Annotated in this window: 50 protein-coding genes (1 of these 50 running past the window's edge); 30 read left to right on the top strand and 20 right to left on the bottom strand. The window is 63.5% G+C overall.

The genetic code is table 11. The features are described 5' to 3' along the window. From FXB40_RS45070 to FXB40_RS45055, 4 genes are all read left to right on the top strand, one after another. Positions 1-448, top strand: the 3' portion of a protein-coding gene (locus tag FXB40_RS45070) for a sugar phosphate isomerase/epimerase family protein (RefSeq protein ID WP_148778689.1). It extends 314 nt beyond the left edge of the window; 448 of the gene's 762 nt are visible here — the last part of the coding sequence; its start codon lies off the left edge, out of view; its stop codon occupies positions 446-448. A 14-nt stretch (positions 449-462) separates the two neighbouring features. Next, positions 463-1623 (top strand): Gfo/Idh/MocA family protein, encoded by a 1161-nt coding sequence (locus FXB40_RS45065; protein WP_148778688.1) that lies wholly within the window; start codon positions 463-465, stop codon positions 1621-1623. Between the two features lie 155 nt (positions 1624-1778). Further along, positions 1779-2834, top strand: coding sequence for a sugar phosphate isomerase/epimerase family protein (locus tag FXB40_RS45060; protein ID WP_148778687.1), 1056 nt, complete (start codon positions 1779-1781; stop codon positions 2832-2834). Positions 2835-2848: 14 nt separating this feature from the next. Continuing rightward, positions 2849-4024 (top strand): Gfo/Idh/MocA family protein, encoded by a 1176-nt coding sequence (locus FXB40_RS45055; protein ID WP_148778686.1) that lies wholly within the window; start codon positions 2849-2851, stop codon positions 4022-4024. Positions 4025-4336: 312 nt separating this feature from the next. On the opposite strand, the gene FXB40_RS50625 is transcribed toward FXB40_RS45055, so the two are convergent. Next, positions 4337-4822: an HD domain-containing protein gene (locus FXB40_RS50625; RefSeq protein ID WP_430648191.1), complete on the bottom strand. Its 486-nt coding sequence runs from the start codon at positions 4820-4822 to the stop codon at positions 4337-4339. Positions 4823-5021: 199 nt separating this feature from the next. Then, the gene (locus tag FXB40_RS45045) at positions 5022-5855 is read right to left on the bottom strand and encodes an alpha/beta fold hydrolase (RefSeq protein WP_148778684.1); all 834 of its coding nucleotides are present in this window, start codon (positions 5853-5855) and stop codon (positions 5022-5024) included. Between the two features lie 135 nt (positions 5856-5990). On the opposite strand from FXB40_RS45045, the gene FXB40_RS45040 reads away from it, so the two are divergent. Continuing rightward, a complete protein-coding gene (locus tag FXB40_RS45040; protein ID WP_148778683.1) occupies positions 5991-6926 on the top strand; it encodes a LysR family transcriptional regulator in 936 nt (311 codons plus the stop codon). 37 nt (positions 6927-6963) lie between these two features. Here FXB40_RS45040 and FXB40_RS45035 read toward each other — a convergent pair whose 3' ends face one another. The 10 genes from FXB40_RS45035 to FXB40_RS44990 all read right to left on the bottom strand — a co-directional run bounded on the left by FXB40_RS45035 (position 6964) and on the right by FXB40_RS44990 (position 18692). Further along, the gene (locus FXB40_RS45035; protein WP_148778699.1) at positions 6964-8001 is read right to left on the bottom strand and encodes a LacI family DNA-binding transcriptional regulator; all 1038 of its coding nucleotides are present in this window, start codon (positions 7999-8001) and stop codon (positions 6964-6966) included. A gap of 144 nt (positions 8002-8145) precedes the next feature. After that, complete coding sequence (locus FXB40_RS45030; RefSeq protein ID WP_148778682.1) at positions 8146-9258, bottom strand: ABC transporter ATP-binding protein; 1113 nt, start codon at positions 9256-9258, stop codon at positions 8146-8148. Between the two features lie 36 nt (positions 9259-9294). Then, positions 9295-10164 carry a carbohydrate ABC transporter permease gene (locus FXB40_RS45025; protein ID WP_148778681.1) on the bottom strand — a complete coding sequence of 290 codons (870 nt, stop codon included), beginning with the start codon at positions 10162-10164 and terminating at the stop codon, positions 9295-9297. Continuing rightward, the gene (locus FXB40_RS45020) at positions 10157-11080 is read right to left on the bottom strand and encodes a carbohydrate ABC transporter permease (protein ID WP_187437569.1); all 924 of its coding nucleotides are present in this window, start codon (positions 11078-11080) and stop codon (positions 10157-10159) included. Before FXB40_RS45020 ends, FXB40_RS45025 begins: the two co-directional genes overlap by 8 nt. Positions 11081-11233: 153 nt before the next feature. Next, positions 11234-12532, bottom strand: coding sequence for an ABC transporter substrate-binding protein (locus tag FXB40_RS45015; protein ID WP_187437568.1), 1299 nt, complete (start codon positions 12530-12532; stop codon positions 11234-11236). A gap of 436 nt (positions 12533-12968) precedes the next feature. Next, positions 12969-14333 (bottom strand): carbohydrate porin, encoded by a 1365-nt coding sequence (locus FXB40_RS45010; protein WP_210352242.1) that lies wholly within the window; start codon positions 14331-14333, stop codon positions 12969-12971. Positions 14334-14349: 16 nt separating this feature from the next. Then, a complete protein-coding gene (locus FXB40_RS45005) occupies positions 14350-16725 on the bottom strand; it encodes a glucose/quinate/shikimate family membrane-bound PQQ-dependent dehydrogenase (protein WP_148778678.1) in 2376 nt (791 codons plus the stop codon). Positions 16726-17084: 359 nt separating this feature from the next. Continuing rightward, positions 17085-17309, bottom strand: coding sequence for a hypothetical protein (locus FXB40_RS48825; protein ID WP_210352241.1), 225 nt, complete (start codon positions 17307-17309; stop codon positions 17085-17087). A gap of 15 nt (positions 17310-17324) precedes the next feature. After that, positions 17325-17783: a nuclear transport factor 2 family protein gene (locus tag FXB40_RS44995; RefSeq protein WP_148778677.1), complete on the bottom strand. Its 459-nt coding sequence runs from the start codon at positions 17781-17783 to the stop codon at positions 17325-17327. Between the two features lie 39 nt (positions 17784-17822). After that, complete coding sequence (locus FXB40_RS44990) at positions 17823-18692, bottom strand: SDR family NAD(P)-dependent oxidoreductase (protein ID WP_148778697.1); 870 nt, start codon at positions 18690-18692, stop codon at positions 17823-17825. A 141-nt stretch (positions 18693-18833) separates the two neighbouring features. Here FXB40_RS44990 and FXB40_RS44985 point away from each other — a divergent pair, with 141 nt between their 5' ends. From FXB40_RS44985 to FXB40_RS44945, 9 genes are all read left to right on the top strand, one after another. After that, positions 18834-19697 carry a LysR family transcriptional regulator gene (locus tag FXB40_RS44985; protein ID WP_148778676.1) on the top strand — a complete coding sequence of 288 codons (864 nt, stop codon included), beginning with the start codon at positions 18834-18836 and terminating at the stop codon, positions 19695-19697. Between the two features lie 176 nt (positions 19698-19873). After that, on the top strand, positions 19874-20524 hold the full coding sequence (locus tag FXB40_RS44980; protein WP_246208345.1) for a response regulator: 651 nt from the start codon (positions 19874-19876) through the stop codon (positions 20522-20524). Between the two features lie 58 nt (positions 20525-20582). Then, positions 20583-22367 (top strand): hybrid sensor histidine kinase/response regulator, encoded by a 1785-nt coding sequence (locus tag FXB40_RS44975; protein WP_246208344.1) that lies wholly within the window; start codon positions 20583-20585, stop codon positions 22365-22367. A 254-nt stretch (positions 22368-22621) separates the two neighbouring features. After that, on the top strand, positions 22622-27172 hold the full coding sequence (locus FXB40_RS44970; protein WP_148778675.1) for an autotransporter outer membrane beta-barrel domain-containing protein: 4551 nt from the start codon (positions 22622-22624) through the stop codon (positions 27170-27172). Between the two features lie 309 nt (positions 27173-27481). Next, complete coding sequence (locus FXB40_RS44965; RefSeq protein WP_148778674.1) at positions 27482-28213, top strand: sulfite exporter TauE/SafE family protein; 732 nt, start codon at positions 27482-27484, stop codon at positions 28211-28213. 144 nt (positions 28214-28357) lie between these two features. Continuing rightward, positions 28358-29803, top strand: coding sequence for a xylulokinase (xylB, locus tag FXB40_RS44960; RefSeq protein ID WP_148778673.1), 1446 nt, complete (start codon positions 28358-28360; stop codon positions 29801-29803). Between the two features lie 126 nt (positions 29804-29929). After that, positions 29930-31453: a sugar ABC transporter ATP-binding protein gene (locus FXB40_RS44955; RefSeq protein ID WP_148778671.1), complete on the top strand. Its 1524-nt coding sequence runs from the start codon at positions 29930-29932 to the stop codon at positions 31451-31453. Next, positions 31446-32486: an ABC transporter permease subunit gene (locus FXB40_RS44950; protein ID WP_148778670.1), complete on the top strand. Its 1041-nt coding sequence runs from the start codon at positions 31446-31448 to the stop codon at positions 32484-32486. Before FXB40_RS44955 ends, FXB40_RS44950 begins: the two co-directional genes overlap by 8 nt. A 79-nt stretch (positions 32487-32565) precedes the next feature. After that, positions 32566-33513, top strand: coding sequence for an ABC transporter substrate-binding protein (locus tag FXB40_RS44945; RefSeq protein ID WP_148778669.1), 948 nt, complete (start codon positions 32566-32568; stop codon positions 33511-33513). A gap of 46 nt (positions 33514-33559) precedes the next feature. On the opposite strand, the gene FXB40_RS44940 is transcribed toward FXB40_RS44945, so the two are convergent. Both FXB40_RS44940 and FXB40_RS44935 read right to left on the bottom strand, forming a co-directional pair. Next, positions 33560-34744: a TCR/Tet family MFS transporter gene (locus tag FXB40_RS44940; RefSeq protein WP_148778668.1), complete on the bottom strand. Its 1185-nt coding sequence runs from the start codon at positions 34742-34744 to the stop codon at positions 33560-33562. Between the two features lie 16 nt (positions 34745-34760). Further along, the gene (locus tag FXB40_RS44935) at positions 34761-35807 is read right to left on the bottom strand and encodes a lysophospholipid acyltransferase family protein (protein WP_148778667.1); all 1047 of its coding nucleotides are present in this window, start codon (positions 35805-35807) and stop codon (positions 34761-34763) included. Between the two features lie 337 nt (positions 35808-36144). Here FXB40_RS44935 and gmd point away from each other — a divergent pair, with 337 nt between their 5' ends. Together gmd and FXB40_RS44925 are read left to right on the top strand one after the other, a co-directional pair. Next, positions 36145-37215 carry a GDP-mannose 4,6-dehydratase gene (gene gmd, locus FXB40_RS44930; RefSeq protein ID WP_148778666.1) on the top strand — a complete coding sequence of 357 codons (1071 nt, stop codon included), beginning with the start codon at positions 36145-36147 and terminating at the stop codon, positions 37213-37215. Continuing rightward, a complete protein-coding gene (locus FXB40_RS44925) occupies positions 37196-38152 on the top strand; it encodes a GDP-L-fucose synthase family protein (protein ID WP_148778664.1) in 957 nt (318 codons plus the stop codon). Before gmd ends, FXB40_RS44925 begins: the two co-directional genes overlap by 20 nt. Positions 38153-38155: 3 nt before the next feature. On the opposite strand, the gene FXB40_RS44920 is transcribed toward FXB40_RS44925, so the two are convergent. Further along, positions 38156-39091, bottom strand: a complete 936-nt coding sequence (locus FXB40_RS44920) for a diacylglycerol kinase catalytic domain-containing protein (protein WP_148778663.1) — start codon at positions 39089-39091, stop codon at positions 38156-38158. After that, positions 39075-40112 (bottom strand): SPFH domain-containing protein, encoded by a 1038-nt coding sequence (locus FXB40_RS44915; protein ID WP_148778662.1) that lies wholly within the window; start codon positions 40110-40112, stop codon positions 39075-39077. Before FXB40_RS44915 ends, FXB40_RS44920 begins: the two co-directional genes overlap by 17 nt. A 102-nt stretch (positions 40113-40214) precedes the next feature. Between FXB40_RS44915 and FXB40_RS44910 the strand changes: the two genes are divergently transcribed. From FXB40_RS44910 to FXB40_RS44875, 8 genes are all read left to right on the top strand, one after another. Further along, a complete protein-coding gene (locus tag FXB40_RS44910) occupies positions 40215-40943 on the top strand; it encodes an NUDIX hydrolase (RefSeq protein ID WP_148778661.1) in 729 nt (242 codons plus the stop codon). Between the two features lie 247 nt (positions 40944-41190). Then, positions 41191-42579 (top strand): MFS transporter, encoded by a 1389-nt coding sequence (locus FXB40_RS44905; RefSeq protein ID WP_148778659.1) that lies wholly within the window; start codon positions 41191-41193, stop codon positions 42577-42579. Between the two features lie 122 nt (positions 42580-42701). After that, complete coding sequence (locus FXB40_RS44900) at positions 42702-43529, top strand: 3-oxoadipate:acetyl-CoA acetyltransferase (protein WP_148778658.1); 828 nt, start codon at positions 42702-42704, stop codon at positions 43527-43529. Between the two features lie 134 nt (positions 43530-43663). Next, positions 43664-44869, top strand: coding sequence for an MFS transporter (locus tag FXB40_RS44895; RefSeq protein WP_148778656.1), 1206 nt, complete (start codon positions 43664-43666; stop codon positions 44867-44869). 178 nt (positions 44870-45047) lie between these two features. Continuing rightward, positions 45048-46277 (top strand): CaiB/BaiF CoA transferase family protein, encoded by a 1230-nt coding sequence (locus FXB40_RS44890; protein ID WP_148778655.1) that lies wholly within the window; start codon positions 45048-45050, stop codon positions 46275-46277. A 4-nt stretch (positions 46278-46281) separates the two neighbouring features. Then, a complete protein-coding gene (locus FXB40_RS44885; RefSeq protein ID WP_148778654.1) occupies positions 46282-47157 on the top strand; it encodes a beta-keto acid cleavage family enzyme in 876 nt (291 codons plus the stop codon). 165 nt (positions 47158-47322) lie between these two features. Beyond that, positions 47323-47538, top strand: a complete 216-nt coding sequence (locus FXB40_RS44880) for a hypothetical protein (RefSeq protein ID WP_148778652.1) — start codon at positions 47323-47325, stop codon at positions 47536-47538. 99 nt (positions 47539-47637) lie between these two features. Continuing rightward, positions 47638-48030, top strand: a complete 393-nt coding sequence (locus FXB40_RS44875; protein WP_148778651.1) for a RidA family protein — start codon at positions 47638-47640, stop codon at positions 48028-48030. A 4-nt stretch (positions 48031-48034) separates the two neighbouring features. Here FXB40_RS44875 and FXB40_RS44870 read toward each other — a convergent pair whose 3' ends face one another. After that, complete coding sequence (locus FXB40_RS44870; protein WP_148778649.1) at positions 48035-48697, bottom strand: TetR/AcrR family transcriptional regulator; 663 nt, start codon at positions 48695-48697, stop codon at positions 48035-48037. A gap of 215 nt (positions 48698-48912) precedes the next feature. Here FXB40_RS44870 and FXB40_RS44865 point away from each other — a divergent pair, with 215 nt between their 5' ends. From FXB40_RS44865 to FXB40_RS44850, 4 genes are all read left to right on the top strand, one after another. Then, on the top strand, positions 48913-50148 hold the full coding sequence (locus FXB40_RS44865; protein ID WP_148778648.1) for an acyl-CoA dehydrogenase family protein: 1236 nt from the start codon (positions 48913-48915) through the stop codon (positions 50146-50148). Between the two features lie 131 nt (positions 50149-50279). Next, positions 50280-51338 (top strand): phosphotransferase family protein, encoded by a 1059-nt coding sequence (locus FXB40_RS44860; protein ID WP_148778646.1) that lies wholly within the window; start codon positions 50280-50282, stop codon positions 51336-51338. A 250-nt stretch (positions 51339-51588) separates the two neighbouring features. Continuing rightward, positions 51589-51930: an NIPSNAP family protein gene (locus FXB40_RS44855; protein WP_148778644.1), complete on the top strand. Its 342-nt coding sequence runs from the start codon at positions 51589-51591 to the stop codon at positions 51928-51930. 21 nt (positions 51931-51951) lie between these two features. Continuing rightward, the gene (locus tag FXB40_RS44850; RefSeq protein ID WP_148778643.1) at positions 51952-52578 is read left to right on the top strand and encodes a LysE family translocator; all 627 of its coding nucleotides are present in this window, start codon (positions 51952-51954) and stop codon (positions 52576-52578) included. A 187-nt stretch (positions 52579-52765) separates the two neighbouring features. Here FXB40_RS44850 and argE read toward each other — a convergent pair whose 3' ends face one another. Both argE and FXB40_RS44840 read right to left on the bottom strand, forming a co-directional pair. Continuing rightward, the gene (argE, locus tag FXB40_RS44845; RefSeq protein WP_148778641.1) at positions 52766-53959 is read right to left on the bottom strand and encodes an acetylornithine deacetylase; all 1194 of its coding nucleotides are present in this window, start codon (positions 53957-53959) and stop codon (positions 52766-52768) included. Between the two features lies 1 nt (position 53960). Further along, on the bottom strand, positions 53961-54911 hold the full coding sequence (locus FXB40_RS44840; protein ID WP_187437567.1) for a LysR family transcriptional regulator: 951 nt from the start codon (positions 54909-54911) through the stop codon (positions 53961-53963). A 155-nt stretch (positions 54912-55066) separates the two neighbouring features. On the opposite strand from FXB40_RS44840, the gene FXB40_RS44835 reads away from it, so the two are divergent. Then, complete coding sequence (locus tag FXB40_RS44835; protein WP_148778639.1) at positions 55067-56329, top strand: MFS transporter; 1263 nt, start codon at positions 55067-55069, stop codon at positions 56327-56329. Positions 56330-56335: 6 nt separating this feature from the next. Here FXB40_RS44835 and FXB40_RS44830 read toward each other — a convergent pair whose 3' ends face one another. After that, on the bottom strand, positions 56336-56986 hold the full coding sequence (locus FXB40_RS44830) for a TetR/AcrR family transcriptional regulator (RefSeq protein ID WP_148778638.1): 651 nt from the start codon (positions 56984-56986) through the stop codon (positions 56336-56338). Between the two features lie 94 nt (positions 56987-57080). Between FXB40_RS44830 and FXB40_RS44825 the strand changes: the two genes are divergently transcribed. After that, positions 57081-57575: an anthrone oxygenase family protein gene (locus FXB40_RS44825; RefSeq protein WP_148778636.1), complete on the top strand. Its 495-nt coding sequence runs from the start codon at positions 57081-57083 to the stop codon at positions 57573-57575. The last annotated feature ends 96 nt before the right edge of the window (positions 57576-57671 follow it).

Below are 57671 nucleotides of genomic sequence, written 5' to 3'. Positions count from 1 at the left end.
ATGGCGCGGGATCGGGCGCCAGCTTGCGGAGATCGGCAAGGCGGTGACCGGCGAGGGGCTCAAGTTCGGCTGGCACAATCATCATTGGGAATATGGCCGCACCGGAAGCGGCAAGACCTATCTCGAATGCCTTTTCGAGGAGGCTCCCGACCTCATCTGGGAGGCTGATCTCGCATGGATCGTGCGCGGCGGCGGCGATCCGGTCGCCGAGATCAAGAAGCATGCGCAGCGCCTGGTCGCCTGCCACATCAAGGATCTCGCACCATCGGGACAATGCGCCGATGAGGACGGCTGGGCAGATCCCGGCCACGGCACCATGAATTGGACGGCGCTGCTCGCGGCGATGAAGGAGGCCGGGGTCTCCCTGTTCGTCGCCGAACACGACAAGCCGAACGACGTCGCCCGTTTCGCGCGCCGGGCGCGCGAGACCGTGTCGTCATGGACGTGACGGGGGATCGGATCATGGCTAAGCTCGGTGTCGGCATCGTCGGATGCGGCAACATCTCGACGATCTACATGCACAACATGCCGAAATTCCGCAATCTCAAGCTGGTCGCCTGTGCCGATCTGCGGCCGGAGGCCGCACAAGCTCAGGCAGCGCAGTTCGGCATCGAGGCGTTGTCGATCGAGGCGCTGCTGGCGCGTCCCGACATCCAGATCATCGTCAATCTCACCACGCCGAGTGCGCACTACGGCGTGAGCCACGCGGCGCTTAGCGCCGGCAAGCACGTGTTCGGCGAAAAGCCGATTACGGTGGAGGCCAACGACGCCGCGACCTTGGTCGCGGAGGCGTCGCGTCGCGATTTGAAGCTCGGCTGCGCACCGGATACTTTCCTTGGCGGCGGCGGACGGACAGCACGCGAGTTCGTCGATACGGGTCGGATCGGCAAGGTGCTCTATGGCACCTGCTTCCTGATGTCGCATGGCATGGAGCATTGGCATCCCGATCCAACCTTCTTCTTCAAGCCGGGCGGCGGGCCGATCCTTGACATGGGGCCGTATTACCTTGCGGCCCTCATCAACCTGTTGGGGCCGGTTGCTTCGGTGCAGGGACGTGCGAGCGCCGGTTTCGCCAATCGGCTCGTTACCTCGAAGGGGCCGATGAACGGCAAGACCATCGCGGTGGAAACGCCAACGACGGTGATGTCGCTGCTGCATTTCGAGTCTGGCGCCGACATCATCTTTGCGATGAGCTGGGACGTCTGGAAACACGGACATCCGCCGATCGAGCTTTACGGCACCGAGGGCTCGCTACGCGTGCCGGATCCCAACTTCTTTGGGGGCGTGGTGCAATACACCGAGAAAGGCGGCGACTGGATCTCGGTCACAGCTGACGACCGGCCATTCGGCAAGCCCAACTGGCGCTCGCCGAATTGGGCCGATCATATACCGAACCAGGCGAACTATCGTTGCCTCGGCATCGCCGAACTCGCAAGTGCGGTGCTGCGCGGCACGCCACACCGCTCCTCCGGCGCGTTGGCGAGTCACGCGCTGGAGGTGAAGCATGCGATCCTTAAGGCCGGTGCCGAAGGCGGGGAGATCGCAGTGCGTTCGCGCGTCGAGCGACCGGCGCCGCTGTCCGACGTCGATGCGATGGCGTTGTGGGGCGAGGAGACGTTCTGAATCGCGACAGTCCCTCAGATGATTGCCTGGCGACAGACATTGGGTGAAATGCCCGCTCTGTCTCCTGGAACCAGCGAGGGGAGGCGGGTTTTGGTGGAATATCGAGCTCGGCGGGCGCGTGCTGCTGGAGCGTCGACGGCAGAAGGAAGCATTCGATGAAGATGATCAAGGGACCAGCGATATTCCTCGCTCAGTTCGCTGCCGACGCGGCGCCGTTCAACTCCTTCGACTCGATCTGCGGATGGGCCGCCTCGCTCGGCTACAAGGGGGTTCAGATTCCGAGCTGGGATGGGCGGCTCATCGATCTAAGGAAGGCCTCGGAGTCGCAGACCTATGCCGACGAGCTGAAAGGAATCGCAGCTCGCCACGGCCTTTCCATCACCGAGCTCTCGACCCACCTCCAGGGCCAGCTCGTCGCCGTCCATCCGGCTTATGACGCGGCGTTTGACGGCTTCGCTGCACCTGAAGTCCGCGGCAATCCCAAGGCGCGTACCGAGTGGGCCGTCGACCAGGTCAAGCGCGCGATCCTGGCCTCCAAGCGTCTCGGGCTCACTGTGCACGCGACCTTCTCTGGCGCGCTTGCATGGCCCTACATCTATCCATGGCCGCAGCGTCCGGCCGGCCTCGTCGAGGCCGCCTTCGACGAGCTCGCAAAGCGTTGGCGACCGATCCTTGACCATGCCGACGAGCACGGCGTTGATCTCGCCTACGAAATCCATCCGGGTGAGGATTTGCACGACGGTGTTTCCTACGAAATGTTCCTCGAACGTGTGAATAACCACAAGCGCGCGAACCTGCTCTACGACCCGTCGCATTTCGTGCTGCAGCAGCTCGACTACCTCGACTACATCGACATCTACCACGCGCGTATCAAAGCCTTCCATGTCAAGGACGCCGAGTTCAATCCGACCGGCCGCCAAGGTGTTTACGGCGGGTTCCAAAGTTGGGTCGACCGTGCCGGCCGCTTCCGCTCGCTCGGCGATGGACAAGTCGATTTCGGCGCCATCTTCTCGAAGTTGACGCAGTATGATTACGGGAGCTGGGCGGTGCTCGAATGGGAATGCGCGCTGAAGCATCCTGAGCAAGGTGCGCGCGAGGGCGCGGAGTTCATCAATAACCATATCATCCGCGTCACCGAAAAAGCGTTCGACGATTTCGCAGGTTCCGGTGCGGACCAGCAGGCGAACCGCAAGATGCTGGGCATCTCCTGAGCGAGGGGAACAATATGGCTATCGAAGCAAGCAATGAGGCTGGCGGTCATCGTCGTATCCGGCTCGGCATGGTCGGTGGCGGCCAAGGAGCCTTTATCGGCGCCGTGCACCGCATCGCGGCGCGTATCGACGACCAGTTCGAGCTCGTTGCCGGCGCGCTTGCTTCCGATCCGGTTCGGGCCAAGGCCTCGGCGAAGGAACTCGGCATTGCCGACGATCGCGCTTACGGCTCCTTCGAAGAAATGGCGACGGTCGAAGCCGCGCGAGTGGACGGCATCGAGGCGGTCTCGATCGTAACTCCAAATCACATGCACAGCCCGGTCGCGAAGACCTTTCTTGAAGCCGGAATCCACGTGATCTGCGACAAGCCGCTGACGACGACCGTCGCAGAGGCCGAAGAGCTGGTGGCGCTCGTCAAGAAGAGTGGCAAGGTGTTTGTGGTGACGCACAACTATACGGGCTATCCCATGGTCCGGCAGGCCCGCGCCATGGTCGCGAATGGCGACCTCGGGGAGATTCGGCTCGTCCATGCCGAATATCTCCAGGATTGGCTGACCGAGCGATTGGAGGCGAGCAGCCATAAACAGGCGGCGTGGCGCACGGATCCGGCTCGGTCCGGCGCCGGCGGATGCATCGGCGACATCGGCACCCACGCCTACAATCTCGCCTGCTTCGTCACCGGGCTCGAGCTCGACGAATTGCTCGCACAACTGTCGACTTTCGTCGAGGGGCGGCGCCTCGATGACGATGTCCAGATCCTCCTCAGGTGGAAAGGCGGCGCCAAGGGCATGCTCTGGGCGAGCCAGGTCGCCGTCGGCAATGAGAACGGCCTGACGTTGCGTGTTTACGGCAGCAAAGGCGGCCTCGAATGGGCGCAGGAGAATCCCAACCAGCTTTGGTTCACGCCCTACGGCCGGCCGAAGCAGCTCCTGACCCGGGGCGGCGCCGGCGTCTTGGGCGACGCGGGTCGGGTCACCCGCATCCCCTCTGGCCACCCTGAGGGTTACCTTGAAGGTTTCGCGACCATCTATGCTGAGGCGGCGCGCGCCATCCAAGCGGCAGAGACCGGCGAAAAGCCAGATCCTGACGTGATCTTCCCAACTGTTGAGGATGGCCTGGAAGGCGTGAAGTTCATCGAAGCTGCCGTGAAGTCCGCGACACGCAAAGGCGCCTGGGTTCGGATGACGTAACTGCCGACACATCCATAAAGCAGTCGGTCGATGCGGCTCGCTGCTGGAGGCCATCGTGTCGAGGCTGCATGTGCGGTTGCCTACGAGACCACGGCAGTCGGCATGCCACCGGCGGCGGAAAACGTCATGGTCGCGCTGGTGGAGTTTCGCGGTGATCGAGGGCTCGAACCGATCGGAGCGCTTCACCCGCTCCACGATTTTCTTCGCCACTCTACGATCTTATGCGACTTGGCGCGCTTTTAAGCGCTCGCCTTCGAACGCCACAGTGCCGCGGGTCGGATGAGAGGCCAGTGGGGGATTTCGGCTGCATCGTCAACTTTCGAACGGGGCTGCGTGGATGATGTCGCATACGTTCGGAATCTCAAGACCATGCACGAGACGCCGTCCGATGTCGGCCAGGCCAGTACCAATCGCCGTATGCGGCTTCTTTCTTGCGACTTCGGCCAACGCTTCCGTGAACGCCGCTTTCATTCCGATCCGCGGATAGAGAGCGAGGGTGTCGTCGATCAGGGACGGGGTGATTTCCTCCATACGAAGTCCCATGACGTCGACGTGTGCGCCGAAATGGACGAGCGCGACTTCCGATTGCTTGCGGTCGGCGATGTCGGCGAGGGCGTGGAGCGCTATGGCATCCCAGACGATCTCGGCTTTCGACGTCGGGTAATCGTTCGCAAGCAGGAAGCGGCTTGCGGCGTCAGCGCCGTCGACTTCAAATCGCTTGTCGGCGGCGTGCGACGCCGAAAGGCCGAGGTCATGGAGCAGCGACGCGATGTAGAGAAGCTCGCGATCGTACTTCATCTTTCTTTTTCGGCCGAGGAACTCGGCAAACCACCACGTCCGATGCACATGATTGAGCAGCACCTGGGAATGGGCCTGCTTTGCCAGCGCAGCGGCTTTGCGAGCGAGATCTGAATCCGGAGCGATAATCCCTCCGATTACGACAGGTTTACTCATATATCCTCCTCAAGATTCAAGGCTCACAGGTTTGCAAGCCGGCTTACGTTCGCTGATGGGCCGGCTGCTTGGTTTTGCCGTCCGTCCGGTTCGGCTCGTCTGCGACCTGTGTGGCGAACGCGTCGATCAGATCGCCAAGCTCCTGCGGAGACTCCAGCGGCGAGAGATGGCCGGTACCCGGCAAGACGTGGAGCACGGCGTGCGGAACGCGCGACAGCAGCTCGGCTTTGAGCAAATCCACACTGTCGACCCGGTCGAGTTCGCCCGCGACGACGAGCGTGGGCACATCGATGGCAGCGACATCGCGGGTGATGTCCTCCAGGCTGGTGGACCGCGGCCACGCCGCCTTTGCTTGTGGGGCGCCACGCAGGCTGTCTTCGATCACCTGCTCTCGGTCCTTCGGGTTGAGAACCTTGGCAGTCAGCACTTGGTCGATCGCCGCGCCGATGCTTTCGCGCGTCGCATAGACACTTGCCATCGCCTCACGTGCCTCGGGGGGCATGGCCATGGGCTGAGGAGGCGAGGGGGCGACAAGAACGAGACCAGCCAAGCCATTCGGGCGGCGCGAAGCCATAAACTGAGCGACCTTGCCGCCCATCGAATGGCCGATAAGGACGTATCGATTGAGCTCCAACGCCTCGATCACGCCCTGCGCGTCGTCGGCGAGATCGGCCAAGCCATAGCCGCTGGCAGGAGCGTCGGATTCGCCCCAGCCGCGGTGGTCCGTCGCAAAGGTGCGGTGCGATTTCGGTAAAGCCGAAATGACTTTGCCCCAGGTGCGCGACGAGCCTCCATAATAGTGAAGAAACACGAGGGCGACGTCGCCACTGCCCTGCTCCTCAACGTGAATCCGAATGCCGTTCGCGGCGATTTTCATGGCGATCTCCTTGACCTTCGCAGGGCCGGCGGGTGTCCGGTCGGGCTTAAAGGCGAAGGTAGATCGCGTAGTTTTGGTCGATAATCCTCATATTTTTACCAGGATATGATAATCTTATTATCGAATGGAGGAACCATGGATCGCTTCACCAGCATGGCCGTGTTCGTTGTTGCCGCCGAGGAGGGCAGCCTGATCGGAGCCGCACGGCGCTTCGGCCTGTCGGCCTCCATGGCCGGCAAGCATGTCTCCGCGATCGAAGCTGACCTTGGCATCCGGCTGATGCAGCGGAGCACCCGTCAGCTCAGCCTGACCGATGCGGGCCGCGCCTATTACACGCGCTGCAAACGTATCCTTGAGGAAGTCGACGATGCGAACCGCGAGGCCAGCGATGCGCAACAGGTCGTTCGCGGTGTGCTGCGTGTCGCTGTGCCCTTGACCTTCGGCGCTATGCATCTGGGCGGCGTCCTGGCCCGCTATCTCGAGCAGCATCCTTCAGTCGCTGTCGAAGTCATGCTCAGCGATCGCTATGTCGACCTTCTCAGCGAAGGGATCGACGTCGCGATTCGGATCGGCCGGCTGCTCGACTCCGATCTCGTCGCCAGACGCCTGGCGCCTTGCCGCATGGTGTTCTGTGCATCGCCCGATTTTCTCGATCGATACGGCACCCCGAGGAACGTTGAAGAGCTGCGCCGGGCGCCTCGGCTGGCTTTCAGCGCAGCCGTCTCGGCGGGCGATTGGATGCTGACGGACCCTGAGGGCCAGTCTCATCTGATTGACGGGCCGGTTCGCATGGCGGCGAATAACACGCAAATGCTTCTTGCAGCTGCCCTCGCTGGTGCCGGTCTCGCCTATGGCCCGACCTTCGTCTTCGGGGAGCAAATTGCGGACGGAGACCTGATCGCTTTGCTGCCTGACCATCGCACGTCCGAGCTGGCGATCCACGCGCTGTATCCGTCGGCGCGCAATATCTCGCTGAAAGCGCGCCACTTCATCGACCACCTGATCGCGAGCTTCGGAGCTGATCCGCCCTGGGATCGTGCGTCAGCAACGTCAGGCCGGACGAGGGTCTAGATGGCCGCTACGGCTGTGGATTGCCAACACTGCTCGTCTAAGCGTTGCGATCTCGGTTCGGCGAAGCGGGACGCCGCAGGTGAGATCCGCAGGAGTCCCTGACAATGAGCGAGGTCTGGAGCCGCGTCGTGGTCGGTGGCTTGTCCGGATCCTTGATGCGCTCGAGCAGCAGATTGGCTGCGACCCGGCCGATATCGAGGCAGGGCTGGGCGACGACCGTCAGCCGCGGCTCGAAGCTGTCGGCCCAATCGAAATCGTCGAAGCCGACAAGCGCGACGTCGCGCGGCACCGCGAACCCGCCGCGACGCAGGCCCCGCATCACCCCGATGGTCGCGAGGTTGTTGCCCGCGAGAATGGCCGTCGGCGGGTGCGCGACCCGCATCAGACCTTCGGCCGAGTCCGCAGCCGAGTCGATGTCGATCGAGCCGGGCGCGATCAGATCATCCTCGGCGTCGATGCCGTGCCGCGCGACCGCCGAGCGGTAGCCGGCAATGCGTTCGAGGGTCGTGGCGAAGCCCGGCTGGCCCGGCACCATTCCGATCCGCCGATGCCCCAAACCGACGAGGTGATCGACGAGCCGCTCGACCGATTCCGCGTTGTACACGCCGACCTGATCGAATTCCGCCGACACGAGACGGTCGACGAGCACGGCCGGTATCTTGTTCTCCCTAAGGTAGGTGACGGAGCGTTCGCTCGACGTCGTCGACGGCGCGAGGATGATGCCGTCGACGCGGTGTTGATGCAGTGCCTGCACGACCTGCAACTCCCTTTCCGGAATGTCGTGGGTGTCGGCAAGGAAGATTGTCATGTCGAGCGCTGCGCATTCGGATTCGACGGCCCGGATAATATCGCTGAAATAGGGATTCGAGACGGCCGAGATGGCGATGCCAACGCTGTTGGTCGAGGCGCGGGCCAGCGAGCGGGCGAGCGAATTGGGCGTGTAGCCCGTGGCCGCGATCGCATCGCGCACCGCCTTTTCGGTTTCCGGCCGAACAAAGCGCGTCCCGTTCAGCACGTGGCTGACGGTGGAAAGCGAGACGCCGGCGATCCGGGCGACATCGGCAATGGTAGCCATTTGAAAACAACCTTGAAACGTCCAGCGAGGGACGAGACTCGTTAAAATACACTGTACCAGAACATGATCCGGAAAGGCGCGCAGCGGCATTCCCGCAACATCGTGCTCGGACAAGGAGATCGGGTCATGATCAGATTTCCAACGTCAACCTCCGTTGCGTTGTGGCGCCAGGCTCAAGTTCTCGCCGGTGTCGACATGGAAGAAGTGAGCGCGCTCCATATCGATCCGGAACTGACGACGCTCTCCCTCTGAAGCGTCCTCCTCGGGATGGACCCGGGCGATCGCGCGGAAGGCGCCTTCGGCGAGATCGAGAAGGGTTTCATTGCCGAGGTGTTGACACACGTCGATTTGAAAGCCGATCGTTCCAGACTCGGAGACCTCGCGCGGTTGAAGGATGAGGTGCTCCGGCCGGACGCCGAGGGTGATGCGGCTTTGTCCCGCGGCTCGAAGCATGCAGCGCTGGGCCTCGGGAAGCTCGAGACGGACCGCAGTGTTCGCGCGAACAAGCGCGGCTCCGTCGAACACGAATTCGAGGAAATTCATGGACGGCGAGCCAATGAAGCCTGCGACAAATTTGTTTGCTGGCCGGCGATACACCTCGAGCGGGGGCGCTGCCTGCTGGATGATGCCATCCTTCATGACGACAATGCGCGTGCCCATTGTCATGGCTTCGGACTGGTCGTGGGTGACGTAGACGGTGGTGATGCCGAGCTCATGATGCATCTTGGACAGGAAGGAGCGTGCCTCGACGCGCAGCTTGGCATCGAGGTTAGAGAGCGGTTCATCCATAAGGAACACGCCCGGGCGGCGCACCAGTGCGCGCGCGAGCGCGACGCGCTGGCGTTGACCGCCGGACAGCGCGCGCGGCAGGCGGTCGAGGTAGGCCGCGATCTGCAGCCGCTCGGCAACGTCGGCGACGATGTGCTCCATCTTCTGCGCTGGCGTGCGGCGGATGCGAAGCCCGAAATTGACGTTGTCGCGGACCGTCATGTGCGGAAATAGCGCGTAGGACTGGAACACCATCGCGATGTCGCGATCCTTGGCGGGCAGGTGCGTCACGTCGCGGCCGCCGATACGAAGCGTGCCCCCGGAGATCGACTCCAGGCCAGCAATCATCTGCAGGGTCGTCGTCTTTCCGCAACCGGATGGCCCGACCAGAACGACGAACTCACCGTCGGCGATCTCGAGATCGAGGTTTGGTACGACGACATGTGCGCCATAGCGCTTGACGATGTTGGTGAGCGATACTTGAGCCATCGATGAACAGCCTTCGGCTTTCGGAGGGATGCGGGACTAGCCTTTGGTGGCGCCAGCGAAGTTGCCCTCGGAGATCCTGCGATAAGTCAGTATGAACAGGATCACGATCGGGATCTGCGCAATCACCAGGCCCGCCGCCGGCAGATTGAACACCGACATGTACCGGTCGGAGTTGAGCTTGAGCATGCCGACCGTTACCGGGAAATTCGCTTCGGAGTTGAGCAGCACGAGGCCGAACACGAACTCTTTCCAGATCGCGATGAAGTTGAGGGTAAACCCGACCAGGATCCCCGGTATGGAAAGAGGCAGTATGACCCGCCAGAACACCTGGAGGTCGGACGCGCCTTCAAGATAGGCGGCCTTTTCGATGTCACGCGGGATCGTGGTCATGAAGCCGCGCAGGATCAGAATCTGCGCCGGCATGCCATAGGCTGCGTGGACGACGATCAGACCGAGGCGGGTGTCGAGAAGATTGAGCGAGCGCAGCGTGTCGTAGAGTGGAATGATCACGGTCTGCTGCGGCAGCATCAAGCCCGTCAGGATGATGCCGAAGATCACTTTCTTGCCGGGCACGTCGAGCCGCGACAGCGTGAAGGCGGGGACGAGCGCCAGGATCACCGCGAGTGCGGAGCCGGCCGTCGCATAGAGAAAGGAGTTCGCCATCAGCGGTCCGAAGCCGAGTGCGAACCAGACCTTGAGATAGGGCTCGAAGGTCAGATGGGTGGGCAACGCGAACGGGCCGGCGAGGAAGTCGTTGTTCGATTTGACCGAGGTCAGGACGACGAGCAGCACGGGGCCGAGCCAGATGAACATCAGTGTCGCCAGCAGCGTGAAGCCGACGAGGCGTCCGGTGAAGCCCAGCAGCGCCCGGCGGCTATCGGCGAAATCGAGCGCGGCGTCAGACATCGAAGGCTCCCTTCATCAGGGTGCGCGTGACCAGGGTTGCAAGGCCAACCGAGACGGCCAGGATGGCGACCGACAGTGCTGCGCCGTAGCCGAACCGGCTGTTCCAGAAGCTTTCGAGATAGACGAGGTAGCCCAGCACGTTGGTGGTGCCGAACGGCGCGCCCTTGGTCATCACAGCGATGAGGTCGAAGGCGCGGAGCGACTCGAAGATCGTCAGCATAACGACGACCGCGGTGACCGGTCGAAGCTGGGGCACTGCGACCTGGATCAGCATGCGCGCGTGGCCGGCCCCCTCGATCCGGGCCGCGTCGAACGTATCCTTCGGGACGTCGCCGAGACCGGCAAAATAGAAGATCATCGGCATGCCCGTGAAAGCCCAGCCGGAGACCACAGTCAGCGTGTAGAGCGCGATGCGGTAGTCGCCGAACCACTCCATGACCAGCCCGCCGAGGCCGATCGATTGCAGCAGCGTGTCGAAGGCGCCGAACAACGGATTGAGGATGAGCAGGAACATCAGGCCGACCGAAATCAGCGACATGGTGACCGGGAAGAAGATCACGGTGCGAACCAGCGTCGGAAACGGCAGGATCTTGGCACGGAGACCGTAAGCGATGACGAGGCCGAGGCAGACGGGGAACACCAGCGTCACCGCGAGCCACTTCAGATTGTTGAACAGGGCCGTGTAGAAGTAGCGGTCTTGCAGCATGTACTGGTAGTTCGCGAGCCCGACGAATGTTTTGGTCGGCGTCATGCCGTTCCATTCATAAAGGCTGAGAACGACGGTGTAGACGATCGGATAGCCGACGAAGACCGCGAAGACGACGAGCGGCATCACGACGCCGAAGATCGTCGCAAGCACGTGGGCGCGAGCGAATTCGAACAGGCTCGGCTGCCTTGTTTGCAGAAGCTCGGACATCGTGGGGGCAACCTCGATCATGGATGGTGGCAAGTCGGCGATGGTGCCTTGAAGGAGGACGCCGCGAGGAGTGAGGGTTTCCTCGCGGCGTCCAAGGCGGCGGTGCCGGCCAGGGACGCTCGCCGCCAACTGGGCAGGATCAGAACGGCAGGATCAGATTTTTCCCCGCGTACGGATGGCTTCCTGTTCCGTTGTCTTCATCGCCTCCTCAGGCGTGACCGCACCGGCAAGGACGCCCTGAACCGCATCGAGGAACCTGTCGGAGATCGCAGGCGGGGTCGCATGGTCGACATGCATGAAGGTGAAGGAGCCTGCATTGGCCATGTCTTTGCCGAGCCGTTGCTCCATCTCGCTGAGGCCCGACAGATCCGCTTCGGTCGAAGACGGGAACGGTTTGTCGATCACGAGTTTCTCCGTCATGGCCTGCTTGGAGACCATCCAGTCGACGAACTCGGCCGCCTCGTCCTTATGCTGGCTCTTGGCGTGGATCATGATCGTGTCTTCCGCAAACACCGACATGACCGGCTTGTGCCCGTCGAATGACGGCATCGGGAAATAGTCCATCGGGACGACGCAGCATTTCGGGTTCTCGCCGCGGAATCGGCCGAGATTGAACGAGCCCTGGTACCAGTGCAGAGCCTTGCCCTGACTCCACGGGACCATCGCCGGGCCGACATCGATCGAGTTGAACGACGGCTCGAAATAGCCTTTTTTGGAGAGGTCGGCCATGATCTGGGTGGTTTCGACGGCGCGTGGATCGGTCCATGGAATCTTGTTGCTGACCAGGCCGTCATAGGTTTCGAGACCGAACTTGTTGACCAGGATTGCAGACCACATGAACTGCGCCGGCCACTTCTTCTGGTTCGCCAGCATGAATGGCCACAGGCCCGCCTTCTTGCCCGCTTCGGCATTGGCCATCAGTTCGTCCCAGGTCTTCGGGACCTTGAGGCCGAGCTTCTCGTAGAGGTCTTTGCGATACCAGACGACCGACGCGCCGACTTCGGTCGGAACGAAGAACTTCTTGTCGCCGAAGGTCGCGAGTGAGACACCGGCCGGGACCAGCGCCTTCGCCCAGCCGTACTTCTGATAGTAGGGAGTGAGATCGGCCGCGAAACCGTTCTTGATGATCTCCGCGGCGCGGCCGCCTTCCCAGGAATAGAAGATGTCGGGTGGATTGCTGGAAGCGAGCTCGATCGTCTGCTTGGTTTTGTAGGTCTCGCCATCGACACTGGCTCCGGTCACGTGGATCCGCGTGCCATTCTTTTTATTCCACTCGTCGATCAAGTAGTTCGCGTAGACTTCCGACGACGGCCACGGCGCACGATAGAAGTAGCGAAGCTCCACCGGTGCGGCCGAGGCTGGTGGGCTGGCGGCACAAATCGCGGAGACCGCGCTGGCTGCGAAGGTCGCCGCCAGAAGCGCGCGGCGGCTCAGGGACATTTTGAAAGGCATGATTTGTCGTCCTCCTAGACACGCCTTTCCGTCTCTCGGCCCGGGCGAATCCCGGGGCGATCGGTGCCTGGCGTGAACGTTCTCCTCCGTTCGCGTCCGCATGAACTGCGAAAGCGTGAGCCAGGGGGAGGCGGTTCTCTTGTGAGCTGAAACTCGCGACCTAGCCTGACATGCGAACGGTAAATTCATCGAAGCGCTTGCGCAAGCGCTTTCTTTGCTAGGAATCGTCTTCTGACCCGGCTGTGGCTCGTGGCTCGCGTGATTCTGGTCGGCGGGTGACGGGCGTGAGGATTGGGTTGCTTGTTCGTCGGAGCAGGATTCTGCTCGCGGCAAAACCGACGGGAGCAGGCCGGTCCGGCGAGGACTACTTATTTACCGAAATTCGTCGAACTCTGCGGACCATCGGGATCCACCCGTGAACGCGCTTCGCGCGATCTCAGAAATTCGCGACCGTCTTCAACCCGAACACCAATGCGTTTGCATTCGTGGTGGTGCCGCCGGGGTTGATCACATACTGGATGTTCGGCCGCACCTGCAGGCCGGCGAGCGGCCGGTAGGTGTAGTAGAGCTCCATGCTGTATTCGTTGCTCTGGACCGCGACCGGACCGAGGCCGGCCAGGTTTTGCAGCTGTTCCGACCAGGCAACGCGGCTGTTGACGTGGGTGGTGCCGACCGCAAATCCGATGTCGTCCTCGGGGCGGGACTGGAACGGGCCGGTATAGGTCAGACCGCCGGCGATTTGATAATCGGTGGTCGCCGTCCGCCGGTCGGCCATTGTCGCATTCAGAAACAGGCTCAATGCACCTGAGGAATCTGCGCGCGACGGGTGGATCACCTGCTGAAGGAAATTGACGTAGATGCCGTAGCGCCCGCGGCTCTGCAGCAGCGGCTGTCCGCTGAGCACGGCCGGGTTGCCGTTGATGTCGGTGACCACATCGGGCGCGGTCGACGTGTCATACCAGCCGCCGAACTTGTAGCTGCCCTGCAGATCGCCGAACTTCGGCAACCATCCGAGCTCTGCCGGGATCAGGAGACCCGTGGATCCCGAATAGAACACCGGAAGTGCCGATTGCGCCACCTTCAGGTAATTGGGATTGGCGTCAAACACGCCGAACTGAAAATAGCCAAAACCCTGCAGATTGAACTTCAGCCTGGAAGCCCATTGGCTGACCGGCCAGTTGTAGATGTAATTGCCGACGAGGTTGCCGGGTTGCGCGCCGCAGAATGTCAGGTTCTCGAAGTCGCAGGAGAACGCTGCGAAGTCCTCGCCGAACGTGATCCGCCCGATCTTCCAGTCGACCGCGCCGTCGATGAATTTCTGGTCGTACCAGAATTGCGTGAGCCGCAGCGTCTGGCCGCGCCCGAATACTTCCTGCACCTGTTGCAACGTGCCGAGGCGCGCGTCATCGCTCAAATTGCTGCCGTTGCGGTCCGTCCATGTAACCTGGACCGTGCCGCCGGGCACGACGCCCAGCTTGGTGAGATCGAACGTCGTGCCAAAGGTCCATTGATCGGTGTAGGCGACCTGACGGCGGTCACCGCCCGTTGCATTGCCGGCGATCTCGCTGGTGTAGCCAAACTGGAAATCGATGCCTGCATTCGACAGCCGGGTTCTCGCGCCGTTCCAGTCGCCGAACAGCCAAGGCACCGCTGCCACAGCCGGGCTGGCCGCGCCGGCGGGAATCGTCAGGTCGGCGGCATAGGCGGCGTCGCCGACCGCACAGACCGAGATGATTGAGAGAACCAGCCAAAGGCAGAGCGTCGCTGGATGCTTCGCTCGCTCACCGGATGATGCCATCATGACGATGCTCCCGGGTTCAGTCCTTCAACGCGTAGGCGATGATGTAATCACCGCGCTTGGTGCCGAACGAGCCGTGGCCGCCGGCTGCAGTGACGACATATTGCTTGCCGTCGACCTCGTAGCTCATCGGTGTCGACTGGGCGCCGGCCGGCAATCGATCTTCCCAGACCACCTTGCCGGTACGCACGTCGTAAGCCCGGATCGTGTACTCGTAGGTTCCGGTGTAGAATGCGACCCCGCCGGCGGTCGTGATCGGCCCACCCAGCATCGGCACGCCCATCTTGAAGGGGAGGGGCAGCGGCGTGGTATCTCTGATCGTGCCGTTGGGATGCTGCCAGACGATCTTCATCGTCTTCAGATCGACTGCGGCCATGTAACCCCATGGCGGCCGATAGCACGGCACGGAGAGGGGCGAGAGAAAGCTCCAGATATCCACCCCGAACGGCGTGCCATACATCGGCTGCACCCCGACCTCGCTGCCGACCGGCTTCTCGGCTGTCGGCGCCGGAGGATTCAGCGGGCCGCGCGGAATCAGCCGTGACGCGAACGGCAACGCCATCGGGTTGGCGATGGCGATCTGTCTCACCGGATCGACGGCAATGCCGCCCCATTCGAACATGCCGAGATTGCCCGGGAAGACCAGCGTGCCCTGCAACGACGGCGGCGTGAAGGTGCCCTCGTAACGCAATTGATGGAACATGATCCGGCACAGCAGCTGGTCGAAGATCGTGCCGCCCCACATGTCCGCGCCGGTCAGCTTCGCCTCCGGGCGGAATGTCAGGTCGGAAAACGGCTGTGTCGGCGCGGTGCGGTCGCCGGGCGCGGCCCCCTGCGGCACCGGACGATCCGGCGCCGGCACGATCAGCTCACCGTTCCTGCGGTCGAGCACGAACAAGTTGCCCACTTTGGTCGGCTGGATGAGTGCGGGAACGATGCCCTTGGGCGTCATCACATCGATCAGGCTCGGTTGCGCGGGAACGTCCATGTCCCAGAGGTCGTGACGCACGGTCTGGTACGACCAGGCGCGCCTGCCGGTGTTGATATCCAGCGCAACGATAGAGCTGGAATAGCGCTCGACGAGTTCATTGCGATTGCCGCCCCAGATGTCGGGCCCGTTGTTGCCGGTGGGGATGTAGACGAGGTTCAATTTCGGATCGAACGCGGCCGCGATCCATGAATTCGGCGAACCGTTGACGTAATGACGCGTCGGCGACGGCATCTCATTCTCGTCCGCTGCGCCGGAGTCCCAGACCCAAACCAGCTTGCCGGTGTAGACATCGAAGCCGCGGATCACGCCCGAGGGCACTTCAACCGCATAATTGTCGATCACCGCGGCGGCAACGACCAGGATCTTGTCACTGACGACCGGCGGTGACGTCGGCTCGAAGAAGCCCACCGTCTTGATCCCCATCCCTTGCTGGAGATCGAGGGAGCCATGATCGCCAAAACCATCGCAGGGCTTGCCGCTGTCGGCATCGAGCACGATCATGCGCCCGTCATTGACGGGCAGGAAGATCCGCCGCGGGCATTCGGCGGGCGCCGGAGCGCCGCCGCTGTCGACCGCGCCTGCCGCGGTCTCGTGGTAGGAGACGCCGCGGCAGGTCATGTGCTGGAACGTCTTGTTGAACGTCAGCTTGGGATCGTACCTCCAGCGCTCTTTGCCGGTCTTGGCGTCGAGCGCAAACAGCACCTGGTGCTGTGAACAGAGATAGAGCGTATCGCGCACCTTGATCGGGGTGACCTCGAAGGTCGTCTCGCCGGAATCCTCTGGCGTGGGCATGTCGCCGGTGCGGAAGATCCAGGCGACCTTGAGGTTGCCGGCATTGTCAGGCGTGATCTGCTTTAGCGGCGAATAGCGTTGTCCGAATTGGGTGCGACCATAGGCACGCCAATCGGCATCGGGTTGCGGGTCGGCTTCGCTTTGCTGCACCACAGAGCCGGGCTCGACGATCGTGCCGTTGATGTTGTGATAGCTGGACAGAAGCGCGATGACGAGGACGACCGAAGCCGCGGCGACGCCGGCCCAGAGTGGCGCCGTCGCGCTTCGGTAGGACACCGGCTCGTCTCGCAACAGCCCGCGCACGATCATCGGCGTCAGAAGCCAGAGCGCCATCGGGAAGATGACGTCGCCGCGTGCCGCGAGCGGCCACCAATCAAATTGGACCTCTGAGATGGCCCACGCCAGCGTACCGACCAGCACGATCGCAAACAACCACAGCGCCGAACGGCGCTGTGCCATCAACAACGCACCGGTGGCGAGAATACCGACACCGAGGATGATGTAGAAAATGGAACCACCCAATGCGGCAAGCCAAATGCCACCGCCCGCGAGGATCAGGCCGATCAAGGCGTAGATGAGACCCGTGATAAAGACTGCCCTGGATCGCTGCATGGCTGCTCCGGCGCTTGAAAGGGACCTGACCTGTCCCCGCGCAAGCGCAACGGACGGCGTCCATCTTCAAGGACTGTGGTGCAATCAACTACAACTGGCAACCGTCAACTGCTGCGCTGGCGCAACACTCGCCGCGTAAAGTTGCGAGAGAAAAGCGTGCACAAGCAAGGTTCTTCAAAATGCGCGCGCAATGTTCAAAAACCTGTGACACGGCTCAATCGCTCGCAGGCTTGTCGAGAAAGGTGTACAGCGCCCGAATTCTGCCGTGCTCGAAGATCGCAATGTCCATGCCCGTGACGACGGGAGGAGCTCCAGCCGGTCCCAGATGCCACTGCAAGCGACCGAGATCGTGATTCACCTCAGCGGGCGCTGTCGCGCGAAACACAAATCCGGGAGCTTCCTTGAGAATGCGTTCGATCTTCGCGTTGAGAGCGTCGTGGCCGACGACGCGTTCCCCCCGCTTCAAAGAACGTGCAGTTCGGCGTGTAGATGTCGGCGATCGCGACCGCCCGGCGCGCGCGATCTGACTGCCCGAATATGTCGAGCAGGTTCCTTTCCATCAGAGGACCAAGTGTGTCGCTCATCGCTCGTCCTCCAGTTCAGAACATGCCGTTGGCGTTGGCGCGCGGCACATTCGGCGCGAGCCACGGAGCCGCGTTCCTGGGGTCCCCGACGAGCTGCAAGGTGTCCCAGTGCTCGATGGCTTTTCCGTCGGCGTCCATCTTGTAGATGTCGACGCCGGCGATCCCCGTATCATTCGGATCGTCGTTGAACAGATTCAGAAAATTCACGTGCGCCCACACATAGTCGCCGACGGCGATGATCTTGTGGACAACGACACGGGCCCGCGCGCGCTCCCGGGTGATCTGGCCGAAGAATCTTCCAAGCGCGTCCGGTCCGTCGGCAATGAGCGGGTTGTGCTGGACGTAGGCGGGGCTGATGAACCTGGCGACTGACGCCTCAGACTTCTTCTGGTTGATCACAAGGTCGTAGAAGCCAAGGATATTGGTCTTGTTGCGAACGGCGCGGCCGTCATTGGAATCGAACAGCTCGATCATGGATAACTCCTGTTGTGAAATGTGGATGTGCCGGTGGCCCTAGCCGAGGCCGACGATCCGGAGGCGCAACGCATCCAGTTCGTCGTCGGATTTTTCGCGCGCGGCCCGGAGCATCTCATCGGCGTCCGTGCCGACCGGCGCGCGGCTTGGTGCGGGCATCTGCTCGGCCAGCTCGATGACGCGCCTGGCCGCCAGGACGGAGTCGAGCCCGCTGCTCTGCATGCCATTGAGCGTGGTTGCGAATGTGTTGAAGGACTGTCCGTACAGGCCGCGTTGTTCGGCCGTCATGTCGTCGGCGACGCGTGCGAGGGCCGCTACCGTTTTGGCGGGGCCGCCCGTTCTCATGTTGCCCGCAGCCGCGACGACGATGTCGACCCCAAAGGACTTCAGCTCGGCGCGGTAGACGGCCGCAAACACCTCCATGGCCGCCTTCGACGCGCCTGATGGCCCGTTGAAGGGAAGGGGGACGCTCGCCGTCCAGGTGCTGACCTGGACGATGCGGCCGCGCGCCTTCCTGAGCGCGGGCAGGAAAGCGTTCATGACCGACAGGGCCCCGAACACGTTGACGTCGAACTCGCGCCGGATAGCGTCGAGAGGCAGGACCTCAATCGGGCCCGGGGTGAGGATGCCCGCATTGTTGATCAAAAGATCAAGCCCGGAATCGCCGAGCGCGTCGGACACGCCACCCGCCCAGGCTTTCACGGCCTGCTCTCTCGTCATGTCGCAAACGGTCAGGCTGACACGCCCGCCGGAGGCGTCCTTCAGATCCTGGACCTCAGCGATGGACATGGCCGTGCCGAAAACGACGTAGCCTTTGGCAGCCAGTCCAAGCGCGATATCGCGGCCGAGGCCGCCGCCGGCGCCGGTGACTGCGGCGGAACGATGCGGGTGCTCCGAAGGGCTCGGCATTTGAGGTCTCCGTTTCAACGAGCGGCGAAGCGCTTGGAATGCACCATTGTCCGCTCTGACCGGTTCATGTTGTCGTTCCACTCCACGATGCGATAGCCTCGCGATCTGCCCAGCTATGTCGCAGAAATCGGAACGCCGACCATGGATATCGAAGACTTGCGGACCTTTGTCGAAGTGGCAGATGCCGGCGGCGTATCGCCGGCCGCGCGCCGGCTCGGCGTATCGAAATCGATCGTCAGCCGGCGGCTGTTCCGGCTGGAAGCCGAACTGGGCGTTCAGCTTCTTGCAAGGACAACGCGCGGCTCTGCGCTGACCGAGGCTGGTGTCACGTTCCGTGACCACGCTGCCCGCGTCTGCGCCGAAATCGATGTCGCGCGGGAGACGATCCTGCCCGCAGGAGACCTGCGTGGTCGCCTTCGTATCGCAGCGCCGCTGACCTTCGGCCCGACGCTGTTGGCGCCGGTGTTTGCGGAGCTGGCGCGGCGCCATCCGCTGCTCCACGTCCATGCGAGCTACAATGATCGCTTCGTGGATATTGTCGGCGACGGCTTCGACTGTGCGGTACGCGTAGGCTATCTCGGCGATTCAAACCTGATGGCGCGTCGCGTCGGGCCGATCCATGGTGCCCTCGTCGCAAGCCCGGATTATGTCAGGGAGCATGGAGCGCCCGAGACGCCGGATGAGCTCCTGACGCATCAGGCGCTCATGCAGGGCACGGAAACCTGGCAGTTCATCGATGGGGAGAAGACTATCTCCATTCATCCGCAGGGGCGCTTCAAGGCGGACAATGGCACTGCTCTTGCCGTTGCCGCAGTCGCAGGGATCGGAATCGCCTGGCTTCCGCACTGCCTCGTCGAGGACCATTTGGCCTCCGGCGCTCTCGTGCCGGTGATGACACACTATCCTCCTCCGACCGCCGGATTGTTTGTCGTCCGGCCGCCGGGACAGCACCCCGCGCGAAAAGTCCGCGTTCTGACTGAACTGCTGATCGAGCATTTCGGATAGTTGAGGGTTATTCAGCTACGATCTGCGACCGCTATGGCTGCGGCGCGTTCAGACGATCACTGCAAGATGACCAGGTTGGCCAATCCGGCAAATGGATTTGTGGATCGCAATCCTTGATTGAAGTTGATTGATACAATAATACCGTCATCGCCGGAAGCGATGCATGTGGTGGGCTGGTGAAGACGATCATTGCAGACGATCACGCCGTGGTTCGGGAAGGTCTGAAACAGCTTCTGTCGACCGTAGACCAGCTTACAATCAGTGGAGAGGCCGCGAACGGTGAAGCCGTTCACCGGCTGCTGAATGAAGGCGCCGCCGATCTTCTCATCCTCGATCTCGGCATGCCGGGCGTGAGCGGGTTTCAGTTCATCGCGAACCTGAAAGCCGAATGGCCGGAGCTGCGCGTTCTCGTCCTCACCGCCAATGTTGAGCCACGCTCGGTTCGGGCGGCGTTTTCCGCTGGCGCGAACGGCTATTTGACCAAGAGCGGCGATCCATCCGAACTCATCGCTGCAATCGATGCCATCAGAAAAGGCAACCTCTATGTGGCGGAGGAGGTTCGCTTTGCGGTGGACCAGCATGACAGCCTGAACGAAGCCCCGGAGCCCACGGCCGCGATCATATCTCCGGTCACGCTGACAAGGCGTGAGCGGCAAATCCTGGGGATGATCCCTCACGGCGCCACCAGCCGCGACATCGCCAACCGTCTCGGCATTAGCCCGCTGACCGCCCGGAAACATCGCGAGAATCTGATGCGGAAGCTTGATCTGCACAGTGGTGCTGAATTGACGGCCTACGCAATTCGTCTCGGGCTTCCATCGGGCTAGCGCAACGGCAACTCGCGAACGAAGCCGCCGCAACCTACCGGCGCGCTGAGAGGTCTCGATGCAGGAAGATTCGATGCAGGAAGACAAGATACGCGAGGCGCTCGTCGAACTCTTGTATCGCAATTCCTATGGGGTGGTGGCCTCCAACGTCCTCATCTCCCTGGCGGCGGCGTACGTCCTGAGGAGCACCGTACCTGCGAGCTGGTTGGTCGGATGGCTCGGTGCGCTGTATCTGCTCACCGCCATACGCGTCCTGGCGGCGCGCCGGTTCTTCAGCGGAAATCGAGAACCAGCGTCTGTGTGGCGATGGGCGTGGCTCGCGGCTGCGTTTTCCTGCGTGTCGGGCCTGCTGTGGGGAATGCTCGGCTGGGTTGGGTTCGTTCCTGAACAGCCCGTTCCTTTTTTATTCACCATTGTTGCCTTGACCGGTCTGGTCTGCGGCACAGTTCCGTCGCTCTCGGCCTTTCCGCCGGCTCTCGTCGGCTCGATCATCGCAACGGTGCTACCGGTCATGGTGCGCTCCATTATCAATGGAGGTGAAAGCGCCGGCGCATATCTCGCACTGCTCACGGGGCTTGTGACCATCAATCTCTATTATTGCCGCACAACGCACCGCATGCTGCGTGAGACCATCAGGTTGCGCCTGGAAAATGTCGAGCTGGTTGGCCATTTGCAGGAAGAACGCGACCGCGCGCAAGCTGCCGATCGTGCGAAAACGCGTTTCCTCGCCGCCGCCAGTCATGACCTGCGCCAGCCGATCCATGCTCTGAGCCTGCTGATCTCCACGCTCGCCGTGCTGGGTCACCGCGGCGCTGTCCAATCCGCCGATGCACGCGATCTGGCGGGCAAGGCAAAATCCATTGTCGGCAATCTCAGCGCCCTTCTGAATGGACTGCTCGATATCTCCCGGCTTGATGCCGGTGTCGTCACTGTTGCGAGGGAAACGGTGAATCTCTCCCAACTGTTCTACCAACTCAGCAACGAGTTCGCTTCAGCGGCGAAGGATCGCGGCCTCGATTGGCGCGTTGTTGAAAGCCAACTCCAGGTGGACAGCGATCCCATGATGCTGAAGCGGGTGTTGGGCAATCTGCTGTCGAACGCCTTTCGATATACGATATCCGGCGGCGTTCTGCTCGGCTGCCGCAGGCGCGGCGCTGCGGTGGAAATCCAGATATGGGATACCGGCCCCGGCATCCCCGCAGATCAGCATGCCATGATCTTTGAGGAATTCGTGCAGTTGCAGAACCCGGCGCGGGATCGCACGCAAGGCCTTGGCCTCGGCCTTGCCATCGTTCGCCGCACCGCCGCACTGCTGCAACATTCCCTGAAGGTGATCTCCGTCACCGGGCGCGGCTCGATGTTTTCCGTCACGGTTCCGCAAGCCAGTACGGTGGCGCCTCTCTTGCCCGACAACAAGTCGTCACCCGCAGGCATCGCCGTCAGCATCATGGTCGTGGAAGACGAGAGGGATGTTCTCGATGTCATGGTGCAGTTGCTGACGCTCCAGGGGCATCGCGTTTATGCCGGCCGCTCTGCCGCCGAAGTGCAACAGATACATGCAGAGGCTATGACCGCCGGCGATGCGCCGGTCGATCTGATCATCGCCGACTACCGCCTCGAAGATGGTGCTACCGGTCTGGACGCAATCCAGGCTCTCTGCGCCCATATCGGCCATTGGGTTCCTGCACTTATCGTGACCGGCGATACCTCGCCGTCACGCATCAAGGACGCCACCGCCAGCGGACTTCGTATCCTGCACAAGCCGATCACAGGCGAGGAATTGTACGAAGCAATCGTTGCAGCCTGTGTTGGCGGCGAGGAATCGCTCGAGACCAGTCGCTAAAGGCACGTCCGGCGCTGATCTCCCACGGCGCGATCAGCCTGCGGCGGCGCAGGGCGTGTCGACATTGGCAGCCTGACCGGCGACGAAATACGACATCTGCCGTATCGCTCGCAAACGAGCCTGACGATATCTATCCCCCCGAACTGGACGCGCTTGAACGGCAGCCGGTTGGTCAGCTCGACCGGCGTGGCCTCCGATTGGCGCGCCCGCATCTCTGTTTGGAAGCGCAGTTGGGTCTGCGGGCTGGAAAGAAATTGCCGACAAGAACCACTTCCGACCCGAAAGCGCGCCGGCGCGGTTTGCTCGGAAGCACTGCGCTTGTCGGCGCAATCGTCTCCGCCTCCCTTGTTGTTGGCTTCGCCCCCGCCTTCGCCGCGGGCGGCGACGGCGGCGGCAATGCCGGATCGGGCGGCGCAGACAGCACGACGATCGCGGGTGGCAACGGCGCGCCGGGAGCGACGGCGGGACAGGGCGGCGGCGGTGGCGGCGCCGGCATCGGCCCGGGATCTGACGGCTCCGGCACCGCGGGCGGCGTTGGCGGAGCCGGCGGCAATGGCGCGGCCGGCGGTACGGCGGGCACCAATACGACGGCGGGCGGCACTGGTGCCGCGGGAGCGGCAGCCGGCGATGGTGGCGGTGGCGGCGGTGGCGGCGCAGTCTCGCTTGTCATCTCCGGGGTTATCAATGGCGGCACTTTCGACGCGAGCGCGGGCGGGGCGGGCGGTGCCGGAAACGGAACTGGTGCGGGCGGCGGCGGCGGTGCCGGCGGCGTCAATATCCTTGCAAACGGTGCGATAACGTTTGTGATCAACCCGGTCAGTCAGCGGTTCGGCGGCTTTGGCGGCGCGGGCGGCGCGAGTGCGGCCGGGCTTGGCGGCGCGGGCGGCTCTGGCGGTGCTGGTTTTGTTTTTCCGTCGTTCGGCGCAGCCAGCACCCTGACGCTCGACACCGGCGCCATAGCCGGCGGCGGGACCGGTGGCGCGGGCGGCATCGGCGGGGCAGGAACCGGTGCCGGGGGTGCCGGCGGGGTTGGCGTTTCGGCAGCCAACACCACGATCAACAATAACGGCGGCACGATCACCGGCGGCAATGGCGGCGCGGGTTCGACCAATGGCGCCGGCGGCGCGGCCGTCGTCGGCTCCGACCTGACGATCACCAACGCCGGAGTCATCTTGGGTGGACTTGCCGGCGACGGCGTGACGCGGGCCAATGCCATCACCTTCACCGGTGGCACCAACACAATCAGCTTCAGTGGTGCGACCTCCGGCATGACCGGCAACATCGCCGTCACCGGCTCGCTGAACTTCAATCAAGCTACGAACGTGGCGGTTTCAAACGTCATCACGGGCAGCGGCAGCGTTACCAAGAGCGCAGCTGGGACCTTGGCACTGACCGGAGCCAACATTTACAGCGGTGGCACCAACATTGCTGCTGGTTCAATTTCCATCGGCAACATTGCGGCGCTCGGGACAGGCACTCTGACCTTCACCGGCAACAACACCGCACTGGAGTCGACCGTCTCGGGATCGCTTGCCAATGGCATTACCGTCAGTGCAGGGGTTTCGGCAACGATCGGAGCCAGCGCGGGCAATACGTTGACGATTGCGAATAGTCCAATTCACCTTGATGGCGGCGCCGGGACAACCGTGCATTTTGGTTCGACGACGGATACCGGCACGGTCTTTCTTGGTGCTGGTGCTGTAGGCACTATCAGCTCCGGTACCGCTATTGCCATAGACGGCGGAACGGTGGTCGTCGGCAACCCCTTCTATATCAGCAATGCATCCGGAGGATTAACCGTTGGCTCCGGCGCGACAACCGCGACGCTAGATCTGAATGGCCGTTCAGAGACGTCCACTAATCTCACCGGTACGAGCGCAGGCACCATTCTCAGCAATACGACATCGGCTACTCTCAACGTCTTCAACTCCGGGAATTCAACCTTTGCCGGTACGCTTGCGGACGGTACCGGCGGATTGACCCTGCAAAAGACCGGCACCGGGAAATTGACGCTTTCCGGCGTCAACACTTACTCCGGTGGCACCAGCATCCTTGCCGGCACGCTTGCAGGTGGCGCGGCGAACGCGTTCAGCGCCACCAGCGCGATGACGATCAATGGCGGCACCGTCGACCTCGGTGGCTATGCGCAGACCATCAACAACGTGGCGCTGGCGGGCGGCGCGCTGAAGAACGGTTCCCTGACTGGCACAGTCACCTCGACCGGCGGCGGGATCGGCGGTCTTGGCGGCAGCATGAGCCTGGTCGCGAATGGCGGCACCACCACGGTGACTGGCCCCAATACCTATAGCGGCGCGACCACCGTCAACAACGGTGCCCTCCTGTTCACTCCCATCGACAATGCGTTCAGCGCGGCCAGCGCGGTGACGATCAACAGCGGCGGCACCTTCCTTCTCAGCGGCTCCCAGCAGACCATCAACGCGGTAGCACTGGCAGGCGGATCGCTAGCGTCGGGCACACTGACCGGTGCGGTCACCTCGACCGGCGGCACGCTGATCGACATGTTCGGCAGCATGACCCTGACCGCGACCGGCGGCACCACCACCGTGGGCGGCTTCAGCAGCGGCTATACCGGTGCGACCACCGTCAACAACGGCGCAACCCTGCTGGGCGGTTTCGCCAACGGGTTCAGCGCCGTCAGCGCGACAACGATCAACAGCGGCGGCACGGTCGATCTCGGCGGCTTTGCGCAGACCATCAACAATGTGGCGCTGGCGGGCGGCCTGTTGACCAACGGTGCGCTGACCGGCGCGGTGACCTCGACCAGCGGCACGCTCGCCAGCATCGGCGGCGGCATGAGCCTGACCGCGAATGGCGGCCTCACGGCGTTCTTGTTCGGCAACACCTATACCGGCGCCACCACGGTCAATAACGGTGCCATCCTGTTCAGCATCGTCGACAATTCGTACAGCGCCGCCAGCGCGATGACGATCAACACCGGCGGCACCGTCAATCTCGGCGGCACGTCGCAGACCATCAATGCGGTGGCGCTGGCAGGCGGGACGCTGAAGAGTGGCTTGTTGAACGGCGCGGTGACCTCGACCGGCGGCACGCTGGACGGCCTCGGCGGCAGCATGAGCCTGACGACGACTGGCGGCCACACCACGGTGACCGGCCCCAATGCCTATACCGGCGCCACCACCGTGAATGGCGGCGTGTTGTCGGTCAACGGTTCGATTACCAGCGACGTGACCGTGAATGCCGGCGGAACGCTCGGCGGCAACGGCACCGTCGGCAACACCACCATCAATGGCGGGGCGTTGGCGCCTGGCAATTCGATCGGCTTGCTGACCGTGCAAGGCAGCCTGACCTTTACCGCGGCTGCGAGCTACATGGTGGAAGTTTCGCCTGTCAGCGCCGACCGCACCAACGTCACGGGTGTGGCGACGCTTGGCGGCGCGACGGTGAATGCGAGCTTTGCGCCCGGCACCTATGTCGCGAAGCAGTACACCATCGTCCATGCGGGCAGCGGGGTGCACGGCAAGTTTTCGGCGCTGGTCAATACCGATCTGCCGTCGGGCTTCACGGCAAGTCTCAGCTACGGCACCGACGATGCGTATCTCGATCTCGCGCTCAGCTTCGTTCCACCGCCGGGCACGGGTCTCAACGCCAACCAGCAGAACGTCGGCAATGCCCTCGTCAACTTCTTTAACTCGACCGGCGGCATCCCGATCGTGTTTGGCGCGCTGACGCCGGCAGGACTGACGCAGCTTTCCGGCGAGGTCGGCTCCGGCTCGCAGCAAGCCACCTTCAATGCGATGAACCAGTTCATGGGCGTGATGACCGATCCGTTCGTCGCAGGACGCGGCGATGGTCTCCCGGCTGTTGGCACGGCTGCCGGTTACGCCGACGAGGAAGCGTTGGCCTACACGCAAAAGCGCCGTCCGGTCGACGCGCTGGTTGCGATCACCACCAAGGCGCCGCCGATCGTGCCGAGTTTCCAGCAGCGCTGGAGCGTGTGGGCGGCGGGCTTTGGCGGATCGCAGACCACCGACGGCAACGCGGCTCTCGGCTCGAACAGCATCACAAGCAGCATCTATGGCACGGCGGTCGGCGCCGATTATCGCGTCTCGCCGGATACGCTCGCCGGTTTTGCGCTCGCTGGCGGCGGCACCAATTTCTCGGTGGCAAATAACCTCGGCGGCGGTCGCTCGGACCTATTCCAGGCCGGCGCGTTCATGCGTCATAACGCAGGCGCGGCGTATCTCACCGCCGCGCTGGCTTATGGCTGGCAGGACATCGCCACCGATCGCACAGTCACGGTCGCCGGCACCGACCGCCTGCGCGCCGAGTTCAAGGCCAATGCCTGGTCGGGCCGGCTTGAGGGTGGCTATCGTTTCGTCAGCCAGGGATTTGGCCTCACGCCTTATGCCGCTGGTCAGTTCACGACCTTCGATCTGCCCGCTTACGCCGAAGTGGCCATCGCCGGCAGCAACATCTTTGCGCTGGCCTACACTTCGAAGAGCGTCACCGATACCCGCGGCGAACTCGGCCTGCGCACCGACAAATCCTTCGCCCTGCACGACGGCGTGCTGACCCTGCGCGGCCGCGCCGCCTGGGCGCATGATTTCAATCCGGACCGCAGCCTCGGCGCGACCTTCCAGACGCTGCCCGGCGCGAGCTTCGTCGTCAACGGCGCCGCGCAGGCGTCCAACTCCGCGCTTGTCACCGGCGCGGCCGAGATGAAATGGCTCAATGGCTGGTCCACCGCGGCGACCTTCGAGGGTGAATTCTCCAATGTAACCCGCTCCTACGCCGGCAAAGGCGTCGCGCGATACCAGTGGTGAGCGGCGCCCTGCCGGGCCAAACCGACAAGAAGGTGATTTGAACATGGCAATTTTCGATAGCTCCCGCGCCCGGCGACCATCGCCGGCTCTCAGGGCGTGGACATTCGCTGTCCTGGCTGGCTTCGGCATTTTGCATGTCGTCGGAGCATACATGCTGCATCACGCCCCGAGTATCCGGCCCATCGAAACAGCAACGATGGCGGCCGACGGCGACTAGATGGATTGGCTCTGTTGTCACTTGCGTGCGTTCGGATGGCCTCGCGCTGTCCGGCTATTGCCGACGATCACCATTTTCCAGGAAGCGATACCATGTCAGACATTGCGGTCTATCTGGTGCTGAGTGCGGCGGTTTTTGCCGGCGCGTTCGTGTCGGGCCTTTCCGGATTTGCTTTCTCGGCGGTCGCCGGCGCCATCCTGCTACACGTTTTTCCGCCCATGGAAGCTGTGCCGTTGATGATGGCTTGCAGCATCACCGTACAAGCGGCCAATCTGTTTGCGCTACGCAAAAGCATGCAATGGAAGACCAGCCTCGTTTTCATCGCTGGCGGACTATTGGGCATTCCGATCGCGATTTATCTGCTCCAGAATGTTGATACCGGGATCTTCAGACTGGGGTTTGGAATTCTCGTATCGCTCTACGCGGCCTATGCCTTGTTGCGGCCAACGGCTGCCTATTTGCGTCAGATGGACAGCCGAGGCAGCAACGCGCTGGTGGGGTTTGGTGGCGGACTGGTCGGCGGCTTGACCGCGATGCCTGGCGCGCTTCCTGCGATCTGGTGCGATTTCCATGGTCTCCCGAAAACCCAGCAGCGCGGCCTGGTTCAGCCCTATATCGGGGTCATGCAGCTTTTCGCCCTCGCTCTCATGCTTTCGCACCACAGCCTGTCGTTGAAGGTCCTGATCGACTTCGGCATTTCCTTGCCCGCCTTGGCTGCCGGAACGGCTGTCGGGATCGTCCTGTTCGGACGGATCAACGAAGCCGCCTTCAAACGGATCATCCTGGGCTTATTGCTGTTTTCGGGACTCTGCCTTGTGATCTAGGGCGGCGCGTCATGGTAAGCGAACGCAGTCTCTTGCGGGATTAGGCATGCAGCCTCCCTTGACCCGATCAGGCTTCTTGGATTGATTGGACTATCCGACGTCGCGGCGTCGTCACCAGACCGACGTCAGCAATTGTAAGCAGCTATGTATCTCGGCATCGATCTCGGCACCTCGGCGGTCAAGACCGTTCTCGTTGATGGCGCGCAGCGCGTGATTGCGAGCGAGAGCCGGGCCTTGACGATTGCATCGCCGCAGCCGGGCTATTTCGAGCAGGATCCCGCGCAGTGGCTCGAGGCGACCTTTGCCACTCTGGACGCCTTGAAGGCATCGCACGGAAAACAGCTGGCAGCGGTTGAAGGCATCGGGCTGTCCGGCCAGATGCATGGCGCCACGCTGCTCGATGCGAGCGACACGCCGTTGCGGCCTTGCATCCTGTGGAACGACGGACGGTCCGCCGCGGAGTGCCGTGTTCTAGAACAACGCTGGCCCGCCTTGCGTGCGACGACGGGCAACAAGGCGATGCCCGGCTTCACCGCGCCAAAACTGCTCTGGATCGCCGCGCACGAGCCCGAGATTTTTGCGGCGACGACACGCGTCCTGATGCCGAAGGCCTATCTGCGGCTGGTGCTGTCAGGCGAGGCGATCGAGGATGTCTCGGACGCGTCGGGATCACTATGGCTCGACGCGGCGGGCCGGGACTGGTCGGATGCGGCGCTGGCTGCGACCGGCCTGTCGCGCGCGCACATGCCGCGCCTGGTGGAGGGGTGCGCGCCCGCAGCCGCATTGCGGAGCGAACTGGCGCAGCGCTGGGGCATGGTTCGGCGGCCGATGATCGCGGGCGGCGCTGGCGACAATCCGGCTGGAGCCATCGGCATCGGCGCAATCAGGCCCGGAACCGCGTTCATCTCGCTGGGAACCTCAGGCGCCTTGCTGGCGCCGACCAGCCACATCGCCGCCAATCCGGACCGCGTGGTCCACACGTTCTGCCATGCCATCCCTGGAATGTGGATCCAGGCCGGCGCGATCCTCTCGGCGGCCTCGTGTCTGGCCTGGGCCGCGCGGTTGTTCGGCGTCACTGAAACCGAGCTGCTGGCGTCACTGGGCGCGCGCCCGCAGGCGCCGTCTCCTGTGAGCTTCCTGCCTTATCTCGCCGGCGAGCGGACACCGCATGACGACCCCGTCGTGCGCGGCATGCTCGACGGCTTGAGCCATGGCACCGACCGCATGGCGATCGTGCAGGCCGTGCTCGAGGGCGTCGCCTTCGCGCTCGCCGATTGCCGGGACGCGCTTGGCGACGCCGGCATTGCGGTGACGGAAGCCGATGTCATCGGCGGCGGATCGCGGTCCCGGTTCTGGCTGTCGGTGCTGGCCAATGTTCTCAATGTTCCGATCCATCGCTTTGCCGACGGTGAAACCGGCGCGGCGTTCGGTGCGGCGAGATTGGGGCGGCTTGCTGTCACCGGCGAGGCAATCCCCGCCGTCTGCACACCGCCCCAACGCGTCGAGACTTTCGAACCCGATCGCGCGCTGGTCGAATCCTATGCAGGGCGGCTTCCCGCCTGGCGCCAACTGTATCGGCCGCGCCACTAACTTCGCGTCACGTCCGCATTTCTGCCTGTTCGCTGTTGCCCTGTGCGACGGCCTTTTGTTTAATGGGTGAACCGCGCTTACAAAACGAGATGCGGACAGAAAACGCATTGTGCGCCGGGAGGCACGATGAACGATCCGATCCTCGAGATGCGGGGAGTTTCAAAATCCTTCTTCGCCATCAAGGCGCTGCGCGCGGTTGATCTCACCGTCTATGCCGGCGAGATTCATGCCTTGATGGGTGAGAACGGTGCCGGCAAATCGACGCTGATGAAAATCCTGTCGGGTGCCTACCGGCCCGATCCCGGCGGCGAGATCCGCATCGAGGGCAAGCCGGCGCGCATCGAAGGCCCGCTTGGCGGCCGTGCGGCGGGCATCTCGATCATCTACCAGGAACTGTCTTTGGCCCCCAATTTGAGCGTTGCGGAGAATATTTATCTCGGCCGCGAGCTCTCGCGTTCAGGTTTGCTGGCGCGCGGCACCATGCGCGAGGGCGTCGGCCCGATCCTGGAGCGGCTGGGGGCGGACTTCCTGCCGTCGACATTGGTTGCGCATCTCTCCATGGGCCAGCGCCAGCTCGTCGAGATCGCGCGTGCGCTGCACGCGCGCTCGAAAATCCTGATCATGGACGAGCCGACCACCGCGCTGTCAGCCGGCGAAAGCGAGCGGCTGTTTGCGCTGATCCGTCAGCTCCGTGCCGAGGGGCTTGCCATCATTTACATCTCGCACCGCATGGACGAGGTCTATGCGCTCGGTGACCGCGTCACCGTGCTGCGCGACGGCCGCCTGGTCGGCTCGCTCGACAAGCAGGACATCCGCGCCGACGCCATCGTTCGCATGATGGTCGGGCGCGACGTCTCCTCCTTCTACAAGAAAGATCATGATCCCGAGGCCGGGAAAGGGCACCCCGTGCTCAGCGCTAGCGACATGGCCGACGGGCTGCGCGTCAAGGGTTGCTCGCTTACCGTGCATGCGGGCGAGGTGGTGGGGCTTGCCGGCCTGATCGGCGCTGGCCGCACCGAGCTTGCGCATCTCATCATCGGCGCGGCGACGAAAATTTCGGGCCGTATCGAGCTCGAAGGCCAGCCAATCGAGATCCGCACGCCCGGCGAAGCGCTCGAGGCCGGCATCGCCTATCTGACGGAAGACAGGAAGGCGCTTGGCCTGTTCCTGGACATGTCGTGTCTGGACAACATCAATCTCGCCGTGCTCGGACGCGATGCCAAGCTCGGCTGTTTCCTGGATCGCGACAAGGCGCGCGAGCGTGCCGACAGGGCCTTCACAGGGCTCAGCATCCGTGCCGCTAATGTTGGTGTCCCCGCGGGTGGCTTGTCCGGCGGCAACCAGCAAAAGGTGCTGTTGTCGCGGCTGCTCGCCATCGCGCCAAAAGTGCTGATCCTCGACGAGCCGACGCGCGGCGTTGACGTCGGCGCCAAGTCGGAGATCTATTCCATCATCGACAATCTCGCCAAGACCGGCACCGCGATCCTCGTCATTTCGTCCGATCTGCCTGAAATCATCGGTATCTGTGATCGCGTCCTCGTGATGCGGTCGGGGCATATCGCGGGCGAGGTCAGGCGAACCGAGACGGCGCCTTTGACTCAGGAAGACATTATGGGCCTCGCCACGGGGACGGAGCATCTCGATGCCTGACAGCGGATCGACGCAGGCGAAAGCCGCCACGGCAAACGGCTTGGCCGCCGCGCAGGAGACCAAGCGCCAGCGCATCAGGCTCCTGATCCGCGCGGCCGGCATGCTGCCGGTACTGCTGCTGCTCTGCATCGGCTTTCACTATTTGTCGGAGGGCCGTTTCTTCACTGGCCAAAATCTCGGCATCGTCCTGCAACAGGCCGCCGTCAACACCGTGCTGGCCGCTGGCATGACCTTCGTCATTCTCACCGGCGGCATCGATCTCTCGGTCGGCTCGATCCTGGCGGCATCGGCGATGGCGGGCCTGACGATGTCCAAACTGCCCGAGCTGAGCGCACTGTGGCTGCCGGCCGCGGTTCTCACCGGCCTCGGCTTCGGAATCGTCAATGGCGCGCTGATCGCGCTGCTGCGCTTGCCACCCTTCATCGTCACGCTGGGCTCGCTGACTGCCGTGCGCGGTCTGGCGCGGCTGCTCGGCGCCGACACCACGGTGTTCAATCCATCCATTCCCTACGCCTTCATCGGCAACGGATCGCTGACGCTCGTGCCCGGCGTGGCGTCGATCCCATGGCTCTCGGTGATTGCTCTGCTCGTCATCCTGGTCTCTTGGCTGGTGCTGCGCCGGACCGTGCTCGGCGTGCATATCTATGCGGTGGGCGGCAATGAGAGTGCGGCACGGCTTGCCGGCATCAAGGTCTGGGCCGTCGTGATCTTCGTCTATGGCGTGTCGGGATTGTTGGCCGGGTTGGGCGGCGCCATGCAGGCAGCGAGGCTCTACGCGGCCAACGGTCTGCAGCTCGGGCAAAGCTACGAGCTCGACGCCATCACCGCAGTCATTCTCGGCGGCACGTCCTTTGTCGGCGGCATCGGCTCGATCTGGGGGACGCTGGTCGGCGCGCTGATCATCGCCGTGCTCTCGAATGGCCTGATCCTGACAGGCGTCTCCGACATCTGGCAATATGTGATCAAGGGTCTGGTGATCATCGGCGCCGTGGCGCTGGATCGCTATCGGCTGCAAGGCTCCGCCAGAACGTAAGGGATGGGGCGCGATACGAGATTCCGTTACGGCAACTGGTCTGCCGTGCCGGATTAAGGACAGACCAGGGAGGAAGCCAATGTTGAAGATGACCATGCTCGCCGGCGCCGCGATGGCGCTTGCCCTGACCACCGCGCCGTCCTCTGCCAAGGAGCTCAAGTCGATCGGCGTTTCGCTCGGTTCGATGGGCAACCCGTTCTTCGTCGCGCTGTCGAAAGGCGCCGAGTTCGAGGCCAAGAAGGCCAACCCCAATGTGAAGATCACCACCGTCGGCTTCGAATACGACCTCGGCAAGCAGGTTACCCAGATCGACAATTTCATAGCCGCCGGCGTCGACCTGATCCTGTTGAACCCCGGCGATCCCAAGGCGATCGGCCCGGCGATCAAGAAGGCGCAGGCGGCGGGTATCGTCGTCGTCGCAGTCGACACCGCGGCCGAAGGCGCCGATGCCACGGTGACCACGAACAACGTCCAGGCCGGCGAGATCTCATGCCAGTACATCGTCGACAAGCTGGGCGGCAAGGGCGATGTCATCATCGAGAATGGGCCGCAGGTCTCCGCCGTGATCGACCGTGTCACCGGCTGCAAGAACGTCTTCGCGAAGAATGCGGGGATCAAGGTGCTGTCCAGCGACCAGGACGCGAAGGGTTCGCGCGAGGGCGGCCTCACGGTCGGGCAGGGCTATCTGACCCGCTTCTCCAAGATCGACGCCATCTTCGCCATCAACGATCCGCAGGCGATCGGCACCGACCTTGCGGCGCGCCAGCAGAACCGTAGCGGCATCATCATCACCGCCGTCGACGGCGCTCCGGACATCGAGGCCTCGCTGAAGGATCCCGCTTCGCCGCAGATTCAGGCGTCAGCGTCGCAGGACCCGTTCTTCATGGCGCGGCGCGCCGTGCAGCTCGGCGTCGGCATTCTCAACGGGCAGAAGCCGGCCTCGACCGTCGAGCTGCTGCCGTCGAAGCTCGTGACCCGCGACAATATCGCGGAGTACAAGGGCTGGACCTCGGACCGCTCGCAGTAGCACGAGCTGCAAGGGGCGGTGATCTTCTGGCAAGATCGCCGCCCACTTACCCTCGCTGGCCCGCGATCTTCGGCACCGTCAGCGCCATTGGCACCGCAACGGCGAAAATCGCGGCTCCCATGATCCACACGAGCCCGGTCCAGCCTGGCCGCGACAGGGCGTAAATCCCGCCGAAGACGAGCGGGCCGAAGATGGCGGCGAGGCTGACGAAGCTTGCGACAACGCCCTGCAATTGGCCCTGGCGTTCGCCATCGACGGCCCTCGACTGGAGCGCGCGCAGTGCAGGCGCGCTGATGCCGCCGAACGCGATCAGCGGGATCAGCGCGAACGCGATCCAGCTCGCTTGCGCGAAGGCGAGCACGACGAGGGCGACGGCCTCGCAGGAGATGCCGAGCAGCAGCGTTCCGCGTTCGCCGAGCCATCCTGTCAGCGGCGCAATGGCGAAGGCCTGCACCAGGGCGACCAATGCGCCGAAGATGCCCAGCGAAATGCCGATATCGGTCGCGGTCCAGTGGAAGCGATCCGTGACGAAGAGCACCCAGACCGTGCTGTAGGTCTGGCCGACGAGACTGACGAGAAGAAACACGAGCAGCAGCGGGATCAGGGTGCGAAAGGTCATCGCCCAGCGCAGCGGGGCGAACGGGTCCAGCGTCCGCCATTCGAACGGCTTGCGCTCGGTGCGGTGCGTCTCCGGCAGAACGAACAGCGCAATCAGGACGTTCACGCTGCTCAATGCGGCAGCGGCAAGAAACGGGGCGCGCAGCGAGATGTCGCCGAGCATGCCGCCGACGACAGGACCGATGACGAAGCCGGCGCCGAAGCAGGCGTGGAACAGGCCGAAGCGGCGGGCGCGCATCGCCTCCGGCGTGATGTCCGCGATGGTCGCGGTGATCATCGCCACGCCGGCTGCCGTCAGACCGGCGATGGTGCGGCTGACGAACAGGAGCCACAAATAGGGCGTGAAGGCCATGACCAGATAGTCGATGGTCGAGCCGGCAAGGGCGAGCAGCAGCACCAGCCGGCGGCCGAGCCGGTCCGACAGGACGCCGAGCACCGGCGTGACGACGAATTGCGTGAGTGCGTGTAGCGCCAGCAGCGTCCCGTAGAGCGCCGACACGTTGTCGGTGCTGGCCATGGCGCGCAGCAGATTTGGCAGCGTCGGAAAGATCAGTGCAATGCCTGATGCCTCGAGGGCGGCGCAGGCGAGGATGGCGACCAGCGGCCGGCTCATGAGATTCTGCGGCCTGTCAGTCAGCCGATACACCTTCCGCGAGAGCGGACGATGCAAGCGGTGGAGCCTCTGTCCAGCGGATGGCATCGGCAATATCAGATGCCGCCCATTTGGCGTGCGCTGCTTCCACCGCCCGAGCGACGGCCTCGTCATCTTCAGGCGCCATCGCGGTCAGGAGATCCGGGCGCTGGCGTTGCGCGATCGCGAGATAGGGATCGTTGGGGATCGGGTGCCAGAGCCAATAGGCCGCGGGCTGCTCTGCTGAGAAGCCATCGACGTGGGTCGCGATCTCTTGTGTGAGTTCGGACGCGGCGGCCTGGGCCGGCATCCAGGTCCGGTACTCGATCGGAGCGAGGATGTTCATCGAAAAGCCTGCCGCGTCGCGGCGTGAGGCAAAGCCGGGCAGAACCAGCGTGCCCGTCCGCGCATAGCGCGCCGGTCCGGGTGGATAGCGGAAGTCGGAATCGTGAGTCTTGACGGTGATGCCGGCGTATTTGGCGCTGGGGTAGACGTCCACCACCATGAAGACGACACCGTTGTTCTGAAGCACCCTGGAGATCTCGGCTCCGGTATTGCGTCTTGCAAACGCAATCGGTGTAGCCGCGGTCGCGCTCCGCCCCGCATAGATCCATCGTTCGGTCGGCGTTGGCTGGCGTCCGATCGAATAGACGAAGCCGACGTTGAAGCCACGATCCCTGAGGTGGGCCGCGAACAGTTCGAGACTGCCGATGTGGGGCACGGCAATGATGCAGCCATTGCGGGATTTCGAAAGCGCCCGCGCGAGACGATCGAGCGCCTTTTTCGGGATCCTGGCCTCACAGCCCATCGCCCTGTCGCGATCCTGCTGCAGATTGGCAAGGTCGAACAGGACGGTGACCCAGGCCGCCAATCCGTCGATCACATGATCGGGCGTCGCGGTGCCGCGGCGAATGATGCTCTGGCGCAGAAACATGTTGTTACCCATCGTGCTCGGGAGGCGCGCGATCACGCTTGCGATCTCGCGTGCAACATCGACCTGGCGTGCGACGGGGACGATGGGGGCCAGACCGTCGACGAGGTTCACGACGGCGGTCTGGATATCTCCGTGCTCACGGGGAAAGGGGCGCGGACTGGACTCGCGCCGTTCAGTGCCTGCTGCTGTTTCCCGGAACGTCACCTGAACCTCAAAACGCGTCAAATCATGCGGGAAAATCTCACCACACAAGTGTTACCAGCTTCTCAAGGTCTCCCTTGAGTCAGCGGCCGTGTCCTTGGTCCCTCGGGCCAAAATCCTCGAAAAAAGAACGGTGTAGCGCGGTAGTGGGTTGACCCCGGCGAACGATATGTCAGAGAGAGGGATGGGTTTCGGACTGAGCTGGAAGCCGGCGTCCCGCCGGGGCATTTTGGGAGCAGTTGCGGATATGGCTGAGCGGGTCGCTCTCATCACCGGCGTGACCGGCCAGGACGGCGCCTATCTTGCCGAACATCTGCTGTCGCTCGGCTATGTCGTGCACGGCATCAAGCGGCGCTCATCCTCGTTCAACACCGCACGCGTCGACCATCTCTACCAGGATCCGCATGTCGGCGACGTGCCGTTCCTGATGCATTACGGCGACATGACGGATTCGACCAATCTGATCCGCCTGGTGCAGCAGATCCGGCCGACCGAGATCTACAATCTCGCCGCCCAAAGCCACGTCGCCGTCAGCTTCGAAAGCCCCGAATACACCGCCAACGCCGACGCCATCGGCGTGCTGCGCCTCCTGGAAGCGATCCGTATCCTCGGCATGGAGAAGGAGACGCGGTTCTACCAGGCCTCGACCTCCGAGCTTTACGGCCTGGTGCAGGAGGTCCCGCAGAAGGAGACCACACCGTTCTATCCGCGCTCGCCTTATGGCGTCGCGAAGCTCTACGGCTATTGGATCACGGTGAACTACCGCGAAGCCTATGGCATGTTCGCCTCGAACGGCATCCTGTTCAACCATGAGAGCCCGATCCGCGGCGAGACCTTCGTCACGCGCAAGATCACGCGCGGCGTGGCGCGCATCGAAGTCGGACTCGAGGAGACGCTCTATCTCGGCAATCTCGAGGCCAAGCGCGACTGGGGTCACGCCAGGGATTACATCGAAGGCATGCACATGATCCTGCAGGCCGACAAGCCCGACGATTTCGTGCTCGCCACCGGCGAGACGCGCTCGGTGCGCGAGATGGTCGAGCTGTCCTTTGCGCAGGTCGGCCGTCGTGTCGAATGGCGCGGCGCAGGCGTCGACGAGACCGGCATCGATGCCAAGAGCGGCAAGACGGTGGTGAAGATCGATCCGACCTATTTCCGTCCGACCGAGGTCGATCTGCTCATCGGTGATTCCAGCAAGGCACGAAAAGTGCTCGGCTGGAAGCCGAAGCGGACCTTTGCTCAGCTCGTCGAGGAGATGGTGGCGAGCGATCTGGCCGAGGCCAAACGGGACATTGCAAATGGCAAGCGCACCGTTTGAGCTGAAGGGCAAAAGCGTCTACGTCGCCGGCCATCGCGGCATGGTCGGCGCCGCGCTCGCGCGCCGGCTGGCGCGCGAGGATGTCAAGCTTGTCACGGTGGACCGGCGCGAGGTCGATCTCTGCAACCAGGCCGCGGTGTTCGACTGGTTCGCGAGGGCGCGGCCGCAGGTGATTTTCCTTGCCGCGGCAAAAGTCGGCGGCATCGTCGCCAACAACACGCTGCGCGCCGAATTCATCTACGACAACATCGCGATCGCCGCGAACGTGATCCAGGCCGCGCATGTGAACCGCGCCGAGAAGCTGATGTTCCTCGGCTCGTCCTGCATCTATCCGAAGCTCGCACCGCAGCCCTTGCGCGAGGACACCGTGCTGACTGGCCCGCTGGAGCCGACCAACGAGCCTTATGCGATTGCCAAGATTGCCGGCATCAAGATGGCGGAGGCCTATCGCAGCCAGTATGGCTCTGACTTCATCAGCGTGATGCCGACCAATCTCTACGGTCCCGGTGATAATTATCACCCCGAGCTGAGCCACGTCGTCGCAGCGCTGATCCGCCGCTTTCACGAGGCGAAACTGGCGGGCGCGAAGAATGTGGTTGTCTGGGGCACCGGAACGCCGCGGCGCGAGTTCCTCTATGTCGACGACATGGCCGATGCCTGCGTGCACCTGATGAAGACGTATTCTGGTGCGGACCTGATCAACATCGGCACCGGCGAGGACATCGCCATCACTGAGTTCGCCCGCGTGGTCGCCGGGATCGTCGGTTACCGCGGCGAGATCAGTTACGACACCTCGCGCCCCGACGGCACGCCGCGCAAGCTGCTCGATATCGGGCGCTTGGAAAAGCTCGGCTGGCGCGCGACGACGTCGCTCGAGGATGGCCTGAAGCGCGCCTATGCGGCGTATCAGGCTGCGGCGTCGGTTCCCGCGCAATAGTCCTCACACGATCAGCCGTCCGTGCCGCTTGGCGATTCCGATCGTGACCTCGGCGCCCGCGTTGAAATCGAGGCGGTCGGCTTCGACGCCGTCGCTGAAGATGACGCCGTTCTCCGCCATCAGTGAACGGATACGCAATTGCTCCTCAACCGCGAGCCGGCCGCAGACGAGACTGGTCTGTGAGTGGCGGCTGGGGAACGGCTCGCGCACCGCGAAGCGCAGTTCGGCCGCGTCCCAGGGCAGGGTCTCGTAACCACCCGGCAGGGGAGGCTGGCCATAGCTGCCGGCGATGGCAAGCGAGCCAGTGACGATGCTCTTGAACCAGGCGGTCGATCCGAGCCCGGTCGCGACGATTAATCCGCTCGATGATTGTCGTTCCGTCGTCCCGCCGGCCGCGATCTCGTAGATCGCCGAGACATGGGTGCGTGCGCCGATGAAGAGATCGTTCACGGCGTGAAGCACCTGGCCGTCGCGGAGCCGCGCTTCCGCCATGGTCACGGCCTGGCTGCTGCGCTTGTCGGCGGCGACCTCCGGCAGAAGTTTTGCGAGGTCGCGCGGTGCGAACGGAAGCAGGATGCCATCGTAACGCGCCGGGTCCGGGTTGAGCCCGATCAGCGGATGGTCGTCGAGATATTTCATCGTGTTGGCGACGAGGCCGTCCTGGCCGAGCGCGACCACGATGTCGTCAGGTGCGAAGATGAAGTTGGGCAGAAAGCCGCGCTCGATGACCTGATATCGCCCCCATTGCTCCAGCACCTGCAGCGTCGCATGCCGTTGCGCGTGATAGACCTCGTGCTCGCGCTCATAGTCGGAGAAATCGGCGCCGAGATGCTCGACATAGAAGCGCGCCTGTGCCGCGGTCAGGTAACGCGCGACCAGGTCCTCTAACCTGGTCTTGCGCGTCACCAGCACGATCTTGCGGTCATTGGCGGCGGGCATTGGCGGCCTCCGGCTTCTCCAGCAGCTGGCTGAGCAGGTCCGGCGAGACGTTGAGCTGGCCGATCTTCTCGGCCTTCTCGGCGATGCCGGAGAAGGCTTGCGCGATCAACTGGCTCGGTTGCATGCCGGCCGCGGCGAGCGCCTGGATCACGCGGGTATCGACGCCCTCAAAAATCTTCATCAGCGCGCCGACGCGATAGGCCTCGGCGTCGGCCAGCGTCCTGGTGTTCTCGGCGTTGAGGCCGACGAAGTCCTTACGCTTGCCTTCCAGCACGATGTCGGCGGCCATGCCGGCCTGGCGCAGCTCGTTGCGCTTGGCTGCCACGCTCGCCTCGGCATCCATCTGGGTCTCGCGGATCGACCGCTTCTTCTGCTCGACCGCGATCTCGGTGTCGAGCTCGCTCTCGCGAATTGCGCGCTCCTGCTCGACGGCGAAATTGCGCCGGGCGAAGATCGCCTCGTCTGCCGTCTTCAGGATCGCTTCGCGCGCCTGCGCCTCCAGCGCCTTTGCGGTATCGGGCGCCGGCTTGATGCCGCGGATCGACACGCCGAGGATTTCGAGGCCGAGGGCTTCGATGTCGGCGCGCCCGCGCAAGCCGCCCGCGATGATGTCGGCGATGTGGTCGGATGCCTGCAGCGCGTCCTTCAGCGTCAATTCCTTGATCGCCTGCTGCGCGAGCACCTCGACCGTGCCGAGAATACGCTCCGGCAGCTTTTCCGGATCGTCGGTCTCATAGGTCTTCCCGTCCGACTTCAGCGTGAAGTTGAGCATCGAGGCCGCCTTCTTCGGCTCGCTGACGCGATAGGTGACGTGGCCCTGCACGGTCAGCGTCTGAAAGTCGCGCGCGATCTGCTGGAAGATGAAGGAGGCATCGCGGCTGCCGACGGGCACGGCGACGAGCGTGGTGACCGGGCCGTAGTAGAACGTGGAGAGGCCGGTGCCCTCGGCGACGACTGCGCCGGCGCGGTACTTCATCAGATAGGTGGTGGGCTGCGCCTTGATGAACCTGAGGCCGAACATGGCTTACTCCTGTCGCTAGCTATAAGTTGGTCTGAACAACTAAATAAGTTGGACTGTACAACTAAGTGTGCTACTGTCAAGCCCGAACAGAGGAGATCGCCTATGGCGGGTGAGGCTCGGGCCGAAGGACTTGGAAAAGCAGGACAATTGGACTTCCCGCGACCCCTGACCACGGTCGACGTCGTGATCTTTGCGATTCTCGACGACAGGCTTGGGGTGTTGCTGGTGCAGCGTCCGGCCGGCGACGGTGAACCGTTTCCGCTAAGCTTGGCGCTGCCGGGCGGCTTCGTCGACGTCGCGAAAGACCGCGATCTTGCGGCCTGCGCGGCGCGCAAGCTGAAGGAGAAGACGGGGGTCACGAGCCCTTATCTCGAGCAGCTCGGAAGCTGGGGAAGCGCTGTGCGCGATCCGCGCGGCTGGTCGGCGACCCACGCCTATTTCGCGCTGATCCCGGAAGAGGCGGGCGTACTCACACCTGATGCGCGTTGGTTTCCGATTCGAGACGGCAGGCTAAAAGAAAGGCTCGCCTTCGATCACGGCGACATCCTCGCAACCGCGATCCAGCGCCTGCGCAACAAGGTGGAATATACCTCGCTGCCGGCTTACCTGATGCCTGCCGAGTTCACGCTACCGGATCTGCAGCGCGTCTACGAGATCGTGCTCGACCGTCCCCTCGAAAAGAGCGCCTTCCGTACCCGGATATTGTCGGCCGACATGATTGAGCCCGTCGCAAAGATGCGGCGCGGCCCGAACCGCCCGGCGCAGCTCTATCGCCTGAAGAAGGGCAGGGAGCCCGTGTATTTCGTGCGGACGTTCAATCCGCCGGAGTAAGTTTGCCGAGCCGCCGGTTCGCGCGCGACTGCGACCCGGGCGCTCCGGCGTAGATAACATCATGTTAGGTTTATCGCATAACTGGGTAATTGTGTTAGCCCGGCGAAAGCCTATTGTCGCGTCAATCAAACACCTATCGGCAGTGACAAACGCTTGCGGAAACCCGCACAGCGCGCGGAGAGTGCTGCCCAATTTCTCCAAGAAGCCCGCCAAGGGACCCCAAAAACCAAAGTGGAGGAATTTTGAGATGACCGCGATCCATCAGATGAGTCAGTCCAGGAAGGCCGCTGCGAGCGGCTGGATCGGGTCGGCTCTCGAATATTATGACTTCTTCATCTATGCGACCGCCGCGTCGCTGATCTTCCCGCAAATCTTCTTCCCGTCGGAGAATCCGACCGTCGCCATCGTCGCATCGCTGGCGACTTATGGCGTCGGCTATGTGGCTCGCCCCATCGGTGCCTTCGTCCTCGGACATTGGGGCGATACCCACGGCCGCAAGACCGTTCTCATCGTCTGCATGTTCCTGATGGGCATCTCGACCATGGCGGTCGGTATCCTGCCGACCTATCAGCAGGTCGGCATCCTGGCGCCGATCCTGCTCGTGATCCTGCGCCTCATCCAGGGCTTTGCGGTTGCCGGTGAAATCTCCGGCGCAAGCTCGATGATTTTGGAGCACGCGCCGTTCGGTCGGCGCGGCTTCTATGCGAGCTTCGCCCTTCAGGGCGTGCAGGCCGGGCAAATTCTCGCGGCAGCCGTCTTCCTGCCGCTGGCGGCCTACATGCCGAACGACGCGTTCAACAGCTGGGGCTGGCGGATTCCGTTCCTGCTCAGCTTCTTCGTCATTGTCGCCGGCTACATCATTCGTCGCGAAGTCGACGAGACCCCTGCCTTTGCCCGCGAGGGCGAGCGCGGAGAAACGCCGCGGGCGCCCATTGTTCAGGCCATCAAGCTGAGCTGGCGCGACATGCTCCGGGTCATCTGCATGGCGCTGATGAACGTCATTCCGGTTGTTGCGACCATCTTCGGTGCGGCCTACGCGGTGCAGCCCGCCTACGGCATCGGCTTTGCCAAGGACGTCTATCTCTGGATCCCGGTGCTCGGAAACATGCTGGCCGTGTTCGTCATTCCCTTCGTCGGCAATCTCTCCGACAAGGTTGGCCGCAAGCCTCCGATCATCGTGGGCGCGCTGCTGTCCGGCTTGCTCGCGTTCGGCTATCTCTACGCCATCAGCATCAAGAACGTGCCGCTGGCGATCCTGCTGTCGCTCCTGATGTGGGGCGTCGTCTATCAGGGCTACAACGCGATCTTCCCGAGCTTCTACCCGGAACTGTTTCCGACGCGCACCCGTGTGTCAGCGATGGCGATCTCGCAGAACATCGGAACCACGATCACAGCGTTGCTTCCGGCCCTGTTTGCGACCGTGGCGCCTCCCGGCTCGGCCAACATTCCCCTGACGGTCGGGGCGATCGCCTTCGGCATCACGGTGATTGCGGCGCTGGCGGCCGTCACGGCCCGTGAAACCTATCGGGTCAGTATCGACGATCTCGGCAATCCCAAGGCTGTTCCAATGGCGCGGGCCGATTACGATCGGCAGCGCGCTGAAGCGGCGAGTGGTGTGGCCGCAATTCCGACCTGATAAAAACGACTGAAGGCAATGCCGCTGCAATCGGTCGTGTTTGCAGCGGCAGGGCTTCACGCTTCTTGTCACTACTTGTTCGAACTTTGTGCGCGCGAGCGCGACCATCATGAGGTCAAGGGATGAACCCCGTTGTCGTTGCTGTCGCTATCACCGGCTCCGTTCCGCGCAAAAAGGACAATCCGGCGGTGCCGATTCTGCCGTCCGAACAGATTGAGTCGACGCAACAAGCCTTCGAGGTAGGCGCCACGCTTGCCCATATCCATGTTCGCAACGACGATGAGACGCCGTCCTCCGACCCCGAGCGCTTTGCCCTGGTGCAGCAGGGGATCAGGAAGCATTGCCCGGGGATGATCGTGCAGTTCTCGACCGGCGGGCGCGGCCGCGATCCCTCGGCGCGTGGATCATCGCTCTATTTGAAGCCGGACATGGCCTCGCTCTCCACCGGATCGGTGAATTTTCCGACGATCGTCTATGAGAACAGCGCTGCCCTCGTCGACACTCTCGCCAGCGGCATGAAGACGAATGGCATCCGCCCGGAAATCGAGATCTTCGATCTGTCGCATCTGCATGGGGCGCGCCGCCTGATCGAGGCGGGGCTGATGGACGCGCGTCCGCACGTGCAATTCGTCATGGGCGTCAAGAACGCGATGCCCGCGGACGAGCATGTCCTCGACATCCTCCTGGGCGAGCTCAGGCGGCTGATCCCGCAAGCGACCTGGACCGCGGCCGGGATCGGACGCCATCAGGCCGAGGTGATGGACTGGGCGCTCGCGCGTGGCGCCGACGCGGTTCGCACCGGGCTCGAGGACAATATCAGGGTCGACAAGACGCGCCTCGCCGCCAGCAACGCGGAGCTCGTGACCATCGCCGCCGAAGCTGTCACGCGCCACGGCCGGCGCGTCGCGACCGCAGCCGAGGCGCGGTCCCTGCTTGGGCTCGTGGGATAGGGGGCTACTGCCTCCTCCTGACATGCTTCTGGCTGCCTTCTGCCATTCGGAACCGACATTCCCGTGAGCTGAGTCTCCGGGTAAGACAAAGCTCACAGGCGTGATCGGCGCCTGCCGGGCAGGCGACGAGTGGAATGCGGATCTTGAAATCTGACAGCAGGCTCATCGGGGTCCTGCTGGTGCTGGCAATCACCCAACTCATTGGATGGGGTACGATCGGCCTTCCGGCCGTGGTCGGCCGCGATCTCGGGGCCGACCTCGGCCTGAGCCTGCCGGCGGTATTTGCGGGCAGCTCGGTCCTCTATGTCACCATGGGCCTGTGCGCGCCCTGGCTCGCCAAGGCCTTTGCGCGGCACGGTGCGCGCAAGGTGATGATGGTCGGCACTATTGTTTCCGTGCCGGGCTACATCGTCCTGTTCTTCGCGCGGGACCCGGTGCTCTATTTCGCCGGCTGGGTCGTTCTCGGCATGGGCGGCAGCGCCACCTTGTCGACCGGCGCCTATATCATGCTGAACGAGGTCGCCGGACGGGGCGCCAAGAACGCGATCGGCGGGCTGATGCTGGTGACGGGTCTCTCCAGCAGCATCTTCTGGCCGACCACGTCGTTCCTCAGCGCCTGGCTCGGCTGGCGCGGGACCTGTCTCGTCTATGCGGCGATGCTGCTCGCCATCAACCTTCCGCTCTATGCGTTTGTCGCACCGCGCCGGAAAATTGCGACGGACGATGGTGGCGAGGCCGTCAGGGCTGCGCCGCCGCCCGCGATTCCAAGAAGCACCTTCGGTCTCGTCGTCTGCGTGATCACGATGAATGCCTTCGTCAATTTCGGCATCGGTGCCATCCTGATCGAGCTGCTGCGGGCGGAGGGCCTTGCGCCGGCGCAGGCGCTTGCATTTGGCTCGATGCTCGGCGTGATCCAGGTCAGCGCCCGCGGCCTCGATTTCCTCGGCGGTGGCCGGTGGGACGGCATCACCACCGGCCTCGTCGCCGGCACCGCGCTTCCCGTCGCCATGGTGCTGCTGATGCTGAGCGAGGGCGCGACCTGGGCGGTTGCGGTCTTCATCCTGCTCTATGGTGCCGGCAGCGGCGCGATGGCGGTGGCGCGGGCGACGATCCCGCTCGTGTTCTACGACCAAGCCGAATTCGCCAAGGCGATGTCGATGATCGCGCTGCCGCTCAATCTGGCGTCCGCGATCTCGCCGCCGCTTCTCGCCGGCCTGCTCACCCAGTTCGGAAGCCGCGGCGCACTTGGGCTCACTTTGGCCTTTTCCTGCGCGACGGTGCTGATTCTGATCCTACTGGGCCGACGACGCCCGCACTTGGCCGCGGCAGCCGCGACCTGAGCTCGACCGGATAATATTCGCAACGCGGAATTGGGCGTCGCGGGCTACCTCTGCTGCGGGACGGGGGATGGCCGTATGCCCAGCGCGCAGTGCTCGGGGCCCCAAAATGGTGTATCCGCAAGGAGCGCGGGCCGCGATCGCCGCCGCGCCAAGATCCAGTTCCCCGGAGGAAATCGACATGTCGGCCCTGCCGCTCTCAGGCATCAAGATCCTTGATCTCACGCGCGTGCTCGCCGGGCCCTTGTCGGCTCAGATGCTGGGCGATCTCGGCGCCGACGTGATCAAGATCGAGCGGCCCGGCAGCGGCGACGACGCGCGCGCCTTCGGGCCGCCCTATCTGACCGATCCCGAGGGCAAGGCGAACAACAACAATTCGTTCTATCTCTGCGCCAACCGCAACAAGAAGTCGGTCACGGTCAACATCGCCAAGCCCGAGGGGCAGGCGATCATCCGCGAGCTCGCCAAAGACGTCGACGTCTTCATGGAGAACTACAAGGTCGGCGATCTCAAGCGCTACGGCCTGGACTACGAGACGATCAAGGCGATTAATCCCACGATCATCTATTGCTCGGTGACCGGCTTCGGCCAGACCGGCCCCTACGCGCCGCGCGCCGGCTATGATGCGATTCTGCAGGCGATGGGCGGCTTGATGAGCGTCACCGGCCACATCGACGGCGAACCTGGCGAGGGCCCGATGAAGGTCGGCCCGTCGATCGTCGACTACATGACCGGCATGAACACCTCGATCGGGCTTTTGTCGGCGCTCTACCATCGCGACGCCAATGGCGGGCAGGGGCAGCACATCGACGTCTGCCTGTTCGACACCGTCATCGCGTCGCTGTCGCACTGGCTGCAGATCTACCTCGTCAACGGCAAGATGCCCCCGCGCCGCGGCACCTGGGGTAATGGCGGCATGCCGGCCGGCGTGTTCCGCTGCACCGATGGCGAATTGATGCTGGTGGTCGGCAATGACGGCCAGTTCCAGCGCACTTGCGCCGTGCTCGGCCAGCCTGAGCTGGCCAACGACAAGCGCTTCATCAAGAACAACGACCGCGTCGTGCACGGCAAGGAGATCATGGCGATCTTCGCCGGCCTGTTCCTGACCAAGCCGGTGGCCTATTGGCTGGACAAGCTCGAAGAGGCCGGCGTGCCGTCGGGCCCGATCAACAATTTCGAGCAGGTGTTTTCCGATCCGCACGTGCAGTCGCGCGGCATGCGGGTGAAGGTCGACCATCCCTTCGAGCCCGATCTGTCGCTGATCCGCAACGCGCTGACCTTCTCGGAGACCCCGATCAAGACCTACCGCGCGCCGCCGCTGCTCGGCGAGCACACCCAGGAGGTGCTCGGCGGCAAGCTCGGCTACGATGCGGGGAAGATCGAGGAGCTGAAGAAGCAGGGGATTATCTGATTTCATGACCGGCAAAACCATCATCACCTGCGCGATCACGGGCAACCTGACAAAACCCGAGCAGTCGCCGTATCTGCCCATCACGCCCGAGCAGATCGCGACATCCGCGCTGGAGGCGGCAGAAGCCGGCGCTGCGATCGCCCACATCCATGTGCGCGACCCCGCCACGGGGCGGCCGTCGATGTCGATCGATCTCTATCGCGACGTCGTGGAAAGCATCCGTGCCCGCAACAAAAGCCTGGTCATCAACCTCACGACCGGCCCTGGCGGTCGTTTCGTGCCCTCGGTCGAGGATCCCCGCGTCGCCGGCCCCGGCACCACACTGCTCCAGCCGGAAAAGCGCGTCGAGCATATCGAGCTCCTGAAGCCCGATATCTGCACGCTCGACCTCAACACCATGAATTCCGGCGGCGAGGTCGTGATCAACACGCCGCGCAATGTCCGCATCATGGCCGAACGCATGAAGGCCGCCGGCGTGCTGCCGGAGATCGAGCTGTTCGATTCCGGCGACTGCCATCTGGCGCGCGACATGCTTGCAGACGGCTCGCTGAAGGGGCCGGGCCTGTTCTCGCTTGTGCTCGGCGTGAAGTATGGCTTCTCCGCCACGCCGGAGACGATGTTCTATGCCCGCAACCTGTTGCCGCCGGGCGCGATCTGGTCCGGCTTCGGCGTCGGCCGCGCCGAATTCCCGATGGTGGCGCAGGCCTGGCTGCTTGGCGGCCATGTCCGCGTCGGCATGGAGGACAATCTCTATATGTCCAAGGGCGTGCTGGCGAAGTCCAATGCCGAGCTGGTCACGCATGCGGCAGGCATCCTGACGAGTCTCGGCGCCAGTGTTGCGACCGCGCAGGACGTGCGCGCGATGCTCGGGCTGGCGTAAAGCCAGGCCGTCGTCGATCAATTATTGACGGAAGCATGACGATCTCGCGGCCTTGCGTGAGGCTTGCGCGCAATCCCCAGATAAACCCGGTCCGTAAACACACAGGCTTCCGCTTCGCGCGCGACTCAGATTCGATCTCTCCCACTGGGTTCGGGAGGGAAGTGCATGTCCTACACGATCGGGTTCCAAGCAAAAGACCAGAAGGCAATTCTGGCCACCGAGGCGGCCACGGCCAACCAGGCTGTCGCGATCATTGCCGCGCTGCGGCAAAGCGCCGAAGAGATCAAGTTCATCCGCTCGCCGCAGGAAGGCGACATGGGCATCGAGATGCTGCTGCTGCTCGCCAAGGAAGAGGCCGAGGAGATGCCGCAGCGGGCCTAGCCTGCGCATAGCAGCCACACTTCGATCAGAAGCGAAACATGCCGGCTGCAATATAATGTAGTCAGGGACCAGTCTCGCTTGAACCGAAGGTGGTGGCCCATGAAACGCGAAGCGCTCCGCGTCGAACCGATCTCGTCCTTTCTCGACCGCGTGAAGGCACCGACCTCGCCAGTGACGCGTGCCGGCAGCATGATCTTCGTCGCCGGCCTCCCACCATTCGACCCGGAGACGGGCGAGATCGGGGGGATGGGAATCGAGCGGCAGAGCGAGATCATCATGGAGCAGATGAAGCTCTGCCTGGAGACGGCCGGCGCGTCGCTCGACAACGTCATGAAGTGCAACGTCTACTGCACCTCGACCAAACATTTCGCCACGTTCAACGCGATCTACGCCCGATACTTCCCGGTCGATCCGCCGGCGCGGATCTTCGTCTGCACGCCGGAATGGTTCGGGCCCTTCGATGTCGAGATCGATTGCATCGCGATGATGTGAGCGGCTAGCGCGCCGCGAGCCGCGACGGCGCCTTGGTTTCGGTCTTGCCCGCCGTCAGCGCCATCGTCGCGACGCTGACGACACGCGCGACCACACCCTCGACGTCGTCAAGATCGCATTTTCCTTCCGACAGCTTTGTCAGGCGCTCGCTCTCGCGGATGGTGTGGTGCGCCATCGCGAGTGCGAAGTTGAGGCCCCAATAGATATCGACGTCGCTGCGGTCGGGCAGGGACCTTCGCATCGCGCCGGCGAATTTCCGCAGATGGTCGATCTCGCGGTTCTTGATGCGGCGGATCGGCGGTACGGATTCGATCGAGGCGCGGATCATGAAGCGCGCCGCGCTGGAGCGCTGGTTCTCCGGGCCTAAGCAGCCGCGCAAGGTCGGGCCGACCAGCGCGCGCAAGATCACCTCGATCGGCGCGCGGCCGCCGCCTTGCTCTTCCGCGGCCTTCAACTCGCGCAGACGCTCGCGGTTGGTCGCGATCGAGCGGGTGACAAATAATTCCGCGATCAGCTCGTCCTTCGAGCCGAAATGATAGTTCACCGCGGCCAGATTGACATTGGCCTCCGCGACGATGTCGCGCAGCGTGACGTCGCCAAAGCCGCGATCGGCATAGAGCCGTTCGGCGGCGGCGAGAATGGCGGACCTTGTATGATCGCTGGGCATGGCGCTCTCCCTGAGGGAGTTGCATTTCAAACAGTTGTATGAAACTATCGTTTGAAGGCCGGGAAAAGTCAATCCGCATGATGGAATTGCGCCGCTACTTAGAGCGGCGCGGGTTCCACGGCCCGCGATCCGCCGAATGGCGCTTGCGGGCCGCGCATTGCGGGAGGACAGTCCGGCGCAAAACAGGCTTTCAAAGCAAGACCGAGGAGCGTCCCATGGATTTCGATCTGTCCACCAAACAGAAGGAATGGCTCGACCGCGTGCAGTCCTTCATGGCCAAGCACGTGCGCCCGGCGGTGCCGATCTATAACGAGCAGGACAAGAGTGGCGAGCGCTGGAAGGTCATCCCGGTCCTCGAGGATCTCAAGAAGAAGGCGAAGGCCGAGGGCCTCTGGAACATGTTCATGCCGCCGAACGAGCATGAGGATGACGAATTCCGCGGCGCGGGATTGACCAATCTCGAATACGCGCTGCTGTCGGAGCAGATGGGCCACATCTCCTGGGCTTCAGAAGTCTTCAACTGCTCCGCGCCCGACACCGGCAACATGGAAGTGTTCATGCGCTACGGCTCCAAGGAGCAGAAGCGCAAATGGCTGCGCCCGCTGATGGATGGTGAGATCCGCTCCGCCTTCCTGATGACGGAACCCGCGGTTGCCTCGTCGGACGCCACCAACATCGAGACCAGCATCGCGCGCGACGGCGATCACTACGTCATCAACGGCCGCAAATGGTGGTCGTCCGGCGTCGGCGATCCCCGCTGCAAGATCGCGATCCTGATGGGCAAGACCGATTTCAACGCCGCAAAACATCAGCAGCAGTCGCAGATCCTGGTTCCGCTCGACACGCCCGGCATCAAGGTCGAGAAGATGCTGCCGGTGTTCGGCTTTGACGATGCGCCGCACGGCCACGCCCAGGTGCTGCTCGAGGACGTGCGCGTGCCGAAGGAGAACATCCTGCTCGGCGAGGGCCGCGGCTTCGAGATCGCGCAGGGCCGCCTTGGTCCCGGCCGTATTCACCACTGCATGCGCACCATCGGCAAGGCCGAGGAGGCGCTGGAGAAGATGGTGAAGCGTCTGATGTCGCGCACCGCGTTCGGCAAGAAGATCGTCGAGCACAGTGTGTGGGAGCAGCGCATCGGCGAGGCCCGCACCAACATCGAGATGACGCGTCTTCTGTGCCTCAAGGCCGCGGACATGATGGACAAGGTCGGCAACAAGACCGCGCAGGCGGAGATTGCGATGATCAAGGTCGCAGCGCCCAACATGGCGCTGAAGATCATCGACGAGGCGATCCAGGCGTTCGGCGGTGCCGGCGTCTCGGATGAAGCCGGTCTTGCCAAGGACTATGCCGGCATCCGCACGCTGCGGCTCGCGGATGGTCCGGACGAGGTGCACAATCGCGCCATTGCAAGGTTAGAGGTTCGGAAGTATGCCAATTCTCCCAAGCATTAAGCGGGAGAGGCAGGAAGCGCTCCCGACTTGAAGAAACGACAGGGCATGATCCGCGTCGGATGACCGCTTGACGCAAGTGCGTCAGCGGTTACCGATTAGGATCATGTTCGGACTGAAGAGGGAGCGTCACCGTGGCTGACGGCGTCAGGAAAGACGAAGAGTTCTCGGGCACCAAGCCGGTCGAGGAGCGTCATCGCTTCGACGAGATGCGGCTCGAGGCGTGGCTGCGCGACAACGTCGAAGGCTATGAGGGCCCGCTGGTCGTCCTGCAGTTCAAGGGCGGCCAGTCCAATCCGACCTACCGGCTCAACACGCCGAAGCGCTCCTACGTGATGCGCAGAAAGCCGTTCGGCAAATTGCTGCCGTCGGCGCATGCGGTCGATCGCGAATATCGCGTCATCGCTGCCCTTGGAAAGCAGGGTTTTCCGGTCGCGCACGCCTACGCGCTGTGCCAGGACGACAGCATCATCGGCGCCGCCTTCTACATCATGTCGATGGAAGACGGCCGCGTGTTCTGGGATCCGACGCTGCCGAGCCAGGACAACGATGCGCGCCGGAAAATCTTCACCAGCAAGATCGAGACGCTGGCAAAGCTCCACATGTACGATCCCGCCGCGATCGGTCTCGGCGATTTCGGCAAGCCCGGCAATTATTTTGCGCGCCAGATCGACCGCTGGACCAAGCAGTATCGTGCGTCCGAGACCCAGCACATTCCGGAATTCGAGAAGGTCGCCGAATGGCTGCCGAAGACCGTGCCGGAGCAGGCGCGCGTCTCGATCGTCCACGGCGACTATCGCCTCGACAACATGATTTTCCACCCGACGGAACCGCGCGTGCAGGCCGTGCTGGACTGGGAGCTGTCGACGCTCGGCGATCCCATGGCCGACTTCACCTATCTGTTGATGCAATGGGTCATGCCGGGTCTGCACGGCGCCGACCTCAAGTCGCTCAACATCCCGAGCGTCGAGGAAGCCGCGCAGATCTATTGCAACGTCACCAAGATGACGGTGCCCGATCTCAACTGGTATTTTGCCTACAATCTGTTCCGCCTCGCCGGCATCACGCAGGGAATCGCCGGGCGTGTCCGCGACGGCACTGCGGCGAATGCCAAGGCGCTGGAGTCCGCCAAGCGCACCGTGCCGCTGTCAAAGGCGTCGTGGGAGTACGCGCAGAAGGCAGGCGCGGTGTAGGAGAGACAAGGGCGCGGCTGGGGTCGCGCCTTTTTGCTTTGAGTTCGCGATGCTTCAACATTCTCCGTCATTGCGAGCGACTTGTCCGCCGTAGCTCGAAGAGCGAAGGCGGAAGCGAAGCAATCCAGAACTTTCCGCAGCGGCAGTCTGGATTGCTTCGTCGCAAGAGCTCCTCGCAATGACGGGGAGGCGCGCATGCAGCTTGTCCCGCCACCAAGCCTGACCATATCTCCTCCGCAAGGAGACGGTCATGATCCAGCAACTGCGCATCTACGAAATCTTCGAAAAGAATAAGGCTGCATTCCACGCCCGGTTTCGCGACCACGCCGCGCGCATCATGCGAACCAGATACGGCTTTCACATCGTCGCGATGTGGGAGACGAAATTCGGCGATCGCACCGAGTTCGCCTATCTTCTGGAGTGGCCGGACGAGGCGGCCAAGATTTCGGCGTGGGCGGCGTTCATGGCCGATGCCGAGTGGGCCGAGATCAAGCGGGTGACTCATGGCGAGCACGGCCTGATGGTTGACCAGATCGAGGACCGCCTGCTCGTGCCGGTGGATTATTCGCCGTCGCTCAGCCTGTCACACTAATTGGCTCTCAGGATCACGCACATGATCGACCACGCCACTCTCGTCACCTACATCCTGATCGTGCTCGGCTTCGTCTTCATTCCCGGCCCGGCCACTCTGCTCACCATGGCGCGCGCCGCAAGCTCGGGAACCAAGGTCGGCATCGCGACGGGCGCGGGGATTGCTGCGGGTGACGTGATCCACACCTCGATGGCGATCGTCGGGTTGTCGGCGATCATCGCAACCTCCTCGCTCCTGTTCAGCACCGTCAAATATGCGGGCGCAGGCTTTCTGATCTACCTCGGCATTCGCGCCATGCTCGACAAGGCGCCGATCAGGCTGGACGATGGCACTCCCACGATCAGCGCGGGCCGCGCCTTCCGGCAGGCCGTGCTGACCGAAGTGCTCAATCCCAAGACCGCACTGTTCTTCCTCGCCTTCCTGCCACAGTTTGTCCGGCCGGAGAACGGTTCGATCGCGCTTCAGCTCGCGATCCTCGGCATCGTCTTCGTGCTGCTCGGCCTGCTCAGTACCGTCGTATTCGCCGTCGGCGCGGGCCGTCTCGGCAATTTCCTGCGCCGCCATCCGGCCGTCGTGAAGTGGCAGGGTAAGGTGGTCGGGACCATCTACTGCGCCGTTGGCGTCCGGCTGGCCTTGCAGGAGCGCTGAGGCGCGGCGCGCTTCGGTAGCCCAGATCTGTAGGGCGGATTAGCGAAGCGTAATCCGCCGCTCGCGCGATCCGAGAGATGCTCTCGTAGGGTGGGCAAAAGCGCGTAGCGCTGTGCCCACCATCTGTCCGCACTCGTGGTGAAAATGGTGGGCACGCTTCGCTTTGCGCACCCTACAGCACCGTCGTTTACGACTCCGCTTTCGCGCAATGCGCGATCAGTCTCTCCACGAACCCTGCGCACTTCTCCAGCTCGGCCATCGCCACGAACTCATCCGGCGTATGCGCCTGCGCGATCGATCCGGGGCCGATCACCACTGACGGGATATCGGCCATGTTGGCGAACAAGCTCGCCTCGGTGCCGAAGGCCACCTTGGCGTGGTCGTTGCGGCCGGCGAGTTGCTTGGCCAGCGTGACGATGGCGGCATCGGCCTTGGTGTCGAGGGCGGGGTAATCGAGGATCTCCTCGAAATCGATGCCGCACTCGGGGCTCCTGGCTTTCATCGCGGGCTCGAGCTCGGCTTTGGCCCAGGCGACGATCGCATCCGTCACCTCCTTGGACTCGGGGATGCCGATGCCGCGGCATTCGAAATCCACGGTGCAGGTGTCGGGCACGATGTTCAGCGCGGCGCCGCCATGCACGATGCTGGTCAGCAGCGTCGAATGCGGGACATCGTAGAGACTGTTGCGCTCGACCTCGCTTGCGAGCTTCACCGCGCGGCGGCGGATCTCGGTGATCAGCTCGGCGGCGTATTCGATGGCATTGACGCCGTCCGGCGCGATCGAGGAGTGGCGGGCAACGCCGTGGAACGTCGCGCGCACGCCGTGCTTGCCCTTGTGGCCGATGATGACCTTCATCTCGGTCGGCTCCCCGATGAAGGCGCCGAGCGGCCCGACCTTCTTCTTCGCGACCTCGGCAAGCATCGGCCGCACGCCGACGCAGCCGATCTCCTCGTCATAGGAGATCGCAAGATGGATCGGCGTCGTCAGCTTCGCTTCCAGCATCTCCGGCACCATCGCGAGGCACACCGCGATAAATCCCTTCATGTCGGTGGTGCCGCGGCCGTAAAGCTTGCCGTCGCGCTCGACCAGCTTGAACGGATCATGGCTCCAGTCCTGGCCGACGACCGGCACGACGTCGGTATGGCCCGACAGCACGAAGCCCGGACGATCCTCGGGGCCAATGGTGACCCACAGCGAGGCCTTCTTGCCGGTCTCGTCGGTGATGCGCTCGGCTTTGATGCCGAGGAAGGCGAGATAGCTCTCGATATGGGCGATCAGGGGCAAATTGGGGCGATCGCTGATCGTGTCGAAGCCGACGAGGTCGGCAAGGGCGTTGCGGATGCGGTCGGGTCTTGAGCTCGGGAAGATCGGGTTGGGCATTTCAGGTTGACTCGCTGGGTTTGGAGTACGGGCTCTCCGGCTGTTCAGTCCGGATGAAGTTGGCGAGGGAGCGCGCGGCTGGCGTCAGTGATCCCCGCGCGGGAACGACGACAGCGGTTTCGAGCGTCATCTTGAGATCCAGCGGGCGGAACACCATGGACTTCTCGGGACGCAGCTCGAGCGGGAAGGGATTGAGGATCGTGATCCCGAGGCCGGCGCGGACCATCTCGACCAGGAAGGTCGAGGTCGAGGCTTCCGCGACGACCAGGGGTTCGGCGCGGACCGCGGCAAAGGCGGCATCGAGCTTGTTGCGCAGGGGAAAGCGGCGGCTCAGCGCGATCATGCGCTCACCGGCGAGATCGCCGATCGCAAGCTCGGAGCGCGCAGCCAAGGGGTGCCGTTTCGGCAAGAGCACGTGCGGGCGGGCCTGCCGGAAGATTTCCAGCCGCACGCCATCGTGCGAGGCGGCCTGGTCGACCAGACCAAGATCGGCGCTGCCGTCGGCAACGGCGCCGAGGCAGTCGGTCGATTTGCCGATCTCGACGTGAACGCGCATGCCCGGCTCGCGCGCGATGAAGCGTGCCAAGAGCGGCGCGAGGAAGAAATTAGCAAGCGTCGGCGGCGCTGCGACCCGGATCGTGGTGGCGCCATCGCTGCGGGGCGCGGCGAGCTGATCGAGCAGGTCGAACACGACGGCCGCGCGCGCCTCCAGTGCCAGCGCTTCCGCGGTCGGCGCGAGGCGGCCGTTGCGGCGCGCGAACAGGGGCTGGCCGAGCCGCGCCTCCAGGCTCGCGATCGCGCGCGACACCGACGGCTGCGACGTGCCGAGCTGGCGCGCGGCTTGCGTCGTCTTGCCGGTCGCGATCATCGCCCGTAGCGCCTCGATCTCGCGCAGCGATGGACGAAGTTTGCCGCCGTCGGCGATCTCGGCAGTGTTCGTTTTTCTATTCATTAATCGCATAGAAATTTGAATTGGAAATAAATATTTGCATAGCCTGATCCTGCGTGCAAGCTTTTTGCCCCACGAACAACCGAGGCCGCACGGCGCGGCTACGGAAATTGCAGAGCGAAACGGGGGACAGCGTGAGCGCAATTGCAGAACGTGGGATGACGAGTGAGCGCCAGTCGGTCGGCCGCGCGGCCGTTGCCGCAACCATCGGCAACATGCTCGAATGGTACGACTTCACGATCTATGCCGCGTTCGCGGTGCCGATTTCGAAGGCATTCTTTCCCGCTGACAGCGAGGTGGTGTCGCTGCTGCTCGGCTTCGTCACCTTCGGCATCGGTTTTGTCGCGCGCCCGTTCGGTGCGATCGTGCTCGGCAGCCTTGCCGACAAGCGCGGCCGCCGCGACGCGCTCAGCCTCACCATTCTGTTGATGGCACTCGGCACCGGCATCATCGCGCTGTGCCCGGGTTATGACCGCATCGGGATTGCGGCGCCGATCATCATCCTGCTCGCCCGCATCATCCAGGGCTTTTCGGCGGGCGGTGAGATCGGCGGCGCGGTGTCGACGCTGGTCGAGCACGCGCCGCCTGCGCGCCGCGGGTTCTTCGCGTCGTTCCAGCAGATGTCGCAGGGCGGCTCGACCATGCTGTCGGGCCTCGTTGCGCTGATCATCTCGCTGGCGCTGCCGGCGTCTGCCGTCACCGAATGGGGCTGGCGTCTCGCCTTCGTGGTCGGTCTGCTCATCGCACCGGTCGGACTCTACATCCGCCGCGAGCTCGAGGACGCGCCGCTGTTCAAGTCGTCCGATCACGGCGGGGAAGCGCCGATCCGTACCGTTCTGCGCGACCATTGGCGCACGGTGCTGACGGGCATGTTGGTGGTGATGTTGTGGACGGTGGCGCAATATATCGCGAACTACTTTCCGACCTTTGCCGCGCGCGAGCTGAAGATGTCGCTGTCGCAATCCTATCTCGGCCCGGTGACGGTCGGCACGGTCCTGCTGTTCTGTCCGCTGATCGGCGCGCTGGCCGATCGCTTCCGCCGTCAGCGCATCATGGTCGTCGGCGCAGTCGGGCTTGCGATCGTCGCCTATCCGGCGTTTGCCTACCTGATCGCATCGCCGACGCCGGAGCGTCTGGTCGCGAGCCAGATCGCGGTCGCAATCTTCATGCTGATCTATACGGCGCCGGCCTCGGCGGTGCTGGCCGAACTGTTCCCGACAAAAGTGCGCGCCACCGGCATCTCGCTGACCTACAGCCTCGGCGTTGCCATCTTCGGCGGCTTCACGCCGGCGATCATCACGGCGTTGATCAACTGGACGGGGCGGCCGATCGCGGTGGCGTTCTATCTGGCGGTCGCGGCGTTGATCAGCCTGATGGCGGTGCTGACGCTGAAGGACCGCACCGGGGAGGCGCTGTCGTAGGCCGTCTCAGCGCAGCGCGGAGAGATCCGCGGGCAGCATGCGTTTGAACAGGTCGAGCATCCGGCGTGCGTCCGCTGCTGGCAGCGAGATCGCATGTCGGACTGCGGCCGCGATCTGGATCATCGCCAGTTGCGAGAACGCGGTGAGGGCGGTGGTCGACTGCTTCGGTGCGACGCGATGCAGCGCTTCGCGCAACAGGCCGGCGAGAAAAGCCACATCTTCCTCGTCGATCGCCTGTAGCGTCCGGTCGCCTTGCGTTGCCTGCCAGATGTGATGCATCACCGGGTGATCACGGAACATCTGGTGGTAGCCGTCGGTGATGCGGCAGAGCACCGTGTGCAGGTCGGACAGCTTCTTCATCTCGGTGAGGTCGCGCCGGACGCAGTCGCGACCGATGGCATTGCAGCGCTCGGCGAGCGTCCCGATCACGGCGCTCTTGTCCGGAAAATATTGATAGAGCGAGCCGAAGGCGATGCCGGTGCGCTCGACGATGTCGCTCATCCGGAAAGCGTCGCTGCCTTTCTCGGTGAGGATCTCGGTCGCAGCGGTCAGGATGCGATCGAAACGCTCCCGGCTGCGGTCCTGCGTCGGCACCAGCGGCGTGCGCCGTCCGGCCGCCTGCGTCGCTTTGCCCGTCCTGATCTTCCGTTCCGGCATCCTGATTCCCGCCATCCGCGCTTGACGCCAGAAATAAGAGAGTTTATCGCTTTTATCAAATACGAGAGTTTATCGTATTTAGGGAAGGTGTGGCATGCGGCAGGTTCTGACGAGCGGATTGCTCTGGTTTTCGGCCCTGGGCTGCGGCCTCATGGCCGGCGTCTATTTCGCGTTCTCGACCTTCATCATGACCGCGCTCGGCCGCCTCGACCAGGCCGCCGGCATCGCGGCGATGAACGCCATCAATGTCGACATCGTGCGTTCGCTGTTCATGCCGCTGTTCCTCGGCACCACGATGGCGGGCGCCGCGCTGGTGGTGATGAGCGCATTGCGCCTCGGTGAACCGGGCGCGGCGAGCATGATCGCCGGGGGAGGCCTCTACGTCATCGGCATGTTCGTGGTGACGATGGCATTCAATGTGCCGCTGAACAATGCGCTCGCCGCGGTGCAGCCGTCAGCGCCGGAGGCGGGCGCGGTGTGGGCGGTCTATCTGAAGGATTGGGTGTTCTGGAATCACGTGCGGACGGTGGCGGCGGTGGGAGCGAGTGCGTTGTTCGTCGCTGCGCTCGCTTCGCAGCCGGTCTCGTAGGGCGGGTTAGCGAAGCGTAACCCGCCACTGTTCGTATCCGCAGAGACAGAAGAGGTGGGTTACGCCTTCGGCTAATCTTACTGAGTCACTCGGCCG

The organism is Bradyrhizobium rifense, from assembly GCF_008123425.1.
Classification (GTDB): Bacteria; Pseudomonadota; Alphaproteobacteria; order Rhizobiales; family Xanthobacteraceae; genus Bradyrhizobium; species Bradyrhizobium rifense.
This window is presented reverse-complemented; position numbering and strand designations above follow the sequence as displayed.

Coding starts and splice junctions, on each gene's coding strand:
- FXB40_RS45065 (WP_148778688.1), top strand. CDS start 463: ATGGCTAAGCTCGGTGTCGGCATCGTCGGATGCGGCAACATCTCGACG.
- FXB40_RS45060 (WP_148778687.1), top strand. CDS start 1,779: ATGAAGATGATCAAGGGACCAGCGATATTCCTCGCTCAGTTCGCTGCC.
- FXB40_RS45055 (WP_148778686.1), top strand. CDS start 2,849: ATGGCTATCGAAGCAAGCAATGAGGCTGGCGGTCATCGTCGTATCCGG.
- FXB40_RS50625 (WP_430648191.1), bottom strand. CDS start 4,822: ATGAAGTACGATCGCGAGCTTCTCTACATCGCGTCGCTGCTCCATGAC.
- FXB40_RS45045 (WP_148778684.1), bottom strand. CDS start 5,855: ATGAAAATCGCCGCGAACGGCATTCGGATTCACGTTGAGGAGCAGGGC.
- FXB40_RS45040 (WP_148778683.1), top strand. CDS start 5,991: ATGGATCGCTTCACCAGCATGGCCGTGTTCGTTGTTGCCGCCGAGGAG.
- FXB40_RS45035 (WP_148778699.1), bottom strand. CDS start 8,001: ATGGCTACCATTGCCGATGTCGCCCGGATCGCCGGCGTCTCGCTTTCC.
- FXB40_RS45030 (WP_148778682.1), bottom strand. CDS start 9,258: ATGGCTCAAGTATCGCTCACCAACATCGTCAAGCGCTATGGCGCACAT.
- FXB40_RS45025 (WP_148778681.1), bottom strand. CDS start 10,164: ATGTCTGACGCCGCGCTCGATTTCGCCGATAGCCGCCGGGCGCTGCTG.
- FXB40_RS45020 (WP_187437569.1), bottom strand. CDS start 11,080: ATGTCCGAGCTTCTGCAAACAAGGCAGCCGAGCCTGTTCGAATTCGCT.
- FXB40_RS45015 (WP_187437568.1), bottom strand. CDS start 12,532: ATGCCTTTCAAAATGTCCCTGAGCCGCCGCGCGCTTCTGGCGGCGACC.
- FXB40_RS45010 (WP_210352242.1), bottom strand. CDS start 14,333: ATGATGGCATCATCCGGTGAGCGAGCGAAGCATCCAGCGACGCTCTGC.
- FXB40_RS45005 (WP_148778678.1), bottom strand. CDS start 16,725: ATGCAGCGATCCAGGGCAGTCTTTATCACGGGTCTCATCTACGCCTTG.
- FXB40_RS48825 (WP_210352241.1), bottom strand. CDS start 17,309: ATGAGCGACACACTTGGTCCTCTGATGGAAAGGAACCTGCTCGACATA.
- FXB40_RS44995 (WP_148778677.1), bottom strand. CDS start 17,783: ATGATCGAGCTGTTCGATTCCAATGACGGCCGCGCCGTTCGCAACAAG.
- FXB40_RS44990 (WP_148778697.1), bottom strand. CDS start 18,692: ATGCCGAGCCCTTCGGAGCACCCGCATCGTTCCGCCGCAGTCACCGGC.
- FXB40_RS44985 (WP_148778676.1), top strand. CDS start 18,834: ATGGATATCGAAGACTTGCGGACCTTTGTCGAAGTGGCAGATGCCGGC.
- FXB40_RS44975 (WP_246208344.1), top strand. CDS start 20,583: ATGCAGGAAGATTCGATGCAGGAAGACAAGATACGCGAGGCGCTCGTC.
- FXB40_RS44965 (WP_148778674.1), top strand. CDS start 27,482: ATGTCAGACATTGCGGTCTATCTGGTGCTGAGTGCGGCGGTTTTTGCC.
- xylB (WP_148778673.1), top strand. CDS start 28,358: ATGTATCTCGGCATCGATCTCGGCACCTCGGCGGTCAAGACCGTTCTC.
- FXB40_RS44955 (WP_148778671.1), top strand. CDS start 29,930: ATGAACGATCCGATCCTCGAGATGCGGGGAGTTTCAAAATCCTTCTTC.
- FXB40_RS44950 (WP_148778670.1), top strand. CDS start 31,446: ATGCCTGACAGCGGATCGACGCAGGCGAAAGCCGCCACGGCAAACGGC.
- FXB40_RS44945 (WP_148778669.1), top strand. CDS start 32,566: ATGTTGAAGATGACCATGCTCGCCGGCGCCGCGATGGCGCTTGCCCTG.
- FXB40_RS44940 (WP_148778668.1), bottom strand. CDS start 34,744: ATGAGCCGGCCGCTGGTCGCCATCCTCGCCTGCGCCGCCCTCGAGGCA.
- gmd (WP_148778666.1), top strand. CDS start 36,145: ATGGCTGAGCGGGTCGCTCTCATCACCGGCGTGACCGGCCAGGACGGC.
- FXB40_RS44925 (WP_148778664.1), top strand. CDS start 37,196: ATGGCAAGCGCACCGTTTGAGCTGAAGGGCAAAAGCGTCTACGTCGCC.
- FXB40_RS44920 (WP_148778663.1), bottom strand. CDS start 39,091: ATGCCCGCCGCCAATGACCGCAAGATCGTGCTGGTGACGCGCAAGACC.
- FXB40_RS44915 (WP_148778662.1), bottom strand. CDS start 40,112: ATGTTCGGCCTCAGGTTCATCAAGGCGCAGCCCACCACCTATCTGATG.
- FXB40_RS44910 (WP_148778661.1), top strand. CDS start 40,215: ATGGCGGGTGAGGCTCGGGCCGAAGGACTTGGAAAAGCAGGACAATTG.
- FXB40_RS44905 (WP_148778659.1), top strand. CDS start 41,191: ATGACCGCGATCCATCAGATGAGTCAGTCCAGGAAGGCCGCTGCGAGC.
- FXB40_RS44900 (WP_148778658.1), top strand. CDS start 42,702: ATGAACCCCGTTGTCGTTGCTGTCGCTATCACCGGCTCCGTTCCGCGC.
- FXB40_RS44895 (WP_148778656.1), top strand. CDS start 43,664: ATGCGGATCTTGAAATCTGACAGCAGGCTCATCGGGGTCCTGCTGGTG.
- FXB40_RS44890 (WP_148778655.1), top strand. CDS start 45,048: ATGTCGGCCCTGCCGCTCTCAGGCATCAAGATCCTTGATCTCACGCGC.
- FXB40_RS44885 (WP_148778654.1), top strand. CDS start 46,282: ATGACCGGCAAAACCATCATCACCTGCGCGATCACGGGCAACCTGACA.
- FXB40_RS44880 (WP_148778652.1), top strand. CDS start 47,323: ATGTCCTACACGATCGGGTTCCAAGCAAAAGACCAGAAGGCAATTCTG.
- FXB40_RS44875 (WP_148778651.1), top strand. CDS start 47,638: ATGAAACGCGAAGCGCTCCGCGTCGAACCGATCTCGTCCTTTCTCGAC.
- FXB40_RS44870 (WP_148778649.1), bottom strand. CDS start 48,697: ATGCCCAGCGATCATACAAGGTCCGCCATTCTCGCCGCCGCCGAACGG.
- FXB40_RS44865 (WP_148778648.1), top strand. CDS start 48,913: ATGGATTTCGATCTGTCCACCAAACAGAAGGAATGGCTCGACCGCGTG.
- FXB40_RS44855 (WP_148778644.1), top strand. CDS start 51,589: ATGATCCAGCAACTGCGCATCTACGAAATCTTCGAAAAGAATAAGGCT.
- FXB40_RS44850 (WP_148778643.1), top strand. CDS start 51,952: ATGATCGACCACGCCACTCTCGTCACCTACATCCTGATCGTGCTCGGC.
- argE (WP_148778641.1), bottom strand. CDS start 53,959: ATGCCCAACCCGATCTTCCCGAGCTCAAGACCCGACCGCATCCGCAAC.
- FXB40_RS44840 (WP_187437567.1), bottom strand. CDS start 54,911: ATGAATAGAAAAACGAACACTGCCGAGATCGCCGACGGCGGCAAACTT.
- FXB40_RS44835 (WP_148778639.1), top strand. CDS start 55,067: ATGACGAGTGAGCGCCAGTCGGTCGGCCGCGCGGCCGTTGCCGCAACC.
- FXB40_RS44830 (WP_148778638.1), bottom strand. CDS start 56,986: ATGCCGGAACGGAAGATCAGGACGGGCAAAGCGACGCAGGCGGCCGGA.
- FXB40_RS44825 (WP_148778636.1), top strand. CDS start 57,081: ATGCGGCAGGTTCTGACGAGCGGATTGCTCTGGTTTTCGGCCCTGGGC.